This is a genomic window from Marseilla massiliensis (assembly GCF_023336985.1).
Taxonomy (GTDB): domain Bacteria; phylum Bacteroidota; class Bacteroidia; order Bacteroidales; family Bacteroidaceae; genus Prevotella; species Prevotella intestinigallinarum.
On sequence record NZ_JAMBLP010000001.1, the window covers coordinates 288,357 to 346,027 of the forward strand.

General features: G+C 55.8%; 50 protein-coding genes (1 of these 50 only partly in view). 32 read left to right on the forward strand and 18 right to left on the reverse strand.

Features of this window, described 5'->3' with window-relative positions; genetic code table 11:
- Positions 1 to 285: 285 nt before the first annotated feature.
- The 6 genes from metA (at position 286) to M3089_RS01120 (ending at position 8,297) form a co-directional block, all read left to right on the forward strand.
- Complete coding sequence (metA, locus tag M3089_RS01095; protein WP_205110284.1) at positions 286 to 1,203, forward strand: homoserine O-acetyltransferase MetA; 918 nt, start codon at positions 286 to 288, stop codon at positions 1,201 to 1,203.
- Positions 1,203 to 3,065 carry a peptidase U32 family protein gene (locus M3089_RS01100; RefSeq protein WP_249081288.1) on the forward strand — a complete coding sequence of 621 codons (1,863 nt, stop codon included), beginning with the start codon at positions 1,203 to 1,205 and terminating at the stop codon, positions 3,063 to 3,065. Before metA ends, M3089_RS01100 begins: the two co-directional genes overlap by 1 nt.
- 13 nt (positions 3,066 to 3,078) lie before the next feature.
- Positions 3,079 to 4,101: a zinc ribbon domain-containing protein gene (locus tag M3089_RS01105; protein WP_249081290.1), complete on the forward strand. Its 1,023-nt coding sequence runs from the start codon at positions 3,079 to 3,081 to the stop codon at positions 4,099 to 4,101.
- Positions 4,102 to 4,201: 100 nt separating this feature from the next.
- The gene (locus tag M3089_RS01110; RefSeq protein ID WP_249081291.1) at positions 4,202 to 6,586 is read left to right on the forward strand and encodes a TonB-dependent receptor; all 2,385 of its coding nucleotides are present in this window, start codon (positions 4,202 to 4,204) and stop codon (positions 6,584 to 6,586) included.
- 455 nt (positions 6,587 to 7,041) lie between these two features.
- Positions 7,042 to 7,749 carry an AlkZ-related protein gene (locus tag M3089_RS01115; protein WP_249081292.1) on the forward strand — a complete coding sequence of 236 codons (708 nt, stop codon included), beginning with the start codon at positions 7,042 to 7,044 and terminating at the stop codon, positions 7,747 to 7,749.
- Entirely contained in the window at positions 7,746 to 8,297 is a 552-nt protein-coding gene (locus M3089_RS01120; RefSeq protein ID WP_249081293.1) for a GNAT family N-acetyltransferase, read from the forward strand. Before M3089_RS01115 ends, M3089_RS01120 begins: the two co-directional genes overlap by 4 nt.
- An 89-nt stretch (positions 8,298 to 8,386) precedes the next feature.
- Here the strand turns inward: M3089_RS01120 and phoU are convergent, their stop codons facing one another.
- The 4 genes from phoU to pstC are packed head-to-tail and all read right to left on the reverse strand — an operon-like array spanning position 8,387 to position 11,974.
- Entirely contained in the window at positions 8,387 to 9,103 is a 717-nt protein-coding gene (gene phoU / locus M3089_RS01125) for a phosphate signaling complex protein PhoU (protein ID WP_205110276.1), read from the reverse strand.
- 21 nt (positions 9,104 to 9,124) lie between these two features.
- Positions 9,125 to 9,877 carry a phosphate ABC transporter ATP-binding protein PstB gene (pstB, locus tag M3089_RS01130; RefSeq protein ID WP_249081294.1) on the reverse strand — a complete coding sequence of 251 codons (753 nt, stop codon included), beginning with the start codon at positions 9,875 to 9,877 and terminating at the stop codon, positions 9,125 to 9,127.
- Positions 9,878 to 9,896: 19 nt separating this feature from the next.
- On the reverse strand, positions 9,897 to 10,784 hold the full coding sequence (gene pstA, locus M3089_RS01135) for a phosphate ABC transporter permease PstA (protein ID WP_249081295.1): 888 nt from the start codon (positions 10,782 to 10,784) through the stop codon (positions 9,897 to 9,899).
- A 2-nt stretch (positions 10,785 to 10,786) separates the two neighbouring features.
- The gene (gene pstC / locus M3089_RS01140; RefSeq protein WP_249081296.1) at positions 10,787 to 11,974 is read right to left on the reverse strand and encodes a phosphate ABC transporter permease subunit PstC; all 1,188 of its coding nucleotides are present in this window, start codon (positions 11,972 to 11,974) and stop codon (positions 10,787 to 10,789) included.
- A gap of 208 nt (positions 11,975 to 12,182) precedes the next feature.
- Between pstC and M3089_RS01145 the strand changes: the two genes are divergently transcribed.
- Positions 12,183 to 13,019 carry a PstS family phosphate ABC transporter substrate-binding protein gene (locus M3089_RS01145; RefSeq protein WP_249081297.1) on the forward strand — a complete coding sequence of 279 codons (837 nt, stop codon included), beginning with the start codon at positions 12,183 to 12,185 and terminating at the stop codon, positions 13,017 to 13,019.
- 430 nt (positions 13,020 to 13,449) lie between these two features.
- Here the strand turns inward: M3089_RS01145 and hemW are convergent, their stop codons facing one another.
- Positions 13,450 to 14,562: a radical SAM family heme chaperone HemW gene (hemW, locus tag M3089_RS01150; protein ID WP_249081299.1), complete on the reverse strand. Its 1,113-nt coding sequence runs from the start codon at positions 14,560 to 14,562 to the stop codon at positions 13,450 to 13,452.
- Between the two features lie 137 nt (positions 14,563 to 14,699).
- Between hemW and M3089_RS01155 the strand changes: the two genes are divergently transcribed.
- The 3 genes from M3089_RS01155 (at position 14,700) to rprY (ending at position 19,503) form a co-directional block, all read left to right on the forward strand.
- Positions 14,700 to 16,859 (forward strand): elongation factor G, encoded by a 2,160-nt coding sequence (locus M3089_RS01155; protein ID WP_205110256.1) that lies wholly within the window; start codon positions 14,700 to 14,702, stop codon positions 16,857 to 16,859.
- Between the two features lie 347 nt (positions 16,860 to 17,206).
- Entirely contained in the window at positions 17,207 to 18,766 is a 1,560-nt protein-coding gene (locus M3089_RS01160) for a sensor histidine kinase (RefSeq protein ID WP_249081300.1), read from the forward strand.
- A gap of 38 nt (positions 18,767 to 18,804) precedes the next feature.
- Complete coding sequence (rprY, locus tag M3089_RS01165; protein ID WP_205110252.1) at positions 18,805 to 19,503, forward strand: response regulator transcription factor RprY; 699 nt, start codon at positions 18,805 to 18,807, stop codon at positions 19,501 to 19,503.
- Between the two features lie 180 nt (positions 19,504 to 19,683).
- Here rprY and M3089_RS01170 read toward each other — a convergent pair whose 3' ends face one another.
- Positions 19,684 to 19,863, reverse strand: coding sequence for a hypothetical protein (locus tag M3089_RS01170; RefSeq protein ID WP_205110250.1), 180 nt, complete (start codon positions 19,861 to 19,863; stop codon positions 19,684 to 19,686).
- A 577-nt stretch (positions 19,864 to 20,440) separates the two neighbouring features.
- Here M3089_RS01170 and rpsF point away from each other — a divergent pair.
- The 3 genes from rpsF to rplI are packed head-to-tail and all read left to right on the forward strand — an operon-like array spanning position 20,441 to position 21,604.
- Positions 20,441 to 20,785, forward strand: a complete 345-nt coding sequence (rpsF, locus tag M3089_RS01175) for a 30S ribosomal protein S6 (protein WP_205110248.1) — start codon at positions 20,441 to 20,443, stop codon at positions 20,783 to 20,785.
- Positions 20,786 to 20,788: 3 nt separating this feature from the next.
- Positions 20,789 to 21,055 (forward strand): 30S ribosomal protein S18, encoded by a 267-nt coding sequence (gene rpsR, locus M3089_RS01180; protein ID WP_104368783.1) that lies wholly within the window; start codon positions 20,789 to 20,791, stop codon positions 21,053 to 21,055.
- A gap of 15 nt (positions 21,056 to 21,070) precedes the next feature.
- Entirely contained in the window at positions 21,071 to 21,604 is a 534-nt protein-coding gene (gene rplI, locus M3089_RS01185; protein ID WP_205110246.1) for a 50S ribosomal protein L9, read from the forward strand.
- 153 nt (positions 21,605 to 21,757) lie between these two features.
- Here rplI and M3089_RS01190 read toward each other — a convergent pair whose 3' ends face one another.
- The 4 genes from M3089_RS01190 to M3089_RS01205 are packed head-to-tail and all read right to left on the reverse strand — an operon-like array spanning position 21,758 to position 26,758.
- Entirely contained in the window at positions 21,758 to 22,879 is a 1,122-nt protein-coding gene (locus M3089_RS01190) for a nucleotidyltransferase family protein (RefSeq protein WP_205110244.1), read from the reverse strand.
- On the reverse strand, positions 22,876 to 24,153 hold the full coding sequence (locus M3089_RS01195; RefSeq protein ID WP_249081301.1) for a Na+/H+ antiporter NhaC family protein: 1,278 nt from the start codon (positions 24,151 to 24,153) through the stop codon (positions 22,876 to 22,878). Before M3089_RS01195 ends, M3089_RS01190 begins: the two co-directional genes overlap by 4 nt.
- Positions 24,153 to 25,646: a UxaA family hydrolase gene (locus M3089_RS01200; protein ID WP_205110240.1), complete on the reverse strand. Its 1,494-nt coding sequence runs from the start codon at positions 25,644 to 25,646 to the stop codon at positions 24,153 to 24,155. The genes M3089_RS01195 and M3089_RS01200 overlap by 1 nt, the downstream gene beginning before the upstream one ends.
- A gap of 47 nt (positions 25,647 to 25,693) precedes the next feature.
- Positions 25,694 to 26,758, reverse strand: coding sequence for a LacI family DNA-binding transcriptional regulator (locus M3089_RS01205; RefSeq protein ID WP_249081357.1), 1,065 nt, complete (start codon positions 26,756 to 26,758; stop codon positions 25,694 to 25,696).
- Between the two features lie 345 nt (positions 26,759 to 27,103).
- On the opposite strand from M3089_RS01205, the gene M3089_RS01210 reads away from it, so the two are divergent.
- Both M3089_RS01210 and M3089_RS01215 read left to right on the forward strand, forming a co-directional pair.
- Positions 27,104 to 28,000 carry an RluA family pseudouridine synthase gene (locus tag M3089_RS01210; RefSeq protein WP_249081302.1) on the forward strand — a complete coding sequence of 299 codons (897 nt, stop codon included), beginning with the start codon at positions 27,104 to 27,106 and terminating at the stop codon, positions 27,998 to 28,000.
- A gap of 274 nt (positions 28,001 to 28,274) precedes the next feature.
- Positions 28,275 to 28,427, forward strand: a complete 153-nt coding sequence (locus tag M3089_RS01215) for a hypothetical protein (protein ID WP_205110236.1) — start codon at positions 28,275 to 28,277, stop codon at positions 28,425 to 28,427.
- Here M3089_RS01215 and menA read toward each other — a convergent pair.
- A complete protein-coding gene (menA, locus tag M3089_RS01220; protein ID WP_249081358.1) occupies positions 28,420 to 29,331 on the reverse strand; it encodes a 1,4-dihydroxy-2-naphthoate octaprenyltransferase in 912 nt (303 codons plus the stop codon). The genes M3089_RS01215 and menA overlap by 8 nt on opposite strands.
- 138 nt (positions 29,332 to 29,469) lie before the next feature.
- Here menA and M3089_RS01225 point away from each other — a divergent pair, with 138 nt between their 5' ends.
- Entirely contained in the window at positions 29,470 to 30,102 is a 633-nt protein-coding gene (locus tag M3089_RS01225; protein WP_205110234.1) for an HD domain-containing protein, read from the forward strand.
- A gap of 41 nt (positions 30,103 to 30,143) precedes the next feature.
- Here M3089_RS01225 and M3089_RS01230 read toward each other — a convergent pair whose 3' ends face one another.
- Entirely contained in the window at positions 30,144 to 30,587 is a 444-nt protein-coding gene (locus M3089_RS01230; protein ID WP_205110232.1) for a hypothetical protein, read from the reverse strand.
- Between the two features lie 181 nt (positions 30,588 to 30,768).
- Here M3089_RS01230 and M3089_RS01235 point away from each other — a divergent pair, with 181 nt between their 5' ends.
- The 8 genes from M3089_RS01235 (at position 30,769) to galE (ending at position 37,516) form a co-directional block, all read left to right on the forward strand.
- Positions 30,769 to 31,197: a SoxR reducing system RseC family protein gene (locus tag M3089_RS01235; RefSeq protein WP_249081303.1), complete on the forward strand. Its 429-nt coding sequence runs from the start codon at positions 30,769 to 30,771 to the stop codon at positions 31,195 to 31,197.
- 27 nt (positions 31,198 to 31,224) lie between these two features.
- Positions 31,225 to 32,130, forward strand: a complete 906-nt coding sequence (locus M3089_RS01240; RefSeq protein WP_249081304.1) for a Fe-S cluster domain-containing protein — start codon at positions 31,225 to 31,227, stop codon at positions 32,128 to 32,130.
- A gap of 5 nt (positions 32,131 to 32,135) precedes the next feature.
- Entirely contained in the window at positions 32,136 to 33,482 is a 1,347-nt protein-coding gene (rsxC, locus tag M3089_RS01245) for an electron transport complex subunit RsxC (protein WP_249081359.1), read from the forward strand.
- A 6-nt stretch (positions 33,483 to 33,488) separates the two neighbouring features.
- Entirely contained in the window at positions 33,489 to 34,487 is a 999-nt protein-coding gene (locus tag M3089_RS01250; protein WP_205110226.1) for an RnfABCDGE type electron transport complex subunit D, read from the forward strand.
- Positions 34,484 to 35,119 carry an RnfABCDGE type electron transport complex subunit G gene (locus M3089_RS01255; protein WP_249081305.1) on the forward strand — a complete coding sequence of 212 codons (636 nt, stop codon included), beginning with the start codon at positions 34,484 to 34,486 and terminating at the stop codon, positions 35,117 to 35,119. Before M3089_RS01250 ends, M3089_RS01255 begins: the two co-directional genes overlap by 4 nt.
- Before the next feature lie 42 nt (positions 35,120 to 35,161).
- Complete coding sequence (rsxE, locus tag M3089_RS01260; protein ID WP_205110222.1) at positions 35,162 to 35,746, forward strand: electron transport complex subunit RsxE; 585 nt, start codon at positions 35,162 to 35,164, stop codon at positions 35,744 to 35,746.
- A 2-nt stretch (positions 35,747 to 35,748) separates the two neighbouring features.
- Positions 35,749 to 36,351, forward strand: a complete 603-nt coding sequence (gene rsxA / locus M3089_RS01265) for an electron transport complex subunit RsxA (RefSeq protein ID WP_205110220.1) — start codon at positions 35,749 to 35,751, stop codon at positions 36,349 to 36,351.
- Between the two features lie 127 nt (positions 36,352 to 36,478).
- On the forward strand, positions 36,479 to 37,516 hold the full coding sequence (gene galE / locus M3089_RS01270; RefSeq protein ID WP_205110218.1) for a UDP-glucose 4-epimerase GalE: 1,038 nt from the start codon (positions 36,479 to 36,481) through the stop codon (positions 37,514 to 37,516).
- Positions 37,517 to 38,084: 568 nt separating this feature from the next.
- On the opposite strand, the gene M3089_RS01275 is transcribed toward galE, so the two are convergent.
- Positions 38,085 to 38,393 carry a PG1828 family lipoprotein gene (locus M3089_RS01275; protein WP_239483868.1) on the reverse strand — a complete coding sequence of 103 codons (309 nt, stop codon included), beginning with the start codon at positions 38,391 to 38,393 and terminating at the stop codon, positions 38,085 to 38,087.
- 150 nt (positions 38,394 to 38,543) lie between these two features.
- Between M3089_RS01275 and mtaB the strand changes: the two genes are divergently transcribed.
- Together mtaB and M3089_RS01285 are read left to right on the forward strand one after the other, a co-directional pair.
- Positions 38,544 to 39,890: a tRNA (N(6)-L-threonylcarbamoyladenosine(37)-C(2))-methylthiotransferase MtaB gene (gene mtaB / locus M3089_RS01280; protein WP_249081307.1), complete on the forward strand. Its 1,347-nt coding sequence runs from the start codon at positions 38,544 to 38,546 to the stop codon at positions 39,888 to 39,890.
- Complete coding sequence (locus tag M3089_RS01285; RefSeq protein WP_249081308.1) at positions 39,891 to 40,907, forward strand: glycosyltransferase family 2 protein; 1,017 nt, start codon at positions 39,891 to 39,893, stop codon at positions 40,905 to 40,907.
- Between the two features lie 120 nt (positions 40,908 to 41,027).
- On the opposite strand, the gene M3089_RS01290 is transcribed toward M3089_RS01285, so the two are convergent.
- A complete protein-coding gene (locus M3089_RS01290; protein ID WP_249081309.1) occupies positions 41,028 to 42,254 on the reverse strand; it encodes a DUF4861 domain-containing protein in 1,227 nt (408 codons plus the stop codon).
- Between the two features lie 201 nt (positions 42,255 to 42,455).
- On the opposite strand from M3089_RS01290, the gene M3089_RS01295 reads away from it, so the two are divergent.
- Entirely contained in the window at positions 42,456 to 43,259 is an 804-nt protein-coding gene (locus tag M3089_RS01295; RefSeq protein WP_249081310.1) for a gliding motility protein GldB-related protein, read from the forward strand.
- A gap of 238 nt (positions 43,260 to 43,497) precedes the next feature.
- Here M3089_RS01295 and M3089_RS01300 read toward each other — a convergent pair whose 3' ends face one another.
- Entirely contained in the window at positions 43,498 to 44,412 is a 915-nt protein-coding gene (locus M3089_RS01300) for a TIGR01212 family radical SAM protein (protein ID WP_249081311.1), read from the reverse strand.
- An 82-nt stretch (positions 44,413 to 44,494) separates the two neighbouring features.
- Between M3089_RS01300 and M3089_RS01305 the strand changes: the two genes are divergently transcribed.
- From M3089_RS01305 to M3089_RS01315, 3 genes are read left to right on the forward strand one after another with little or no spacing between them, the layout of a single operon-like run.
- Positions 44,495 to 46,702 carry a S9 family peptidase gene (locus tag M3089_RS01305; protein WP_249081312.1) on the forward strand — a complete coding sequence of 736 codons (2,208 nt, stop codon included), beginning with the start codon at positions 44,495 to 44,497 and terminating at the stop codon, positions 46,700 to 46,702.
- Positions 46,703 to 46,748: 46 nt separating this feature from the next.
- Complete coding sequence (locus M3089_RS01310) at positions 46,749 to 49,067, forward strand: DUF4861 family protein (protein WP_394802230.1); 2,319 nt, start codon at positions 46,749 to 46,751, stop codon at positions 49,065 to 49,067.
- The gene (locus M3089_RS01315) at positions 49,064 to 49,789 is read left to right on the forward strand and encodes an SDR family NAD(P)-dependent oxidoreductase (protein ID WP_249081314.1); all 726 of its coding nucleotides are present in this window, start codon (positions 49,064 to 49,066) and stop codon (positions 49,787 to 49,789) included. Before M3089_RS01310 ends, M3089_RS01315 begins: the two co-directional genes overlap by 4 nt.
- 113 nt (positions 49,790 to 49,902) lie before the next feature.
- Here the strand turns inward: M3089_RS01315 and M3089_RS01320 are convergent, their stop codons facing one another.
- Positions 49,903 to 51,102 carry an alpha/beta hydrolase family protein gene (locus tag M3089_RS01320; protein ID WP_249081315.1) on the reverse strand — a complete coding sequence of 400 codons (1,200 nt, stop codon included), beginning with the start codon at positions 51,100 to 51,102 and terminating at the stop codon, positions 49,903 to 49,905.
- A 548-nt stretch (positions 51,103 to 51,650) separates the two neighbouring features.
- On the opposite strand from M3089_RS01320, the gene M3089_RS01325 reads away from it, so the two are divergent.
- Together M3089_RS01325 and M3089_RS01330 are read left to right on the forward strand one after the other, a co-directional pair.
- Positions 51,651 to 54,806, forward strand: a complete 3,156-nt coding sequence (locus M3089_RS01325; protein ID WP_249081316.1) for a glycoside hydrolase family 2 TIM barrel-domain containing protein — start codon at positions 51,651 to 51,653, stop codon at positions 54,804 to 54,806.
- A gap of 6 nt (positions 54,807 to 54,812) precedes the next feature.
- Positions 54,813 to 55,835, forward strand: a complete 1,023-nt coding sequence (locus M3089_RS01330) for an esterase-like activity of phytase family protein (protein ID WP_249081317.1) — start codon at positions 54,813 to 54,815, stop codon at positions 55,833 to 55,835.
- Positions 55,836 to 55,892: 57 nt separating this feature from the next.
- On the opposite strand, the gene M3089_RS01335 is transcribed toward M3089_RS01330, so the two are convergent.
- Entirely contained in the window at positions 55,893 to 57,554 is a 1,662-nt protein-coding gene (locus M3089_RS01335; RefSeq protein WP_205110198.1) for an AMP-binding protein, read from the reverse strand.
- Positions 57,555 to 57,569: 15 nt separating this feature from the next.
- Positions 57,570 to 57,671: the final stretch of an AMP-binding protein gene (locus tag M3089_RS01340; protein ID WP_205110196.1), read on the reverse strand. 1,569 nt of this gene lie beyond the right edge of the window; only the last 102 of its 1,671 coding nucleotides appear in the window; its start codon lies beyond the right edge, outside the window — the gene reads right to left on this strand; its stop codon occupies positions 57,570 to 57,572.

Consider the following 57,671-nt stretch of genomic DNA (forward strand, 5'->3'; position numbering starts at 1 on the left):
GGTCGTGAAACGGGTCGTTCCGTCATGCCACATGGCCTGTTTTGCCATGCCACAAGGCCTTTTCCGGTGCGCGGGCTCACCATTGTAGCGTATTTTCAGCATCGCGGCAAAGTTGGTCTACGGCCGCCGGAGCATCGTTGGCCGCACGCCTTTGTGGGCCGCGGCCCGGCCTCGGGCGGCGTTGGGCCGTGGCTGCGCCGTGGCCCGTTGCTTCATTTCTGAATCCATAATTTTGTCTTCTCCATAAAAATGCTTATCTTTGTGGGGCTAAAATAGAATCACACAATGCCATTAAGACTACCAGACAAGCTGCCCGCAATAGAGCTGCTGAAGAAAGAGAACATATTTGTGATGGACAACACGCGGGCCACCACGCAGGACATCCGTCCGCTACGGATAGTCATACTGAATCTCATGCCGCTGAAGATAACCACCGAGACCGACCTCGTGAGGCTGTTGTCTAACACCCCCTTGCAGCTGGAGGTGAGCTTCATGAAGCTGAAGAGCCACACGCCGAAGAACACCCCGATAGAGCACATGATGATGTTCTACCGCGACTTCGAGGATATGGCAGGCGAGAAGTTTGACGGCATGATAGTGACCGGAGCCCCCGTGGAGACATACGACTACGAACAGGTGACCTATTGGGACGAGGTGAGCGGCATATTGCGATGGGCCCGCACCCACGTCACGTCGACGCTGTACATCTGCTGGGCTGCGCAGGCCGGGCTTTACTGCCACTACGGCATACCGAAATACCCGCTCGAGAAAAAGATGTTCGGCGTGTTCAGCCAGCGGCCGCTCGACCCGTTGCTGCCCATATTCCGCGGGTTCGACGACGTTTTCTACATGCCTCACAGCCGGCACACCGAGGTTAGGCGCGAGGACATACTGGCATGCCCGGGCCTGCAGCTCATTGCCGAGTCGCCGGAGTGCGGCGTAAGCATGGTCATGGCGCGCGGCGGCCGTGAGTTCTACATAACGGGCCACCTGGAGTATGCGCCCAACACGCTCGACACTGAGTACAGGCGCGACCGTGGCGTGCGCGACGACGTGGAGCTGCCGAGGCACTACTACGTAGGCGACAACCCCGACAACCCGCCCCTCGTCACCTGGAGGGCCCACGCCAACCTGCTCTACAGCAACTGGATAAACTATTACGTATACCAAGAGACGCCTTACGACATAAACCGGATTGAATAGTGACAACGCTCGAACTTCTTGCTCCGGCGCGCGACCTTGAGTGCGGCCGGGCAGCCATCGACCATGGGGCTGATGCCGTTTACATTGGGGCCGAGAGCTTCGGCGCACGCGCCGCTGCCGGCAACTCGGTGGACGACATAGCCGAGCTGTGCCGTTACGCCCACCGTTTCGGGGCTCGTGTATACGTGACGGTCAACACAATAATATACGACGGTGAGCTCGAGGCCACCAGACAGCTGCTCGGACAGCTCGACGCGGCAGGCGCCGACGCCATCCTCGTGCAGGACATGGCGGTGCTGGGCATGCTCCGCGGCGGGCGCATGGCCGCCCACGCAAGCACCCAGACCGACAACCGCACGGCAGAGAAAGTGGGCTGGCTGCGTGACATAGGGTTCAGCCGGGTGGTGCTGGCCCGCGAGCTGTCAGTGTCGGAGATTGCCGCCATACATGAGCGCGTGCCCGATGTAGAGCTCGAGGTGTTTGTGCACGGGGCGCTGTGCGTGAGCTACAGCGGTCAGTGCTATGCCTCGCAGCATTGCTTCGGGCGCTCGGCAAACAGGGGAGAGTGCGCACAGTTCTGCCGCCTTCGCTTTGACCTCGAGGACGCCGGCGGACGGGTGATTGAGCCAGGGCGCTATTTCCTGTCGCTGAAAGACATGTGCCGCCAAGGCTCTCTGGACGAGCTGGCCGAGGCGGGGGCAACGTCGTTCAAGATTGAAGGGCGGCTCAAAGACGCTGCCTACGTCAAGAATGTCACTGCCGCTTACAGCCGCCGGCTCGACGAGGTGATACGACGCCACCCCGGCAAGTATCGCAGGGCTTCGCTCGGCCACTGCTCTTATTCGTTCGACCCCGACCTGCGCAAGACCTTCAACCGTGGTTACACCACCTATTTCCTTGAAGGGTGCAAGGCCGACATGGCCTCGATGGACACGCCCAAGGCCAAGGGCGAGTTTGTTGGTCACGTCAAGGAGGTGCGCGGCGCGTCGTTCACGGTCTCAGGGCTGGCAGCGTTTGCCAATGGCGACGGCCTTTGCTTCGTGGCCGACGGCGGGCGGCTTGAGGGCTTCAGGGTTAACCGGGCCGACAACAACCGCCTTTTCCCACTGCGCATGCCTGCCGGGCTGCGCCCGGGCATGGCCCTCTACCGCAACAACGACCAGGAGTTTGAGCGGGTGCTCGGCCGGCAGAGCGCCGTAAGGAAGATAGCCATAACCATGAAACTGGAGGCAACGCCCACCGGCGTGGCCCTGACCGCCGCCATCGACGGCGGCCCTTCGGCGCGTGTCGAGGCCGCCGTAGACCACCAGGCCGCCATGCAAGACCAGCGCGAGAACATCGTAAGGCAGCTCACGAAGCTCGGCACCACGGTATACGAGTGCTCCGGCGTTGAACTGCCCGAAGGCTTCGACTGCTTCATACCCTCGAGCGTGCTGGCCAAGTTGCGCCGCAGCGCGGTCGAGGCCCTTGAGCAGAGCACCGTGGCGGGCATGATACCTGTGGGAGTCAGGCCTGCTGCCGTTGAGCCCGATGCCCCGCAGTGCGGCCGCTTCCAGTATCTTTATAACGTGGCCAACGCCGAGGCGGGCGCTTTCTATGCGGCCCACGGCGTGCCCGGGGTGGCCCCGTCGTTCGAGCAGGAGCCCGTAGGCGGGGCGTTGCTGATGCAGTGCCGCTATTGCATACGCCACGCGTTAGGCCACTGCGTGAGGCGCGGCGGCACCGACCCGCATTGGGAAGAACCGCTGTTTCTGGCCCTGCCTGACGGCAGGCGCTTCAGGCTGGAGTTCGATTGCAGCCGTTGCCAGATGAACGTTTATGCCGCCGAGGGTAGCGGCACGAAAGGAAGAAGACAACCATAAACCGATAGCAAGCATGGAAAAAGCCAAAAAGACAGTGGGCAAGTCGCCCGTAAATCTTGCCGCGGCGCTGCTGCCGTGGTTAGTGTTGCTGCTGTTTGCGCCCATGCTTTCGTCTTGTTACAATCAGTCGAGCGCCACGCCCGACGCCTGGGACCTGACCAAGCGGCAGATAGACTCAATCTCGTTTTCCACCACCCACCATTATTCGCAGAACTACAACTTCGTGGTCAAGGCCGACTCTTTGTGCCTGGTGTGCCAGGCTCCCGACGAGTTGCCATTCGATTCCGTCACGGTTTACAACGGCGACTACGTCGTTGTGGCCGACTTCATGACCATGCCCGGCGACACAATCGACTCGGTGTGGGTGAAGATTGCCCGCGACCAGATCACGCAGGGGTGGATACGGGAGCGTGCCATGCTGCCCGGCGTGGAGCCCGACAACTACATCTCGCAGTTCATCGACACATTCTCTGACGTCCATCTGCTGCTTTTCCTCGCCTTGGTGGTGTCGGTAGGCGCCGCCTACGGCCTCCGTTCGCTGTTCAAGCGCAATGCCATGATAGTGCATTTCCACGACATCGACTCGTTCTACCCGACGCTACTCACCCTCCTTGTGGCGGGGGCGGCCACGCTGTATGCGTCGATACAGTTGTTCGGGCCCGACTCGTGGCGCCATTTCTACTACCATCCGTCGCTCAACCCGTTTGCCCTTCCGCCACACCTCGGCCTGTTCATATCGCTTGTTTGGGCCATCATCATAGTGTCGCTGGCTGCCGTCGAGGAGATAGCACGGCAGCTCTCGTTTGTCGATACGCTGCTCTACCTGTGCGGACTGGCTGCGGTGTGCGCCATCGATTACGTGGTTTTCAGCATCTCGACGCTGTATTACGTGGGCTATCCGCTCTTTGTCGCGTATGCCATATTTGCCATACGCCGTTACTTCCGCAACACCCGCTGCCGCTACATCTGCGGCAATTGCGGTGCCAAGATGCTCGACAAGGGCGTCTGTCCGCACTGCGGCGCATACAACGAATGATGTTTTTGCGGGCCGGCAGCCCAAATCCATATAAATGAGGATTGCCGGGGTGGGCGTTATTGCCTACCTTTGCACACGCAAACAAGAAAACTTATATCAAATGATTAGAATGGCTTTGTGCGTCGTCGTGACCTCCGCAGCAACCCAGATGTGGGCTGCCGGTGGGGCGACAGACTTTTCAGGTGAGCGCGGTGGCGCTATGGTTGCCGTGCCGGTTGCATCAGTTGCGGCCGACACATCGCGAGTGGTAGACCTCGACGAGGTAGTAGTGGTGGCCCAACCGAAGGAAAACTTGCGGTTGAGGCGACAGCCGTTGAGCAGTACGGTGTTCACCGACAAGGAGATGCTGCGCCTCGGCGTGCATAGCCTAAGCCGCCTGTCATATTACGTCCCGTCGTTTGTCGTGCCGGCCTACGGCTCAAGGTTCACGTCGTCGATATACGTGCGGGGCATCGGTTCGCGCTCGGGCGACCCGGCGATGGGCGTATATTTCGACAACATACCGCTTGTAAACAAGAGCACATACAACCGTCACTTCTACATGCTCGACCGTGTTGACGTGCTGCGCGGGCCGCAGGGCACGCTCTACGGGATGAACACCGAGGGCGGAATAGTGCGAATGTATTCAAAGAACCCAATGAAATACCAGGGAACCGACGTCAGCGTGAGCATCGGCACGGGCATGGCGGCCACGACAGAGGTGGCCCACTACCACCGCCCGAGCAAGAACTTCGCCTTCTCGGCAGCCGCCTTCTACAGCGGGCAGCGCGGATTCTTCGACAATACAAACCTTGGCGAGAAAGCCGACCTGAGCAACGAGGCAGGCGGAAGGATGCGCTTTGTATTTACGCCCAACAGCCGCCTGACGTTCGACCTTACCTCCGACTACCAGTATGTCAACCAGAACGCGTTCCCGTATGGCGAGTACAACAGTGAGACTGGCGACTTTGCCGACCCCTCTACCACGTTTATGAACGGATACCGCAGGCAGATGGTGAACGCCGGGTTGAGCATCTCGTACAAGTGGGATGCACTGTTGCTGAGCCTGGCAACGGGCTACCAGTTCCTTGACGACATGATGCAGATGGACCAAGACTACCTGCCTGCCGACTACATGCGCCTGGAGCAGATGCAGAAGCTCAACGTGCTGACACAGGAGGTGACGCTGCGCAGTGCCGGCAACGGGCGGTGGCAGCACACCTCGGGCGCCTTCTTCAGCTACCAATGGCTGCACACCGACGGCCCGGTTTACTTCGGCGAGGCCATGAACAAGCAGATACTGTCGTCGATGGGCATGCCGCCCACGGTGGCATCGGCCATGACCCTGACCGACAACTACGTGCCGGGTGAGTTCAAGACGCCGCAGCTCAACGTGGGCGTTTACCACGAGTCGAACTTCAGCATTGCCGACAGGCTCATGCTCACGCTCGGCCTGAGATATGACCATCAGCGCGTCGAGATAAACTACGACTCATACTCACACTTCCTGCTCGGCCTCAACATGCCGCCGCGGCCGGCCGTGAGCAGCCACTTCCGCTCTGTAATGCAGGGCGGCACGGCAGAGAGCTACGACCAGTTGCTGCCCAAGTTTGCGCTGACATACAGGATAAGCGACGACGGCTCAAACGTCTATGCCACCGTGAGCAAGGGATTCCGCGCCGGAGGCTACAACCTTCAGATGTTCTCCGACATATTCAAGAGCGAGCAGAGCGCGCTCGGCATGAAGCTCATGCAGCTGATGAAGGGCGACATGACGCTGACGCACACCGACGCCGAGTACGACAACATAAACCGCACCATAACATACAAGCCCGAGGTGAGCTGGAACTATGAGCTCGGAGCGCACCTCAACCTCTTCGGAGGCAAGCTGCACGCCGACGCATCGGTGTACTACACGCGCATCAGCAACCAGCAGCTCTCGGTCATGGCAGGCAACTATGGCTACGGCCGCATGATGGTCAATGCCGGCAAGAGTAGCAGTTGCGGCGTAGAGCTCGCGCTGCGCGGCAAGGCGGCGGCCGACAGGCTTGCGTGGAGCGCCACCTACAGCTACACGCGCTCTACGTTCAGCCAGTATTCAGACAGCGTGAAGGCTGCCGACGGCTCGGGCAATGTGCTCCGCAACTACGAGGGCAACTGCGTGCCGTTTGTGCCCAAGCACACATTCAGCGTGGTGGCCGACTACAGCTTCATGCTCTCGCGCGACGGCTTTGTAAAGGCCATCACGGTGGGTGCCGACGTTGCCGGCAACGGCGAGACATACTGGGATGTGGCCAACGAGAACTCGCAGAAGTTCTACGCTCTGCTCGGTGCCCACGTGCAGTTCGACCTCGGCAAGGCAACCGTCAACATCTGGGGGCGCAACCTTACGGACACCAAGTACAACACATTTCTCGTAAACAGCTCCGTCGACCGCGTACAGCGCTCGTTTGCCCAGCGTGGCAATCCGCTGCAGGTCGGGCTTGACCTATCGATGCATTTCTAACGGCAGCATTGTGCCGGGCCGCCATCGGCCGTGATGCATCTCAGCTATGGCTGGCCGGTTCGGCCGGCAGCCTTAACCGTTTGGAAGACAATGATTTATGAGCGTGCGCCGTTTTGCTTAGCGAAACGGCGCATTTTATGATGCGAAACGGCCCGTATTGCAGTGCGATATGGGCCGTTTTGCGACCTCGCCTTGCAGCGGCCGTTGCCGGCGGGTAGCGGTGCTGTTGTCTGCATTGCGTGTGCCGGTAACGGGCCGGCACAGGGGCCGGTGCGGAAAATAATCGTTCCGCATGGTGGAAATGTCGCAAAAAATGGCTAACTTTGTGCGTCTGGCATAATGGCCGGGTGCAATCCGGCTGGCAGCGGGCTGCATGGTGGCTGACTGGCAGTTTGCCTTTCGGCGGCCGTGTTTCGGCGGCGGGTGGCAGGCATTAACTAAACAACGGCATCATCATGGTTGAGTCACAAGAACAACTCGAGTCGCTCATAGAAGAGTGGGGGTTTATGCCATTCTTCAAAAACGGCATAGAGGGCTTTTCTATAGAGGAGCAGGTGGCGCCCGACCTGCTGTTCGGCGAGCACGGCGAGCAGGGCGCATGGCAGTGGAAAGGCCCCATCATAAGCCATTGGCAGTGTGCCTATGGCAAGTTTTTCTGCGGAAAGGCTGGTTTTGTCAGCCTCAGGTGGCTGCCCGACTTCATCAACTGGCGGCGGTCGCTGTATCCAATAGACAGCATGGGCGCCGATGCCATCCACATACTCGACGTGCTTGTGGAGCATGAGTCGATGTTGTCGAAGCAACTGAAGGTGGCCAGCGGGTTCACCCTAAGCCGCAAGCGCACGCGGTTCAACCCCGACGACCCTGCCTCGCCCATAGAGAACAGACGCAACGGCACGGCTTTCGACTCGCTCATTGCGGCGTTGCAGATGGGCACCTACGTGTGCATAGCCGACTTCGAGTATCTTCTGTCGAAGAAAGGCGAGCCCTACGGGTGGGGCGTGGCGCGCTACTGCACCCCCGAGGCCATGTACGAGACCGACTGGGCTGAGGCAGCGGGCGGCCGTACACCGCGCCAGTCGTTCGACCTGATGGCGGCTCACATGGCAGGACTGTTCCCTGATGCAGGCAAGAAGAAGATAGAACGGATAATAGGCACATGAGCGGAGAAAGCATGATACGTGAAGTGAGGGTTGACAGCGATGCAGCCCTGATGCCGGAGTTACGCCGGCTGTACGAGACGGCGTTTCCTGTAGAGGAGCAGATACCTTACCCCGACTTGGTGAGGCTTCTGCCTGTCATGCCCATAGCCTATTCGGCATGGTATGCCGGCGACAGCTTTGTGGGGCTTACGCTGGTGTGCGAATGGCCCACGGCCAACTGGTTCTGGTATTTTGCCGTGGCCGACGGCATGCGCGGCAGGGGCTACGGCAGCATGGTGCTCAAGGCCGTCATGGCGCGTTATTCGGGCAGGGTGCTCGTGCTCGACATAGAGTCGCCGCGGCAGCAATGTGCCAACCTGGAGCAGAGGCGCCGCCGCCATGCGTTCTACCTGCGCCACGGTTTGCGCGACACGGGCTTGGAGCGCACCTTCAGCGGGGTGACATATACAATGCTGGCATCGGCAGACAGCGTTTTCACCGACAGCGACTACGAGCGCCTGCTGGCCGAACTGGGGCGCTGCTGGGAGGCCATGCCCCGGAAAGAATAGGCTCGCCCATGGCCCGGGCGCACAAAAGCCACACCCGCCGCCGACCCGGCAGGGGCCCGCGGCGGGTGTGGCGCTCATTGTGGCGGCGGTCAGTTCTGGCCTTCTTTCATGCGGCTGGCTATGGCCATCTGCATCTTTGTCTTGTCCGACGAGTGCTTGAGCACCTCGGCATCGATGTAGAACACAATCTCCTCGGCCAGGTTGGTGATGTGGTCGCCCGTGCGCTCGAGGCGCAGGAACACACCTTTGAAGTCTATGCAGAACGCCACCTTGTCGGGGTGTTCCTTTGCGTACTCGGCCAGGACGTCGGTAGCCGCGGCGTTGATTTCGTCGAGCAGGTTGTCTTTTTCAAACAGGCTGTTGGCCATTGAGATGTCTTCCTTCTCGAGGGCGAGCCTCGATGTGACCAGCATGTCGAGCACCCCGTCGACCATCTCTTGCAGCCTGATGCGCTTGAGCAGCTCTGGGTCGATGTGCTTGCCGTCCTGCTTGATGATGAACCTGGCAATGTTCTCGGCGAAATCGCCTATGCGTTCCAGGTCGGTGTTTATCTTGAGCATTGCCAGGGCGAAGCGCAGGTCGATGGCAACAGGGTTGTACAGCACCAGGAAGTCCTCTACGTCACAGTCCAGTTTCAGTTCGCTGGCGTTCACCCTCTTCTCCCTTATCAGCACATCCCACGCCTTCTCCTTCTCTGAGGTGGGTATGGCCTCGCACACGTTTCTCATCTGGTCGTAGACAAGAGTCCACATGTCCAGTATCTCCTTGCGTATCTTTACGAGTTCTTCGTCTACAAATTTTACCATAGCTTCAGTCTTTAAAAGTTATTATCCGAATCGTCCTGTGATGTAGTTTTGCGTTTCCTCCTTCGACGGGTTGGTGAAAATCTTGTTCGTGTTGTCGTATTCAATCAGCTGGCCGAGATAGAAGAACGCCGTCTTGTCGCTCACTCGCGTGGCCTGCTGCATGTTGTGCGTCACGATGATGATGGTATAGTCTTTTTTGATTTCGTGTATCAGCTCTTCCACTTTGGCCGTCGATATAGGGTCGAGTGCCGATGCTGGCTCGTCCATCAGCAGCACCGATGGCGACACGGCCATGGCCCTTGCTATGCAGAGCCGCTGCTGCTGCCCGCCGGAGAGAGCGTAGGCCGATTTCTTGAGCTTGTCTTTCACCTCGTCCCACAGGGCGGCCCCGCGCAGCGATTCCTCAACCCTTTCGGCAATGAACGCCTCGTCCTTGATGCCGTTGACGCGCAGTCCGTAGGCCACATTCTCGTAAATGCTCTTCGGGAATGGGTTGGGGCGCTGGAACACCATGCCCACATTCTTCCGCAGTTCGTCGACGTTGACAGAGCGGTCGTATATGTTTTGTCCGTCGATGGTGATCTGCCCGTCAAGCCTTGTGTCGGGTATCAGGTCGTTCATGCGGTTGAACAGCCTTAGGAAAGTGGACTTGCCGCATCCTGACGGGCCGATGAAAGCCACTACCTCATGCTCTTTGATGCTCATGTTGATGTCCTTCAGGGCATGGAAAGAGCCGTAGTGGAAGTCGACGTGTTGTGCTTCAATCTTACTCATAAGTCGGTTCTATGTTGTATTAATTCGTTTTCAGCTTGTTTTGGAAATAGTTGCGGAGCGCGTTTGCCAGCAGGTTTACAAAGAGAATGATGATCACCAGCACCAGCGCCGTGCCGTAGGCTATTGGTATTTGCTTGTCCATGTCGGTGCCACTCGTGGCCAGCACGTACAGGTGATAGGGCAGAGCCATGCACTGGTCGAACACGCTCTCGGGCAGTTGCGGCAGGAAGTAGGCCGCGCATGTGAACAGGATAGGGGCCGTTTCGCCCGACACACGCCCGAGGGCAAGTATTAGTCCGGTAATGATGTTGGGCATTCCCATGGGTAGTATGACGTGCCATATTGTCTGGAGCTTGGTGGCGCCAAGCGCAAGGCTACCCTCCCTGAAGCTGTTGGGGATGGCCTTGAGGGCCTCTTCGGTGGTTCGTATCACCAGCGGCAGGGCCAGGAGGCCGAGCGTGAGCGAGCCTGCGAGGATGCTGTCGCCAAAGCCGAAGAAGTTGACAAAGAGCGACATGCCGAACAGACCGAACACTATCGAAGGTATGCCGGCCAGGTTGTTGGTCATCATCCTGATGAACTTGACAATCTTTCCGTGCGATGCGTATTCGTTCATGTATATTCCGCTCATGATGCCGAGGGGGAAAGCGAAGAGCGCACTGCCCACCATCAGGTAGAACGTTCCCACTATTGCCGGCCAAATGCCGCCTCCTTTCATGCCGTCGGTGGGCGGAGTGGTGATGAAGTCCCAGTTGAGCACCCTTGCCCCCTTAATGATGATGAAGGCCAGAATGATGAAAAGTATGGTGACGATGACCCCGCTCAGTATCCTGAACGTGGTGAAGGCCACGTTTTGTGCGAGCATCTTGCGTGCGTGGTTGTTTACGCTTATGTTCTTGTTGTCCATGATTACTTGTTTTTGGATGAAATGTATTCAACGCTCGAGTTGATGATCAGCGTGATGAAGAAGAGCACCACGCCGAGCAAGAACAGCGACTGGTAGTGTGGCCCGCCGGCCGGTGCCTCGCCCAGTTCGGCCGCTATGGTGGCCGGTATGGTGCGCAGCGGGTCGGTGATTGACAGCGGGATGACCGCCGCGTTGCCCGTAACCATGAGCACGGCCATGGTCTCTCCGAAGGCCCTGCCTATGCCCAGGACCACTGCCGAGGTTATCCCTGAGATGGAATACGGCATCACCACCTTATATATAGTCTGCCATTTCGAGGCGCCGAGAGCCAGGCTTGCCTCTCTCTGCGAGCGCGGGCAGTTCTGCATGGCGTCCTGGCTCACGGTGATGATGGTGGGCAGCGCCATGATGGCCAGTACGATAGCTCCGGCCAGTCCGCTCTCGCCCACAGGCAGCCCGAACACATCTTGCAGCAGCGGCACGACCACGATGAGCCCGAAGAAGCCGTAGACAACCGACGGAATGCCGTTGAGCAGCTCTATGACGGGCTTCAGTATGGCGCGCATCCTGGCCGAAGACACCTCAGACATATATATGGCCACAGACAGTCCGAAAGGCAATGCGAAGAGAATGGCGAACACAGTCACCCACACGGTTCCGAGTATCAGGGGCATGAATCCGAACTGGGCTGCGGGCGTGGCCGTCGGAAACCATTCGTTGCCTCCGAACACTTCGCCGGCAGATATAGTGTGGTCTTTAAGCCGCTTTCCGCTGAATCCGTCGCCGCCGGCAAACTCTTCGGGCACGAAGGCCACTATGCCGGGGTTCTTCTCTACCAGCGAGTTGATGCAGGACGTGGCGTTCTCATAGTTCGGGCCGAGCTCCTCTTCGCTGAAATACTTCTGCATGTCTTCGAAGCGGAACACCATTATTGGCCCCGGCTTGCCGCCTACCTCCTCCCAGTTGGTGACGTCCTCATCGAACACTTCCTTGATTTGCTTTGCGTTAAGCTCCTCAACGGGGTTGCTCTTGTTCACAACTAGCGTGTAGCCCTCCTCTATAGTCTTTTGTGAGAAAAGCCCCAGGCCTTCAGAGAAAAGGAAGACCACGATGAGCAGAATCACCACGCTGGTGAGGAATCCGCTGCAGGTGATAATTCCGCTGATAATTTTCTCAAATACCTTTTTCATTGTTTTGTATTGCCGTTTACTTCATTCGGCCGCAAAAGTAGGCATGGCAAATGAACAAACAATGACACGGAGGTTACAATTGTGTTACATGTGGGGCGGCGCGAGGGTTGTAATGCAATTGTAACACATGTGTATATTCGCCGTAACATATTAGTTGTTATTTCGCGGCGTAAACGAAACAACAAGACATTCATAAACTCACAACGACATGAAATTTACAAGACTGATTGCCATTGCAGTGATGGCCGCTTGTGTGCAACTGTCCAACGCACAGAAGATAAAGGGCAGCGACACAGTGTTGCCTGTGTCACAGGAAGCCGCCGAGACATACATGAACCAACATGCGGGTGCACGTGTCACGGTGACAGGTGGCGGTTCGGGTGTGGGCATATCAGCCTTGCTCGACGGCACTACAGACATAGCGATGGCTTCGCGCTCCATCAAGTTTAGCGAGAGGATGAAACTGAAGAAGAGCGGCAAGCAGTTGCGCGAGGCGGTGGTGGCATACGACGCGCTGGCTGTGGTTGTCAACCCGGGCAACCCGGTGACAAACCTGACGCGCCAGCAGCTGGAAGACATTTTCAGGGGCAAGATAACCAACTGGAGACAGGTGCGCGACGCAGTGACCGGCAAGCGCGGCGAAGACCTGAAGATAATTGTTTATTCGCGCGAGACGTCGTCGGGCACGTATGAGTTTTTCAAGACCAGCGTGCTGCACGAGAAGAACTACATGGCCGGAGTGCTCTCGATGCCGGCCACGGGAGCCGTGATACAGTCGGTGAGCCAGACGCGCGGCGCCATCGGCTACGTGGGCATGGCTTATGTCAACAAGCGCGTCAAGGCCATAAAGGTGTCGTACGACGGCAAGCGCTTCGTCTATCCGAGCATGGCGACGGGCAGAGACCACACTTATCCTATCATCCGTGAGCTGTATTACTATTATACGGCAGACAAAGACAATGTGGTCAAGCCGTTCATAAACTACTTGCTGTCTGACGCAGGGCAGAAGATTGTGATGAAAAGCGGCTACGTGCCTGTCAGGTGACAGGCATGCGCCAAAGGCTTAGATAGGTATTTGGGATAATGCTGAGGATGGCCGCCGGTATTGTACAGTGGTGCAATGCCGGCGGCCTTTGCCGTTTGGACGGGCCGGGCTGCCGTGGGAATAAGCCCGGCCGGACGGTGCCTTTTCCTTACAAATCGTGCCCGGCGATGCGGGCGGTGCCGTTTGGCCACGCCGTTCGGCCCGTTTGGCACCTCAATACAGCCCGTTTGGCAATGCGGAACGGGCCGTTTTGAATCACAGTCATGCGCTTCTTGCCAACCGGTTGGCTGTCAGGCAGTTGGCCGGACGTGCCACGTGCAAGTCCGCCTTTTGACTTATCTTTACATAATGCAGGCATTGCAGCACTGTGTCAGCGGCGCGGCGGGGCATTTGCCAAGCCAATGGCCCGCAGGCTCTGCCACGCCTTTGCCTACACGTCCATGAGGTCGCTCATAATCATGTCGCTCACAAAGATGCCGCGTCGGGTGAGCCTCAGTCGGCCGCCACGGCGTTCGAGCAGTCCGTCGGCAATGTATTTGCCGGCAGCCTGCAGGCACACCGACAGGTAGTGGCGGCCGAAGTCGCTGCAGAGCTTGTCGAGGTCAATGCCCTCGCATGTGCGGAGCGACAGCATCACCCTGTCGTTGTATCGCGCCCTTTCGTCGAGCACCTCCCTTTCCATAGGCACCACGCCATGCCCGATGGCCTCGATGTACTTGTCGACGTCGGCCACGTTCCATTGCCTACTGCCCCCGTCATACGAGTGGGCGGCCGCCCCGATTCCCATATATGGCACCTCGCGCCAGTAGTTTCCGTTGTGCCTTGAGCGTCGGCCCGGCAGCGCGAAGTTGCTAATCTCATAGTGCTCGTATCCCGCAGCCTCCATCCTGCACGCCAGGTCATCGTACATCTGCCGGCAGGTCTCCTCGTCGGCCTCGGCCACGAGCCCCCGCCGCAGCATGGAGTACAGCGGCGTGCCTTCCTCGAACGACAGGCAGTAGGCCGATATGTGGTCGGGCTCGAGGGCCAGCGCACGTTCGATGTCGGCCGCCCACTGCCCGGGTGTCTCGCCGGGGAATCCATATATCAAGTCGATGCTGATGTTGCCGATGCCGGCCCGGCGCAGTGTTTCGACGGCCCGGCCCACCTCCGCCGCGTTGTGGCGGCGGCAGATGAAACGCAGCCTGGCGTCATCGAACGTCTGGGCCCCCATGCTCACCCTGTCTACATGCAGCCCGGCCAGTGTCTGGGCCAGTTGCGGGGTGACGTCGTCGGGGTTGCACTCCACCGTCACTTCCTCGGCCTTGCCGGTGTCGATGGCCCCGAACAGCCGGCTCAGCAACTCGGGCGACAACTGGCTGGGGGTGCCCCCGCCGAGGTATATCGTTTGCGGAGCCTCGCCAAGATAGTCGCGGCGCAACTCAATCTCGCCGCACAGGGCGTCGACGTATCGCCTTGCGGCACACGAGTCGGTGGTCGAATAAAACCCGCAGTATATGCAGCGGCTTTTGCAAAAAGGTATGTGTACGTATAATCCTGGCATAGTTTGAATTTTAATGCAAAAATACTAATTTTGCTTAACCGCAGAAAACTTTGCCTTGTATTAATTGCCTTTCTCGAAGAAAAACATTACCTTAGAGGCCGATTATATCTTAAGTACCAACTTAAATCTATGACGATATGAGAGTATATCAGACAAACGAGATTAAAAACATTGCACTGCTTGGCAGTGCGGGTAGCGGCAAGACAACTCTTGCCGAAGCAATGCTCTACGAAGCCGGCATCATAAAGCGCCGCGGCTCCGTTGAGGCAAAGAACACCGTAAGCGACTATTTCCCCGTGGAACAGGAGTATGGCTACTCTGTTTTCTCTACGGTGTTCCACGTAGAATGGAACAACAAGAAGCTGAATATCATCGACTGCCCCGGTGCCGACGACTTCGTGGGCGGCGCGATAACGGCACTCAATGTGACCGACCAGGCCGTGATACTCATCAACGGGCAGTACGGGCCCGAGGTAGGGACACAGAACAACTTCAGATATACGGAGAAACTGAAGAAGCCGGTAATCTTTCTCGTTAACCAGCTCGACAGCGACAAGTGCGACTTCGATGCCATCGTGTCGTCGATGAAAGACATCTACGGCCCGAAGTGCGTCCAGATACAGTATCCTATAACAACAGGCCCGGGCTTCAATTCGCTCATAGATGTGCTCCTGATGAAGAAATACTCGTGGAAGCCCGAGGGCGGCGCACCGATAATCGAGGACATACCGGCCGAAGAGATGCCCAAGGCCATGGAGCTGCACAAGGCTTTGGTGGAGGCGGCGGCCGAAAACGACGAGGGCCTTATGGAGAAATTCTTCGAGGAAGAGGCCCTCACGGAAGACGAAATGCGCGAGGGCATACGCAAGGGACTTGTGACCAGGAGCATCTTCCCGGTGTTCTGCGTGTGCGCAGGCAAGGACATGGGCGTGCGCCGGCTGATGGAGTTCCTTGGCAACGTGGTGCCGTTTGTGAGCGAGATGCCCAAGGTGCACAACACAAGAGGCGAGGAGGTGGCTGCCGACAGCAACGGCCCGACGTCGCTCTACTTCTTCAAGACCGGCATGGAGCCGCACATCGGCGAGGTGTCTTACTTCAAGGTGATGAGCGGTACGGTAAAGGCCGGTGCCGACCTGACCAATGCCGACCGCGGCTCGAAGGAGCGTCTGGCACAGATATTTGCCTGCGCCGGGGCCAACCGAATACAGGTCGACGAGATGTGTGCAGGCGACATAGGCTGCACGGTGAAGCTGAAGGACGTGAAGACTGGCAATGCGCTCAACGGCAAGGACTGTGAATACAAGTATGATTTCATAAAATACCCCAATTCGAAGTACTCGCGCGCCATCAAGGCCGTCAACGAGCAGGAAACCGAAAAGATGATGGCTTCGCTGATAAAGATGCGCCAGGAAGACCCGACATGGGTGGTGGAGCAGAGCAAAGAGCTGCGCCAGACGATTGTGCACGGGCAGGGTGAGTTCCATCTGCGCACGCTGAAGTGGCGCATGGAGAACAACGAGAAGATACAGGTCAAGTTCGAGGAGCCGAAGATTCCTTACCGCGAGACCATCACCAAGGCCGCACGTGCCGACTACCGCCACAAGAAGCAGTCGGGCGGAGCCGGTCAGTTTGGCGAGGTTCACCTCATCGTGGAGCCCTATGCCGACGGCATGCCCGACCCGACAGTGTTCAAGTTTGGAGGCCAGGAGTACCGCATCAACGTGAAGAACAAAGAAGAAATCGACCTTGAGTGGGGCGGAAAGCTCGTGTTCATCAACTCCGTTGTCGGTGGCGCCATCGATGCCAGGTTCATGCCGGCCATACTCAAGGGTGTGATGGAGCGCATGGAGCGCGGCCCGCTCACCGGAAGCTATGCCCGCGACGTGCGTGTCATTGTGTACGACGGCAAGATGCACCCGGTAGACTCCAACGAATTGTCGTTCATGCTTGCCGGCCGCAACGCCTTTGCCGCCGCTTTCAGGGAGGCAGGCCCGAAGATTCTTGAGCCTATCTACGACCTGGAGGTATATGTGCCGGCCGATTTCATGGGCGACGTCATGAGCGACCTGCAAGGCCGCCGGGCCATGATAATGGGCATGGACAGCGAGGCCGGCTACCAGAAGCTGCAGGCTAAGATTCCTTTGAAGGAATTGTCGAACTACAGCATCTCACTCAGCTCTATCACGGGCGGGCGCGCTTCGTTCACAACGAAGTTCGCAAGCTATGAGCTTGTGCCCAACGACATACAGCAGCAGCTTGTCAAGGAGCACGAGGCCGAGCTGGCAAGTGAGGATTGACGAAGCCCTGGCCTTGCGGCATACGTGCGGCGGGCCGGACTGGTTTTGATGGATATTACGAGCCGTGGCGGCCCGGGAGTGTGTCACATTCAACTGATGGCAGAGGCATCCCGGGTGGCCACGGTCTCTTTGTGGGGCAACGCGGCCGGTCCGGCATGGCCTTGCCGCACTGCCGCGGGCGTGGGCGCGTGGTGGCATGACAATGTTCCAGGCCTTGCCTTGATGCCGTTCTATATAATTGAATATATGAAAGTAAAAACTCGCCTTTGGGTTAATAATGTTAAATGAGGCTGAAATAATTAACTGATTAGGGTTAAAGTTTCAGGTTTTAAGTTATCTTTGCCGACATGAAAAAATCAACGATATGGGCGATAGCAATTGTGATGGGCCTGTCATTCTTGGGATTGCTTTTCATGCAACTGTCGTACATCGAAGAGATGGCGAAGATGAAGAAGGAACAATTCGATGAATCTGTCAATCGCAGTTTGTATCAAGCGTCGAGGAACCTTGAGGTTAACGAGACGCTCCGATATTTGGAGAAAGACGTCAACGAGACCGAGCGGCGCGCTTTCAGGCAGGATTCGGTGATGACCCGGTCCGGTAAATTGAATGATGTCGTGCAGCATTCGCATCAGTATGCGGTGGCCGGCAAGGACGGAACCGTGTATTCCTCGTTCCAGCTAAAGACCATAACGACCAAGCCTTCTGCCGTGCCAAAGGCGATAATACTGCGTTCAGACAAGAACACCATAAGCGAAGCGTCGAAGTCTTTGCAGGAGATTGTCCGCAACAGGTATGTGTATCAGAAGACACTGCTCGACGAAGTGGTTTACAACATACTCTACACGGCGAGCGACCGCCCGCTGAAGGAGCGCATCAACTTCCGCCTGCTGGACCAAGACCTGCGTGCCGAGTTGCTCAACAACGGCATCAACATACCTTACCACTTCACGGTGTCGACAACCGACGGGCGCGAGGTGTACCGCTGCCCAGACTATACCGACGAGGGCGAGGCGTACACTTACTCGCAGATTCTGTTCAGGAACGACCCCTCATCCAAGATGGGTGTGCTCAAGATACATTTCCCCGACATAAACAGTTATATCTTTTCGAGCATACGGTTCATGATACCCTCGGTGGTGTTTACGATAGTGTTGCTCATCACCTTCCTGTTTACGATAATCGTTATATTCCGCCAGAAGCGTTATACGGAGATAAAGAACGACTTCATCAACAACATGACGCACGAGCTGAAGACGCCCATCGCCAGCATCTCGCTGGCTTCGCAGATGCTCAACGACGACAGCGTGACAAAGAGCCCCACGATGATGAAACACCTCGGAGGCGTCATCAACGACGAGTCGAAGCGCTTGCGGTTCCTTGTCGAGAAGGTGTTGCAGATGTCGATGTTCGACAAAGAGAAGGCCGTCTTCAAGAAAAAGGAGCTCGACCTCAACGAGATGGTAGAGGGGGTGGCCCATTCGTTCTCGCTCAGGGTGGAGCATACGGGCGGCAAGATATACACCGACATCGAGGCGGTGAACTCGAAGATATATGTAGACGAGATGCATTTCCAGAACGTTATCTTCAATCTCATGGACAATGCCGTCAAGTACAGGAATCCCGACAAGCCGCTCGACATATACCTCAAGACCTGGAATGACGACGAGCACCTTTATCTTTCGGTGCGCGACACGGGAATAGGCATAAAGAAAGAGAACCTGAAGAAAATCTTCGAGAAGTTCTACAGGGTGCACACAGGCAACCGCCACGACGCCAAGGGCTTCGGCCTGGGGCTCGCTTACGTGAAGAAGATAATCGACTTGCACAAGGGCGAGATACGCGTTGACAGCGAATACGGCAAGGGCACGTGCTTCGTCATCACGCTCCCGGTGATAAAAGACTGATTGGCAAACAAAATATTAACACTTTAAAATTTTAGATTATGGACGAGAACCTGAAGATTCTTCTTTGCGAAGACGACGAGAACTTAGGCATGCTGCTTAGGGAATACCTTGCTGCCAAGGGCTATACGGCTGAGCTTTGCCCCGATGGTGAAGCCGGTTACAAGGCTTTCCTCAAGAGCAAGTTTGATATCTGCGTGCTCGATGTGATGATGCCGAAGAAAGACGGTTTCACTCTCGCGCAGGAAATACGTGCGGCCAACGCTGAGATACCTATCATATTCCTCACTGCCAAGACGCTGAAGGAAGACATCCTTGAGGGTTTCAAGATCGGAGCCGACGATTATATCACCAAGCCATTCTCAATGGAAGAGCTTGTTTTCCGTATAGAGGCCATACTGAGGCGCGTGCGCGGCAAGAAGAACAAGGAGAGCACAATATACCACATAGGGCGTTTCACGTTCGACACACAGAAGCAGTTGCTTACCATCGGCGACAAGCAGACCAAGCTGACAACCAAGGAGAACGAGCTGCTGGCCCTTCTTTGCAGCCACACCAACGAAATATTGCAGCGTGACTTTGCTTTGAAGACAATCTGGATTGACGACAACTATTTCAACGCCAGGTCGATGGACGTGTATATCACGAAGCTGCGCAAGCACCTGAAGGACGACGACCAGATTGAAATCATCAACATTCATGGCAAGGGCTACAAGCTCATTGCCCCCGAGGAAGACTGATGGCGTGATGCGGCCCGAAGGCCCGTGGCATGCACCTCACGGCAGATTGTGGAGCAGCCAAGGCTGACGGACGGAAGCGCACAAAGTGATTCAAGCCTGAAACCGATACTGGCAACTGCCGGGTTTCAGGCTTGCTTCGTTTCCACATGCCGGGGCAAACGCCACGGGGCGGTACGTCGGTCAGTACTTGCTCTCGTGTTTTATTGCAGCTACGTGCATTATTATGCCCGCCATTATCAAGCCGAGGCCAGACAGCAGCACCTTGTTGTTGTCGGTCCATCCGGCAAAATAGCTTGCCACAAGTAGCAGAGCCCCAATGGTCACGAGGGCTATGCCGATGTCTTTCAGCCGATTCTTCATTTCACTGACGTATTTTAGTGATGGTTCTCCTGCGCCCGCCGTCTTGCCACCGGGCGCAACCGGCTGCAAAGATAATGCTATTTTGCAGATTGGCCAAGCCCATTGTTTGTTTTTCGTTTGCATCCGACGCTGAGGCTTTGTGTTGCCGTTGACTTGCTTCGGCGGGGCTGCCGTTGGTGCAGACGGCTTGTGGCAAGGCATGCCTCGCCGCCCGTCACGGAATGGCAGCCGGTGGGCCATCCTGTCATTCGGGCCGTTTTGCATTGCCGCATGGGCCGTTTTGCATTGCCATACGGCCTGTTCCGCATTGCCATACGGCCCGTTTCCCAACGTCCTGCAGGCCAGCGGGTTGTGGCGGCATGCTTCAGGCAGCAGGGCGGGGTGGCCTGTTGACGTGCTGTGGCCACACCCCGTGCTGCCCATTGCGTAGCGCCTGCGGCAGTGCCGGGCGGGTCGGCGCCCTGTTTTTTACAATATTGCAGGCAAAAAAGCATTAAAAGTTTGGCCGTTTCGCAGAAAAGCAGTACCTTTGCACCGCATTTTGCAAAAATAATAATTTAATCAATTCAATTCAAGTATGAATCAATACGAAACCGTTTTCATTTTGACTCCCGTTTTGTCTGATGAACAGATGAAGGAAACGGTCGCAAAATTCAAGAGCCTCCTTACCGACAATGGCGCGGAGATTCTGAACGAAGAGACCTGGGGACTGAAGAAAATGGCTTATGCTATTCAGAAGAAATCAACGGGTTTCTATTGCCTGTTGGAGTTCAAGGCAGAGCCAACAATCGTTAAGAAGCTCGAGACCGGCTATCGTCGTGACGAGAAAGTTATTCGCTACATCACTGTAAAGCTCGACAAGTATGCCGTTGAGTATGCAGAGAAGAGAAGAAACAAACTTGCTAAAAAAGAGGAGGCTTAAACCATGGCACAAGAATCAGAGATTAGATATTTGACTCCACCCTCAGTGGATACGAAGAAAAAGAAGTACTGCCGTTTCAAGAAGAGTGGCATAAAGTATATCGATTACAAGGATCCCGAGTTCCTTAAGAAGTTCCTCAACGAGCAGGGAAAGATTCTGCCCCGCCGCATCACGGGCACTTCACTTAAGTATCAGCGCCGTGTGGCCCAGGCTATCAAGCGTGCACGCCAGATAGCTTTGCTGCCTTATGTAACTGACTTGATGAAATAATAAGGAGGAGACAGAATGGAAATAATACTGAAAGAAGATATCATCGGTCTGGGATTCAAGAACGATATTGTAAACGTTAAGTCCGGCTACGGCCGCAACTACCTCATCCCCACAGGCAAGGGCGTCATCGCTTCGCCGTCGGCAAAGAAGGTGTTGGCTGAAAACCTCAAGCAGCAGGCTCACAAGCTGGCTGCCCTGAAGGCCGAGGCTGAGAAGAAGGCTGAGGCACTGAAGGACGTTGCCCTGACCATAGCAGCAAAGGTGAGCGCCACCGGTGTTACCTACGGCTCTGTCAATGCCGCCCAGGTGGCTGCCGAACTGAAGAAGCTCGGCCACGACATTGACCGCAAGATTATCGTGATGCGCGACATCAAGAAGGTTGGCGACTATGTTGCAACAATCCACTTCCACAAGGAAGTTGCCGTTGAGCTGCCTGTAAAGGTGGTTGCAGAGAACGCTCCGAAGGAGGAGGCTCCCGCTCAGGAAGCTCCTGCACAGGAGGTTGCCGCTGAGGCACCTGCACAGGAAGAGGCACAGGCTGCAGAATGATTCATCGCTGCAAGGCGCGTTATATCATAGCTTTCTAATCCCGGAGACATCTCGATGTTTCCGGGTTTTTGTTTGTTTCCGGGTTTTGTATGGTTGACGGACGAAATCGCCAATGTGCGTGCAGGCGTTTGCCAAGGTCGTTTTCCGGCAGGGCTATTCCTCGATGTGCGACAGAGAGTGGGCAAACGACGATGACAAGGCCGTGATTGACTCAGCGGGATAATAGCCGAAAAAGCGCGCCACATGCTTCAGTTGCCATGTCATCGCCCCCGAGTCGCTAGTGCGCACAAATATGTTCTTGCCTTGGGTGAAGTACCAGTCGTCGCTGTGTCCGGCCTTGAAACTGAATATGTCGTCGTTCACTTTCTTTGTGTCTTTGCTGCCCTTGGCGTCCATGAAAGGTATCTCGTCTTCTTCAAATTTGAAGAACTCAACCAGCATGGCGCCCTCCAACTGGGCCATTCTCCTGAAGTGTAGCTGGTCAATCCATTTTTGCAGCTTCACGAAGTCAATGCTGTTGCCGGCTTTTCTCAGCGTCATGCCGAGGTCTACGAGCTGCCTCAGCCTGATGCCCTCAATGATGGTGTAGTGGGCTATGCGCAACATTGTGAGCAGCAGGCCCAGCGTTGGCGGCAGCGTTTCAATCTTTGAGTCGCCTATGTATATGTAGGTAGAGTCGCAGCAGCGCACCTCCCTGTTGATGATGCCCTGCAGTTTCTTGTTCAAGAAGAAGTTGGTGAGCCTGATGGCCTGCGTGTAGTGTTCCACCTCAAGGCCGTTGTAAGAGTATTGCAGTGTGCCTCGCTCGGTCTTGCATGCCTGTTGCCCGTTGGCTTTTGCCCATGCCTCGGCCTTCTTGGCTTGCGGGGCGTAGGGCAGGAAGATGTCTACGTCGCCGTTGGTTCTGTGCGACGGCTCGTCGTAGAGAGCAGCCAGGCTCTGCCCGTGCATCAGTATGGGGCGCATCTGCTCGTGGTTCATCGCGTCGAAGAGCCTGGCCAGGCCGTCAAGGCCTTCAGTGTAGGCTTTGACAGTCTGGTCTTTGGTCTTTTCCCATTTGGCTTTCAGGCCTGGTGGAATTTGCATGAAGAAGTCGTCGCCGTATAGCTTTATGCCGTCATATACGAGCGTTGCCACTCCGTGGACTAACGATATGTTATACAGCGTATTCCATTTCCATGGCGACATGGGTTCGATTGCCTCGCCCGTGCAGCCGAAGGCTCCTCCGCGCAACAGGCGGAAGAAATTGCGCTGTATCACTTCCATTACCATCATGAGAATCTGCGTGGGTATCTGAACAATATAGCCAAGACCGCGGCTATGCCTATGGCAGCCGGGTAGTAGAGGTAGGGCATGATGCTGACCGGGTTTATGGAGGCCAGTCCGGCGCCCATTAGAATCTGTGCCCCGTATGGTATCAGGCCCTGGGTGCAACACGACATGGTGTCGAGAATGCTTGCGCTCTTGCGGCTGTCGATGCCAAACCTGTCGCCGATGCGCTTTGCTATGCCACCGACAGTGATGATGGCAACAGTGTTGTTGGCAGTGCACACGTTGACAAGGCTCACGAGTGCCGCTATGCTAAGCTCGGCGCCACGCTTTCCGTTGACGTGTCGCGTGATGCCGTTGATAATGCAGTCGATGCCGCCTTTCTCTTTTATGAGCTCAAGCATGCCTCCTGCCATCATGGTGATGATAATCAGTTCGCCCATGTCGGCTATGCCCTTGCCCATTGACTGCATCCATCCGAAGACGTCAAAAGCCCCGTCGGCAATGCCGATGGCGCCTGTGAGCATTATCCCAACGGTGAGCACGGCCATGACGTTCATGCCCAGCAGTGCTGTGACAAGCACTACGATGTATGGTATCACCTTTGCATATTGAACCTCGGGGATGTTGCCCGGCGCCTCGATGCCGTGGCCCAAGACAGCATACAAGGCAAGAATGACGATGGCAGGGGGGATGGTTATGAAAGCGTTGACCCTGAACTTGTCGCTCAGTTTGCACCCCTGTGTCGACGTGGCGGCTATCGTCGTGTCAGAGATGAACGACAGGTTGTCGCCAAAGAATGCCCCGCCCACGACAACGGCCGTCAGCATCGGCACGCTTGCCCCCGTGGATTCGGCTATGCCGGCGGCTATTGGGGCCAGCGCAACGATTGTTCCCACGCTCGTGCCTATGGACAGCGAGATGAAGCAAGCGGCCAGGAAGAGCCCCGCTAAGAGCATTCCTCCTGGCAGAATGTCGAGAGTCAGGTTGACAGTGGCGTCGATGCTGCCCATCGTCTTGGCGCTGTTGGCAAATGCCCCGGCCAATATGAATATCCATAGCATGAGCATCATGTTGCCCGTGCCGGCCCCGCGGCTGAAGATGTCGATGCGCCGCCGGAGCGGAATGCCTCCGCTCACGGCAATGGCGTATATCGACGATATCATGAAAGCTACGGTTATTGGCACCTTGTAGAAGTCGCCTGCAATGATAGAGGTGACCAGATAGAGGCCGATGAACACCAGTAGGGGGCTTAAAGCGATGAAGCCTTTCCTGTCCATCAGAGCGTCACGCCATTTTTGAAGATAGCTATCTCACGGTAATCATTTATTTCGTTGCGAGCCTTCTCGCCGCTTGCCACCGACAGAATCTTGCCGATGAACTCCCTTGTCAGCTCTTTCATCGGCTTGCCCTCAATGAGCTGGCCTGCGTTGAAGTCAATCCAGTTGGGCTTGCGTGCGGCGAGTGTGGGGTTGGTTGCAATCTTCATGGTAGGCACGAAGGTGCCGAACGGCGTGCCGCGCCCTGTTGTGAACAGCACAATCTGGCAGCCTGCCGATGCCAGTGCCGTAGAAGCCACGAGGTCGTTGCCCGGTGCCGAGAGCAGGTTGAGCCCGTTGGCTTTCAGTCGGTCGCCGTATTCGAGCACCCCGCTTACCGGTGCCCTGCCGCACTTCTGTGTGCATCCGAGCGCCTTGTCTTCGAGAGTGGAGATGCCTCCGGCCTTGTTGCCCGGCGAAGGGTTCTCGCCCACGGGCTCGCCGTGGCTGAGGAAATACTCCTTGAAGTTGTTTACCATGCTTACGGTCTGGTTGAACAGCTCCACGTTTTCGCACCTGTTCATCAGTATTGTCTCGGCCCCGAACATTTCGGGAACCTCGGTCAGTATAGTCGTTCCGCCCTGGGCCACGAGCCAGTCGGAGAATTCGCCAACGAGCGGGTTGGCTGTTATGCCGCTGAAACCGTCGCTGCCGCCGCATTTCAGTCCCACGCGCAGCTTGCTTACGGGCACGTCCACCCGCTCGTCGGCCTTGGCCTTGGCGTAGAGGCCTCGCAGTATTTCCATGCCGGCCTGCAGTTCGTCGCCCTCAACCTTTTGCACAACGAGGAACTTGATGCGCTCGCGGTCGTAGTCGCCGAGCAGTTTTTCGAATTGCTCCGGCTGGTTGTTCTCACATCCCAGGCCGAGCACGAGCACACCGCCGGCATTGGGATGCAGGGCGATGTCGCGCAGAATCTTGCGTGTGTTCTCGTGGTCGCCGCTCAGTTGCGAGCATCCGTAGTTGTGGTGCCATGCATATACAGAGTCTATCCCTTCGCCGTTGGTCTCGGCACGGAGCATGGCTGCCAGCTTTTCGGCAATGCCGTTGACACAGCCCACGGTTGGAACGATCCATATCTCGTTGCGGGTGCCTACCTCGCCGTTGTTCCTCACGTAGCCCTTGAACGTGAGTTTCTCGTCTTCGATGTCCAGTTTCTCGTCGACGGGGCTGTAAGTATACTCCAGCGTGCCGGCAAGGTTGGTCTTCAGGTTGTTCTCGTTTACCCAGTCGCCGGCCTTCAGGTCTTGCCTTGCGTGGCCTATCGGGTATCCGTACTTGATGACGTTTGTACCCTGCGGCGTGTCTTTGATAAGTATCTTATGGCCCGCCGGCGTATCTTGGTTTACTTTGATTTGAGTGCCGTCAACATCGATTGTTGTGCCCATTGCCATGGGTTGCAGGCACACGACGACAGTGTCGGCCGGATTAATTTTTATGAATGTTTTTTCCATAATGTTTGTTGTATGTAATAAAACTAATAATTTGCAGTTTGCGGAGCCTACAGTTGGGTGCGCCTGTAGAAGTCTACGTTCTCCTTGGTCAGTATCTCTATTGGCATGTAGTTGACCGGGTTGATTTTCTTTTTTAGCACAATGGCGTCGAACAGGGTCTGCACACAGGCATAGCCCTGCATGTAGCCGTGCTGCGCTATGAGGAACGAGATTGAGCCCTGGCGCACGCATTCCGCGTTTTTGCTCACCATGTCGTAGCCCATTATCTGCACGTTGCGCCTGTTGCTCCTCAGCAGGAACTCGCCCACGATGTGCGCCTTGGAATTGAACGTGATGCAATGGTGCACGTCGGGGTGCGAGTCGAAGAACTCCTCGAGTATGGTGTCGTATTCCTCGCGCTCGCCGTCGAGTGGCAGGTCTACGTCTATTATGTCGACGTCGGGGAAGTGGTCGTGCATGTAGTGGCGGAATCCCGTCTCCCGGTTTTCCTGCTGCTTGCTGGCCACGTTGCCGTTTTTGGTCTGCTTCATCAGCATTATCTTCGATTCCTTGCCGGCAATCAGCATTAGCATTTTCCCTGCGAAGTATCCGCTGCAGAACGAGTCTTGCCCGTAGAACGACAGCGGCTTGAGGTCGGGCATGTAAGAGTCGAGCAGTATGAAGGGTATGCCTCGCTCGTGCAGGGCGTCGGTAAACTTCCTTGTAGCGTCGAGCTTCGACGGCACTATTATTATTCCGTCGGGCTCTTGCTTAAGGCACTCCTCCGTGACTTTGGCAAACGTGTCGAGGTTGAACCTCTTGTAGTACATCATCTTGACTTTGATGTTGAAGTCGCGCCTGTGGTCGCGTGCGCTCATGGCGCCCTCCTCAATCTCGTCCCAGTATGCCTCGGCCTCGTGTTTGGGTATTATGCAGTAGAAGTTGTAACTCTTGTTGCATGCCAGTGCGCTTGCGTACATGTTGGGGTGGTAGTCCATTTCCTTCAGGGCTTTTTCCACTTTTTCCCTCGCTGTCTTAGATACATTGGGCCTGTTGTGGAGCACTCTGTCGACTGTGCCGACCGAAACGCCCGACAGTTCGGCTATATCCTTTATCCTAATCTTTTCTGGAATCATGTCCATAATCTGTCATTTATGCTTCGGCAAAAATACCAATAAATTTTGAATTGTGCGAATGCACAGTGCAATATTTTGCCTGTTTTGATGCTTTTGTCGCCATGCAGACCTGTCTGTGCGCCAATTGTGGGGTGGGGTGGCGGCCTGCCGGCTGCCGTGTCTTGCTGTGGTGGGCGCCCGTTTCTGTGCGCTTGCCGTGCGTGTGGGGTGCCGGGGCATATTGGCTCGGCCGCCGTCAGTTCAAAAAACAGCGGCCAGCACTCCTCATTATTGCGCCAATGGTTGTGGATAATCGATTTTTTTGCGCTATCTTTGCACCCGAATTAAAAACAGGCATAGCAGATGAGACATTATTCCGACTATAACAACAAGGATGAATACTGGCATTTTGGCGTCGACGAAGAGCAGGGCCTGCTCGACTTCTTGCTGGCCAACGCCAAGGAGAGCCGCACAAAGGTGAAGGCAACACTCAAGGGGCGCGGGGTCAAGGTGGACGGCAAGACAATCACGCAGTTCGACTTCAGGCTCATGCCCGGCATGAAGGTGTCTGTCAGCAAGACCAAGCGCAACCAGAATGTGCTGAAGAACAGGTTTGTAAAGATTGTGTATGAAGACCGCTGGCTGGTTGTGGTGGAGAAGGCTCCGGGCATACTCTCGATGGCTGCGGGCCATTCGTCGCTCAACGTCAAGGCTGTGCTCGACGACTATTTCCACAAGTCAAGGCAGAACTGCCGGGCCCACGTGGTGCACAGGCTTGACCGCGACACGAGCGGGCTGATGGTTTACGCCAAGGACATGGAGACCGAGCAGATACTTGAGCACAACTGGCACGACATTGTTTACGACCGCAGGTATGTGGCCGTTGTGAGCGGCGAGATAGTGGAGGAGGGCGGCACCGTGGCCAGCTGGCTCAAGGACAACAAGGCCTTCGTCACATATTCGTCGCCCGTGGACAACGGAGGCAAGTATGCCGTGACCCATTTCCGCGTGCTCGACCGCACCACCGACCACTCGCTTGTTGAGTTTAAGCTCGAGACCGGGCGCAAGAACCAGATTCGAGTGCATTCGGCCGACATTGGCCACCCTGTGTGCGGCGACGTGAAATATGGCAACGGCGACGACCCGCTGCACCGCCTGTGCCTGCATGCCTACGTGCTCTGCTTCTTCCACCCCGTCACCCGTGAGCGCATGGAGTTTGAGATGCCGGTGCCGTCTGCGTTCAGGAGCATGTTCAGATGATTGGTAAAACATTCCGACAATAGCCCGCCTGCCATGCGGCATGGTCCCCGCGGCTCTGCCATACGGGCCGTTTGGCATGGTGGCGGGGCCTGTTTGGCACTGCCGGACGGGCCGTTTGGCGCGGCCGTATGCGCCGTTGCGCAACACGCTTGCCCACAGGCAGTTGGCTCGCCAGGCCATCTTTGGCGAAATATATTGATAAAATGCAGCAGCCCATGCGCTCCGCACGGAAATGCCGTCGGCAGTGGGCATGGGCCATCTTAATTGTAATTGAATGGAAAACTTAGTATATTATGGAGCGGCGCTGCTGATGATAATCATCGGCATAGTCATAATCAAGAAAGTGGCGGGATGCCTTGTCAGGACAGTTGTAACCATAGTGTTGCTGGCCCTGCTCGCCGCCCTTTACTACCATTACTTCAGATGATGAGCACGCCGGCGCTCACGGCAATGCCGTAGACGAGTATGTTTCTTGCTGTCTCGCCGAGGCAGGCGTTGAGGGCCTTGCCTTTGTTTATGCGCACAATCCTGCGGTAGGTCAGCACGTGCAGCGGCAGGTAGGCCATCAGCGGCAGGGCGAAGGCCAACGGGTGGCCGGCAAAGGCCGATACGGCCCCGAGCAGGCATGCCGTAAGGCCGCTGCTGAGGTAGAGCATGCGCCCGCAGTGGGCGCCGAGCCTTACCACGAGCGTGTTCTTGCCGGCTTCGCGGTCGGTGTCGCGGTCGCGGTAGTTGTTGACGAGCAGCAGGCAGTCGATGACCAGGCCGCACGATACCGATGCAGCCAGCACCTCCCACGTGCACGTGTGCAGTTGAATGTAGTAGGTGATGCACACCGGCACGAGGCCGAAGAACACGAGCACGAGCACGTCGCCCAGCCCAACGTACGACAGGTAGGTGGTGTATAGGAAGCAGAAAACCACACACACGGCCCCCACGAGTATCATCTCTACACCGCCGTAGAATATCAGCGGCAGGCCGGCAACGCATGCGGCGATGGTGGTCAGGGCAATGGCGTATCTCATAGACCGGGGCTTCACCCATCCCTGGGCGCAGGCGCGTCGGGGGCCCAGGCGCTTTTCGGTGTCGTCGGTGCCCTTGATGAAGTCGAAATAGTCGTTGATGAAGTTGGCGTCAATCTGCATGATCATCGCAAACAGGAAGCACAGCGCCGCGGCAGTCCAGTCGAATGCCAGGCCCGAGCCGGCCGCATCGCTGTATGCCAAGGCCAAGCCTATCATCACCGGCACGGCCGCTCCCGAAAGTGTCTTGGGCCTTGCCGCCAGCATCCAGGCCTTGGCCGAATTTTGTCTTACCGTTTCCTTTTCCATGATTTTCTTCAAAATATATTTGCAAAAGTAGGCATTATTATGTATATTTGCAAAAATATTCCACAAAAAACGACCGGCGGCAGTTGGCAGGGGCGTTTTTCCGCCCGGGCCGCCGGCAAGAAAATAGGTATCGTTATTATGATTGGCAACACTGCAAGCCTTGACTTGGTCGAATTCATCGAGACGAGCATACTACCGGCATACGCCGACTTTGACAAGGCCCACGGCCTTGCGCATGTGAACAGGGTGATAAAGCGTTCGCTGGAACTGGCCTCGTCGGTGGGCGCTAACATCGACATGGCTTATGTCGTGGCCGCATACCACGATATAGGCATGTCGGGCCCGAGGGCCGTCCACCATATCACCGGCGGCAAGATACTGGCGCGCGACATGCGGCTCAGGCGGTGGTTCTCGCCCGAGCAGATAAAGATAATGAAAGAGGCTGTTGAGGACCATAGGGCTTCGGCCTCACACTCGCCGCGCAGCATCTACGGCAAGATAGTGGCCGAGGCCGACCGTGACTTGGAGCCCGACACCGTTTTCAGGCGCACCATACAGTTTGGCCTGTCCAATTACCCGCAACTGGACAAGGAGCGGCAGTGGCAGCGGTTCCGCGAGCACCTCGACAACAAGTATTCGTCGCACGGCTACATGAAGCTGTGGATACCGGGGTCTGACAATGAGCGCAAGCTCAACGAGGTGCGCTCATGCCTGGCTGACCCGGTCAGGCTGCGCGCAGTGTTCGACAGGATTTACGGCGAGGAGGCTTAGCCCGGTGGCCCCGCCAGGGCCATGGGCACGGGCCGCGCCGGTCATTTCTCGTCGAGCAGCTTCTTGAGGAAGTCGTCGAGGTCTTTGTCGAGGTCGGGCATCATGTCGGGGTCTATTATCACCGTGTCGCCGTCGACGATGTACAGTTCGGCCACCGCCTCCTTGTCTTCGTCTTCGAGCACAAACGAGAAGGGCTTTATCAGCGACATCCCCTCTATCGTAGACCTCAGCTTTTCGAGCGACTTGCGCATTGTCGATGTTATCGATTCGTAGAAATCGTCGTCAACATTGTTTATCCACGGCTCGATGACCGTTCGCGTTATTTCCTTGTCATTGTCGTCGAAGGCCACAAGCTCACCCGTCTCCTGGTTTGCCCTGAAGTGTATGTCGGTCATGAGGGTGGCCTCTACGGTTGGCGGAAACTTGTCGGCGACTTTCTTTATTGTGCGCTCGATTTGTTGCAGTGCTTGTTCTGTTGCTTTCATATCTATAGTCCTTATGTTCATTTGGCTTTATATCCACAGCGATACAAAAGTATAAAATATTTTGAAGAGCCGCAAACGATTGCGAATGTTTTTTGAAAAATGTTATTGTTTTTATTTGCGTTTTCGAAAGATAATGCTACCTTTGCATAATGTAAAGTCGGGTTTGCATTTCCTCCGGCGTATGAATAACATGACAGACAGCATCAGGCATTCTGGTATAGTAGACTCGGTTGGCGATGATTGCGTCAGGGTGCGCATACTCCAGACATCAGCTTGCGCATCGTGCAAGGTGGCCGGATATTGCAACGCATCGGAGAGCAAGGAGAAAGTGATAGATGTCTACGGCACGGTCTATGCCGCAACTGTAAAAGTTGGCGACCACGTGGTGGTGACAGCCTCGCGCGAGGTGGCCTTCAAGGCGTTGCTGTGGGCGTTTGGGGTGCCTTTCATTATATTGGTGGCCGTTCTCTTTGCTGTGGTGGCGGCCACGTCCGACGAGACCGTCGGGGCGCTATCGGGCATGGCAGCGCTGGCACCTTATTATCTTGTGCTTTACTTCCTGCGTGGCAGGATGCGCAGCAAGATGACGTTTCGCATAGAGAAAGATTAAATTATAACTTAAAACAAACAATTTATTATGGATCTTGTTTTGGTCGCGGTAATAGCTCTTGGTGCCATCGGGCTGGTGTCGTCCACCGTCCTGTATGTGTGTTCCAAGAAGTTCGCCGTGAAGGAAGACGCCCGCATAGGCGAGGTTGCCGAGCTCTTGCCGCAAGCCAATTGCGGCGGTTGCGGCTTCGCCGGTTGCGCCGGCCTGGCCGACGCCTTGGTCAAGGGTGCCGATGCCGGGAGCATCGAAGGCTTGTTTTGCCCTGTCGGTGGGCAGGAAGTGATGGGAAAGGTGGCCGACCTCTTGGGCATGGCCGTTGCCAACACCGAACCCATGGTTGCCGTTGTGAGGTGTAACGGCACGTGCGCCAACCGTCCGCGAATAGCCGAGTATTCGGGCTTGCGCACGTGCGCCGCCATGCACGCGTGCGGTGCCGGCGAGACGGCTTGCGGCTATGGCTGCCTCGGTTGCGGCGATTGCGTGGCTGCGTGCCAGTTCGGCGCCATCTCGGTCAATCCCGAGACAGGCATCGCCGAGGTCGACGAAGACAAGTGCACCTCGTGCGGGGCATGCGTGAAAGCCTGTCCGCGGGGCATCATCGAGTTGCGCAAGAAAGGCCCAAAGGGCAGGCGCATCTATGTGAGCTGCGTCAACCGCGACAAAGGGCCTGTGGCCATGAAGGCGTGCAAGGCAGCCTGCATAGGTTGCGGAAAATGCCAGAAGGAGTGCCAGTTTGATGCCATCACAGTGGCAAACAACGTGGCATACATCGACCCGGCCAAGTGCCGCCTGTGCAGGAAGTGCGAGAAGGCATGCCCGACCCACGCCATCGTGTCGGTGAATTTCCCCGCCCCGAAGCCGGCAGCCCAGCCTGCCGCCAGCGTCGGCGCGGCCAATGTGGAACCTGTAAACGAAGGAGAGGCAAAGCAATGAACATAATAAGGACATTTAGGATAGGTGGAATCCATCCGGAAGAAAACAAGCTGACACACGAGGTCGAGACCGTTGTGGCCCCCCTGCCAAAGCAAGCCATATTCCCATTGTCGCAGCATATCGGCGCCCCGGCCAAGCCCGTGGTGAAGAAAGGCGACCGGGTGAAGGTGGGAACGATGATAGCCGAGGCCGGCGGTTTTGTGTCGGCACCGATATTCTCGTCGGTTTCGGGCACGGTGGTCAAGATTGACACTGCTGTCGACGCCACCGGCTACCGTACCCCCGTGATAATTGTCAACGTAGAAGGCGACGAGTGGGAAGAGGGCATAGACCGCTCCGACAAGCTCGAGACCGTTGAGGCCCACCCCGAACTGACGCCGGAGGGCATTGTGGAGAGCGTTAAGGCGGCCGGCGTGACCGGCATGGGCGGAGCAGGCTTCCCAACGTTTGTCAAGCTGTGCCCGCCGCCGACGGCAAAGGCCGAATGCGTAATAATCAACGCGGTAGAGTGCGAACCATACATCACATCAGACTACCGCCTGATGATGGAGCACGCCGACGAGATTGTCGTGGGCTTGCAACTGCTCATGAAGGCGGCCAAGGTAGACCGGGGATACATAGGCATAGAGGTGAACAAGCCCAAGGCCATAGCCCTGCTGACAGAGAAAGTGAAAGCCGACCCACGCATCGAGGTGGTGCCGTTGAAGCAGCGCTATCCGCAGGGAGGCGAGAAGCAGCTCGTCGACGCCGTAATACGCCGCCAGGTTCCGGCCCCGCCCGCCATACCTGTCAATGTCGGCGCAATAGTGCAAAACGTCGGAACGGCGTTCGCCGTATACCAGGCCGTGATGAAGCACAAGCCGCTGTTCGAGCGCTACACCACCGTCACGGGCAAGCGCCTGGCCCACCCGGGCAATTTCCTCGTGCGCATGGGGACCCCGATGAGAGAGCTCATCGACCTTTGCGGCGGCATGCCTGAGGGCGACAACAAGCTTTTGGCCGGCGGCCCGATGATGGGCAAGGCGCTGAGTTCGGTCGACGTGCCCGTGTGCAAGGGTACGAACAGCGTGACTGTGATAAGCGACAGCGAGGCCAGGCGCAAGCCCGCCGACCCGTGCATAAGGTGCGCAAAGTGCGTGAGCGTGTGCCCCATGGGGCTGGAGCCATACTTGCTGGCAACGGCTTCGGCAAAGCAGATGTGGGACAAGGTGGAGGCCGAGTGCATCACTTCGTGCATAGAGTGTGGCTCATGCCAGTATACATGTCCGTCGCACAGGCCGATATTGGACAACATACGCTTCGGAAAGTCAAAAGTAATGGGCATCATTAGGGCCCGTAATGCTAAAAAGTAAACAAAAATGGGTAAGTTAATAGTATCTTTGTCTCCACATGCGCATGGCACGGATAGCGTGGAGCGCAATATGTATGGCGTGATAATAGCATTGCTGCCTGCCCTGATAGTGTCGTTCTTTTACTTCGGGATAGGCTCATTGGTGGTGTGCGCGGCAAGCGTAGTGTCATGCGTTTTCTTCGAATGGCTCATCAACAGGTTTGTGCTGAAGAGCGACAGGCTGACCGTATGCGATGGGTCGGCCATCCTGACGGGCTTGCTGCTTGGCTTCAACCTTCCGTCAAACCTTCCCGTGTGGATAATAGTGCTGGGGGCACTCGTGGCGATAGGCGTGGCAAAGATGACATTCGGCGGACTGGGATGCAATGTGTTCAACCCGGCTCTGGTAGGGCGTTGCTTCCTGCTGGTCAGTTTCCCGGCGCAGATGACGTCATGGCCGGTGGTGGGGCAGCTCGGTAGCTACCTCGACGCAGAGACAGGCGCCACGCCGCTCAGCCTGATGAAGACAGCGATAAAGACCGGCGATGCGTCGGTGCTCAACGACCTTCCAGACTCGCTCCACCTGTTGCTCGGCAACAACGCCATGGGCGGAGCCGGCACCATTGGCGAGGTGTGCGCCCTTGCGCTCATCATCGGCCTGGTGTACATGCTTTGGAAGAAGATAATAACATGGCACATCCCGGTCAGCATCATAGCCACCGTGTTCGTGGTTAGCGGATTGCTGCACCTGGCTAATCCCGTTTATGCCGACCCCGTGGCCGTGGTGCTCAGCGGCGGACTCATGCTCGGCGCCATATTCATGGCCACCGACTATGTGACATCGCCCATGACGCACAAGGGCCAGCTAATCTACGGCGTTGCCATAGGCCTTCTTACCGTCCTTATTCGCAATTGGGGCAGTTACCCCGAGGGAATGTCGTTTGCCATACTTATTATGAACGCATTCACTCCGCTAATAAATACTTATGTGAAACCAAAACGCTTTGGGGAGGTATTGCAGAAATGAAGAAGTTAGAGTCATCGCTTACAAACATGGTTGTCGTGCTCGTCGCTGTGGCGGTAATTACCGGCGGGCTTCTGGCGTGGGTCAACAATTTCACCGCCGAGCCAATAAGGGCACAAAAGGAGCTCGTGCTCGCCGAGGGCATCAAGAGCGTAATGGGGGTCGATGACATCACGGTGACAGAGAAAGACACCATCACCGAGAATGTCGACGGCAAGGATTGCGAGTTTGTCTTGCACAAGGTGAGTGATGCCAACGGCAAGTTCATCGGAGCTGCCGTGGAAAGCTCAAGCATGGGCTTCGGCGGCGACCTGAAGCTGCTTGTTGGGTTTGATGCCGAGGGCAAGGTGCTCGGCTACACCGTGTTGCAGCATTCCGAGACACCGGGGCTTGGGGCCAAGGCCGACAAGTGGTTCCAGAAAGACGGCAAGGGAAACATCATAGGGCGCGACCTTTCCGACGGCAAGCCGCTTGTTGTCGACAAAGACGGGGGCGATGTTGACGCCATCACTGCGTCAACCATCACTACAAGGGCATTCCTCAAGGCAGTCAACCAGGCTTATGCCGTATATGCCGGACAGGATGCCGATGCTTCAAGTGGTGCCTCGAAGCGTGCGCATTCCGGCGAAGAGTGACGTTAGGGGCATTGTATTATAACAGATTAAACCGAACGATATATGAATTGTTTTAAGATATTAATGAATGGTATTGTCAAGGAGAACCCAACGTTCGTGTTGCTTCTTGGCATGTGCCCAACGTTGGCTACCACGACATCGGCAGTCAACGGCATGTCGATGGGGCTGGCCACGATGTTTGTGCTGATATGTTCAAACCTGGCGATATCTCTTATCAAGAGCCTTACCCCCGACATGGTCAGGATTCCGGTGTTCGTTGTCGTCATCGCTTCGTTTGTGACGATATTGCAGATGTGTCTCGAGGCTTACCTGCCTTCCATAAACAAGTCGCTGGGAATTTACATCCCGCTGATTGTCGTCAACTGCATCATCCTGGGGCGTGCAGAGGCCTTTGCCTGCAAGAACGGGCCTGTGGCCAGCCTTTTCGACGGAATTGGCATCGGGCTTGGCTTCACGCTGGCCCTTACCGTGCTCGGCATGGTGAGAGAATTGCTTGGGGCCGGTTCGGTGTTCGGCGTTGTTTTGCTGCCGGAGACATACAACGTGCTTCTGTTCGTACTGCCTCCGGGGGCGTTCATCACATTGGGATTTCTGATTGCAATTGTCAATAAGTTCAAAAAAGCTTAGTCATGGAGTATTTACTGATATTTATATCCGCCATATTTGTGAACAACATTGTGTTGTCGCAGTTCCTGGGAATATGTCCATTCCTCGGGGTATCCAAGAAGATTGACACCGCGTTGGGCATGGGGGCTGCCGTGGCTTTTGTACTTACGTTGGCAACCATCGTCACTTACTTGGTTCAGAAGTGGGTGCTTGATCCGTTTGGCATACAGTATCTGCAGACCATTGCGTTCATTTTGGTCATAGCGGCGCTTGTCCAGATGGTCGAAATCATCATGAAGAAGGTCTCGCCGGCGCTTTATCAGGCCCTGGGTATCTTCCTGCCGTTGATAACAACCAACTGCGCAGTGCTTGGAGTTGCCATACTTGTGATACAGAAAGACTACAACTTGCTGCAGAGCGTAGTATACGCCTTCTCTACGGCATTGGGCTTTGGCCTGGCACTGACGGTGTTTGCCGGCATGCGCGAGCAGCTGGCGCTGGTAAACATACCGCGCGGCATGCGCGGCATGGCCATCGTTTTGGTCACTGCCGGACTGCTGAGCCTTGCGTTCATGGGCTTCTCTGGTGTTGACGGGGGACTGCGGGTGCTGTTCGGCATCGACTGACCGGCGCACAGCCTGAATATAAAGAGACTGAAAGGTGAAATTATATTTTTTTTATCTTTCAGCCTCTTTTCTTTTTCACATTTATATTATCTTTGTAGAAGCAATGTAAGAACAAACAACGATAAATATGAAACAGACAATTTTGGTTACTGGTGGTACTGGCTTTATCGGTTCACATACCACAGTTGAATTGCAAAATGCGGGTTACAAGGTGGTCATCGTTGACAATCTGTCAAATTCGCAGGCGAGTGTAATTGACGGGATTGAGAAAATTACCGGCGTGCGCCCGGCTTTCGAACAAGTGGACTGCCGTGACATGGACGCAATGGACAAGGTCTTTGCCAAGTACCCCGACATCGAAGGTATAATACATTTTGCCGCAAGCAAGGCTGTTGGTGAGAGTGTGGAAAAGCCGCTTTTGTATTATCGTAACAATATTGTCAGCCTGCTCAATCTGCTTGAGCTCATGCCAAAGCATGGGGTGAAGGGAATCATCTTTTCATCGAGTTGCACGGTATACGGACAGCCCGACCCCGAGAACCTCCCCGTTACTGAGGATGCCCCGATAAAGCCGGCCGAGAGCCCTTACGGCAATACAAAGCAAATAAACGAGGAAATCATACGCGATTATATAAACAGCGGTGCTGACATCAAGGCTATACTGCTGCGTTATTTCAACCCCATCGGTTCGCATCCGTCGTCAATCATCGGTGAGATGCCCAACGGAGTTCCAATGAACTTGATACCTTATGTAACTCAGACGGCCATCGGAATACGTGAGCAGTTGAAGGTGTTCGGCAATGATTACGACACTCCGGACGGCACTTGCATACGCGATTATATCTATGTGGTCGACCTGGCAAAGGCTCATGTCAAGGCCATGGAGCGTGTGCTTGACACTGACAGCGACAAGCTCGAGGTGTTTAACGTGGGCACAGGCCACGGAGTCAGCACGAAGCAAATCATTGATGCGTTCGAAAAGGCTACGGGCGTAAAGTTGAATTGGGCGTATGCACCGAGGCGTGCCGGCGACATTGAGAAGGTTTGGGCCAATCCGGAAAAGGCAAACAAAGTGCTTGGATGGAAGGCAGAAACAAGCCTTGAGGACACATTGAGGTCGGCATGGAACTGGCAGAAGAAACTTCGTGAGGAGGGAATACAGTAATTCAACATCGCATTATTACGCATACGGCGACTCTGTCGGGCATTCTGTTGCTGGCAGAGCCGCCTTTTTCATTTCCAGCTACAGCCCGTATGTAGTATAGCTCCGTTTATATACTACTCCATTTCCATTAATATAGTAGTTTAACTTCGTTCATATACTGCTATAGCTCAATTAATGTCATGCTATAGCTCAATTAATGTCATGCTACAGCCCAATTAATGTCATGCTACAGCCCAATTAATGTCATGCTATAGCTTCATTTACATAATACCTAAAGTTTCGGGCTTATACTACGGCGTCTTGGTTCTCCAACTGCTATTGATTGTAGCTGTTGGACAATTGTTCCAGCCTTCTTGCAATCGTTTCCGGCTTTTTGCAATGTTTTGAAGGCCTTTTTCTTGTCCTTGTTTTGCCGTCACTGTCATTGTTATCCATACTGTTGCGTAACAAAGCCAGGCATGCCTTATGTGTATGTGCCGTTGGTTTCGCACATCGGCAGGGGCAAAACAAAAAAAACCGTCGGACTAAGTCCGGCGGTAATTCTCTCACTGTTCGTTGTTGCAACTGATTACTCAGCAACAGTGCTATCAACAGCAGCAGGAGCAGCAGCGCTGTCAGTAACGGTTGTGTCGATAGCTGCGGTGTCTACGGTTGCTACGGTGTCAGAATCAACGGGAGCAGCCTGGTTTGTCTTGTTACCGCAAGATGCGAAAGAAATAGCTGCAACAGCTACGAACATAAATACCAATTTTTTCATTTTCTTTGCTTTTTTAGTCTGTAAAACAATCATTTGTTTATTAAAACGTTGCAAAGGTATATATTTTTTTGATAGGTTGTTCTTTTTTTTGGTACTTTTTTTATGCCTCTTTTGTAACATTTTTATAAGTAGCTGATAATCAGCTTGATATCAAGTGTTAAAATATGCTCTGAAGCGTAGTTGAGCATTAATGGCGGTGCAATTTGTGTGCTTTTACAAAAAAATGCTTACCTTTGTAGGGTTTAATATTTACGCAACAATAGTATATATATGATAGATTCATCAGCCTTTCAAGGCAAAAAAGCCGCTTACTATACCTTAGGCTGCAAGCTCAACTTCTCAGAGACGTCTACTTTTGCGCGTCTTTTGCAGGAGATGGGAGTGCGCGAAGCGGCCAAAGGCGAGACGGCCGACCTTTGCTTGGTCAACACCTGTTCTGTTACAGAGGTTGCCGACCACAAGTGCCGTCAGGCCATTCATCGCATGATACGCTCCAACCCAGGTGCTTTTGTCGTAGTGACGGGATGTTACGCCCAGCTGAAGCCCGAGCACATCAGTGCCATGGATGGAGTTGACCTTGTGCTTGGTGCCAACGAGAAAGCCAACCTCATAAGCATCCTTTCCGAGCGTTGGAGCGCTGTTGGCAATGCTTCCGACGGTCATTTGCACGAGCATTATTCAGTCAAGACACAGGATATAAACTCTTTTGCTCCCAGTTGTTCACGTGGCAATCGCACACGATATTTCCTGAAAGTGCAGGATGGCTGCGATTATTTCTGCACTTATTGCACCATACCTTATGCTCGTGGCTTCAGCCGAAACCCAACAATAGCTTCGCTTGTCGGACAGGCGGAGCAGGCGGTGGCCGACGGTGGCAAGGAGATAGTGCTAACGGGAGTGAACATAGGCGACTTTGGCAAGACCACCGGCGAGACATTTCTCGGACTGGTTAAGGCCCTCGATGGGGTAGAGGGAATACACCGCTACCGCATAAGCAGCATCGAGCCCGACCTTCTCACCGACGAACTGATAGACTATTGCGCCCAAAGCCGCTCGTTCATGCCTCATTTCCACATACCGTTGCAGAGCGGCAGCGACACTGTGCTCAAGCTCATGCACAGGCATTACGACTGCAGTCTGTTTGCCGGAAAGATAAAACGTATAAAAGAGGTCATGCCCCATGCCTTCATAGGAGTTGACGTCATGGTGGGAAGCCGTGGCGAAACGCCCGAATGCTTTGACGAGACCTACGCCTTCCTTGAGAGTCTTGACGTGTCGCAGTTGCACGTCTTCCCATATTCAGAGCGGCCTGGCACGTCGGCGCTCAGCATACCTTATGTGGTTGAAGAGCCGGAGAAGAAGCGCAGGAGCCGCTTGCTGCTTGATTTGTCTGACCGCAAGTTTCACGACTTTTATTCGCGTTTCGTTGGCAGCGAGGCCGAGGTGCTCTTCGAGAAAGCCAAGCGCGGCAGGGCCATGCACGGCTTTACGCGCAACTACATACGCGTAGAGCTGTCGCCCAACGACTCCTTGCCCGAGCTTGACAACCAGTTGATAAAGGTAAGGCTCGGCGATTTCAATCATGACAATACTTCATTAAAAGCCACATTATTATAAATGGACAAGATAGCAATCGTTATATTAAACTGGAACGGGGCGTCGATGATGCGGCGCTACCTGCCTGCTGTGATGAAGTATTCAGGTGGTGATGCAACCGTTTATGTAGCCGACAATGCTTCGACAGACGGATCGCTGGATATGCTTTCGGCCGAGTTTCCCGAATGCAAGGTAATCAAGTTTGACAAGAACTGGGGGTTTGCCGAAGGCTACAACAAGGCCTTGGCCCAGATAGAGGCCGAGTATTACCTGTTGCTCAATTCTGACATAGAGGTGTCACACCACTGGCTGACGCCCCTTGTCGAGTTTATGGACACCCATCGCGATGCGGCTGCCTGCCAGCCCAAGTTGCTTTCTGTCGTTGATGGCGACTGTTTTGAGTATGCCGGAGCTTGCGGCGGGTTCATCGACAAATACGGCTACCCGTTCTGCCGTGGCCGTATATTCGATACGGTTGAGCGTGATGACGGCCAGTACGACTATCGCCAAGAGATATTCTGGGCAACTGGGGCGGCCATGATGGTGCGTTCGGCCGACTATTGGAAGGCCGGAGGCCTTGACGGCCGGTTTTTTGCCCACAACGAAGAGATAGACCTGTGCTGGCGATTGCGCCTTTTGGGCCGGAAGATATACTGCATACCCGAGAGCTATGTCTTCCATCTTGGCGGTGGAACGCTGCCCAAGGGCAACCCGATGAAGACATTCCTAAATTTCCGCAACAATCTCACCATGTTGTACAAATGCCTTCCTGACCGCGAATTGAGGCACGTAATGCGCATGCGGTGGGCGTTGGACTATTTGGCAGCTTTCGAGATGTTGCTGCTCAAGCACAGTTGGGGCGACTTCAAGGCTGTGTGCAAGGCAAGGCGTGCCTTTGCCCGCTGGAAACCGGATTTCGAGGCCGACAGGCGCAAGATACAAAGCAGTTGCGTTTTGTCAGACATACCCGAGCGCCGTCCTTTCTCCATCCTGTGGCAGTATTATGTGAGAGGCAAGCGCCGTTTTTCCGATTTGTGACCTAATAAGGGTGTACAAGGAAGGTTTTACGTTGATTGCCGGCGGAACCCGGTAAGCAAAAACCGGCACGGGCGTTTGCGACTCGTGCCGGTTTTCCTTTGGCCGCAACAGCAGCCATTGTCAGTAGCTCACCTTTACCGGGGCGTTTAGTTCCTCTTTCCAGGCCTTCAGGTAGTCAAACCATTCCTTTGAGCTGTGGTAGCCAAAGTTCTCGTTGTCAGAGCAGAACGTGATGTTATAGTGCAGCTCGTCTGTCGCGTTGCCCACCACGTATGGGTAATTGTCCTTGTCGGCCGGCAGTTCCTTTACGATGTTCTTGGCCGGTATTGATATGCCGAGGCCAACAGTCTCGCGCTTGTGTCCGGCCGAGTCTTTTTCCGACACAGGCCAGTCGGTGCCCCAGCAACCGCGCAGTCCGTCCTTGTCGCTCAGTTCCACCGAGTTCTTCACGTTGATTATTCCCGTTGCGAATTGGTAGTCTGCCACCTGCCTGTCAAACTTTATGTCTACGAAGCAGTCGCGTCGTCCGGCATACAGCGTATACCTTGTGGTCATGTCAATCTTTTCCTTGCCGGGGTTCATCGTGTTCCAGCCCTCGTCAACCACTTCCACTATCGTGCGCAGCGGTCCGCGCGATACAATTCGCAGCGTGCGGTGGTCAACATCCTTGAGCATCTGCGGAGCGCTGCCGTTCCATCCGCGCAACGCCCCAAGTCCGAATGTCTCGCCCACCCACAGCACGTCGTCGCCAAAACCGGCAGCTTTCTGCTCCTTGCTCGGGTAGAATTGCGTTTGCTTTATCTCCAGGCCCTTGCGGTATTTGCCGTAAGTGTCAACGGTCTGTCGGTGGTCGAAGTATATCCTGTAGGCCACCATGTCGTTTTCAAAGGCCGGACCGTGATGATGCAGCATCCAGTACGGGTTGGTGCCGTTGTCCACGGTGAGGCTGCTTATGTAAAGGTCTTGCTTGTTGTTGCTTTTTATTTTTTTGTTGGTCATGAGCATTTCGGCATACACTTGCGGTTCGTAAGAGCGTGGCGTGCCGTTGTCTTCGAGCGTCACGTTGAATGCCTGCTTGCTTGCCTTGCCTATGTCTGTCAGAAAGCAAAGCTCGTCGTACTTGCCGTCGCCGTCAAGGTCGTCGAGCTGCGAGGGTATCTCGGTGCCGTTATTCATTACCAGTGCCGATTTTACGTCGATGCCGCATTGTGCCAGCTGAATCACCACCGGTGCGGCTTTGCGGTCTGTCTTTGAACTGTTCTCAACACTCACGCTGAGAGTTTTCTGTGCAGCCGCCATTGACAGCGTGGCTGCCAGGAATGCCATTGTGACAAATTTCCGTTTCATGTCGAAATGTTCTATTAGTTAGTTTCTTCACGACAAAGTTACTTAAAATAACGCAGAAATTATTCGTTTTGGGCTGATTTGCTTACGAAAATGCCTTTTTTTTCATGGATTTTCGATTGTTTTAGCTTAAATTTTAGGTTTTTAAAATATTTATTGCTATATTTGCATCGTAGTTAACAATACAAAATATTATTTATCTAAGTGCGTAAGGTATATTACATATTGGCTTTGGCCTTGCTCGTCTTGTGGGGATGCGAGTGGCACCTAAAGCCGAACGGCAGCGACCGTGCGGAGGATGGAGTGGTTGTTGAGCGTTATGACCGCATCCAGAGCCTGTATCTCACCACCGGCGACTTTTCCGCACTGCAGCAATTGAATACGGAATATCCCATGCAGACGCGTGCCTTGATAGAGGACGTGCTGCGCATAGGCAGGGTTAACGACCCCGAAATCAACACCAAGTTCCTGAAGTTTTACCAGGATATTGTTCTCCAGAGCCTGATTAACGAGGTAGAGCAGCAATATGCCAACATGGATGACATAAACAAAGAGCTCACCGAGGCTTTCGGCAGGCTGCGCAAGGCTGTGCCCGAGATTGCCGTGCCGCAGATTTACTCGCAGATTGGTGCACTCGACCAGAGCATCGTCGTGGGCAACAACACGCTCGGCATAAGCCTCGACAAATATCTCGGGGCCGACTATCCGCTCTATCTCAAGTACTACCCGAAGTCGCAGCGCGAGCAGATGGTGCGCTCTATGATTGTGCCCGACTGCATGATGTTCTACATACTGAGCCAGTTTCCGATGCCCCACGACAAGGAGATGTCACAGTCAGACTGCGACATTCACATGGGCAAGATAATGTGGGTGGTCAACAAGGTCACGTCGAAGCGCACATTCAGGAATTCGTATGTAGCCATGATAGACAGGTATATGAAGCGCCACAAAAACGAGACCATTGCCACGTTGTTGCGCAACAACGACTATGCTTCGATAGCCAAGTAGGGTGGTGCCCGGGCTTTCGCTGTGCCACCAAGATAGTCTGACGCATTGTTTCAACTGATCATTTGCAATAGTTTGTAGCTCAATCAATTATAGAGCGGGCCGTTTCGCCATCCGAAACGGCCCGCTTTGCATTCAATCCACGCCGCGTCTGGCTTTTTCAGCCAGCTGTTATGTCGTCCGCCGGCCATCCCCGTTGTCGGCCGTTACGCTTTGTCGGCCGTGGCAGTCGCTTGCCCTTTCATGAGAGTTGCCCCTGCCTTATGCCGTTCTTTAGCATGTAGTTTACAAGCAGGTTGGCAAACTCATGGTTCTTCAGTCCCCATTTTGGTGCGATGACCATGCCTTGCGGCGACTGCGAGGTGAACCTCTCGACAACCAGGTCGGCCCTTATCCTTTGCAGATAACTTGCTATCAGTTCTATATATTCTTCGGCCGAGTAGGTGTGAAACGGTTTGCGGGCATATTCTTCGGCCATCTTCGTGCCTTTTATTATCTGCAGTTGGTGTATCTTCAGCACGTCGATGTCGAGCGACGAGACTATGGGTGCCTGCCTCAGGCTTTCTTCGCGGCCTTCGCCGGGCAGGCCCAAGATGACGTGGGCACCGGTGGTGATGCCCCTTTCCGCCGTTTCGGCCACGGCCCGTCGAGCGCATTCAAAGTCGTGGCCTCTGTTTATGGCCGCCAGCGTGGCGTCGTTGGCCGACTCGATGCCGTATTCAACGGTGACAAAGACCTGCCTGGCAAGCTCGCCCAGATAGTCGAGCAGGCTGCCGGTCACGCAGTCGGGCCGCGTGCCGATGACCAGCCCAACCACCCCGTCTACCGACAGCGCCTCGTCGTACATCCTTTTCAGCCGTTCCAACGGCTGGGCGTAAGTGTTGGTATATGCCTGGAAATAAGCCAGGTATCTCATTTCCGGGTATTTGCGCGCAAAGAAAGCCTTGCCTGCTTCCAACTGTGCCGCTATGGTGTGGGCAGGGTTGCAGTATTGCGGGTTGAACGTGTTGTTGTCACAGAAGGTGCATCCACCGCTGCCAATGCTCCCGTCTCGGTTGGGGCACGAGAAGCCAGCGTCTACCGAAATCTTCTGCACGCGGTATGGAAACACCGTGCGAATCCATGTGCCGTAGTCGTTATATAGCTGGTTATTCATATTATTTAAAACAATCGGAATGCAAATTTACGAAAATAATGTATAACTTTGCCCATTATTTAAGTATAAACCAAACTCAGAAATGAAAAGAATGGCAGTTTTGTGTGCAACGTTGCTGTTTGCGGCGTCGGCCATGCTTGCCGGCGAGCGGCTCGACCTTAAGGCTGTGGCCGGCGGCGACTTTGCAGGCGAGGCGCTTACCCGCGTCGAGCCAATGGCCGACGGTGAGACGTATGCGCAGATAAGTAAAGACGGCAAACAGGTCGTCAAGTACTCTTTCAAGACCGGCAAGCAGGTTGGGGTCATATTCGATGCCAATGCTGTCAGGGGCGCCAACATTGGTTCCATCGACGGATATGTGATGAGCCCCGACGGCAGGCGGATGCTCATCCAGACGCATACAAAACGCATCTACCGCCGTTCGTTCACGGCAGAATACTATATCTACACGTTAGGCAACAGCTCGGTAGTGCCCCTGTCTGACGGCGGGCCGCAGCAGACTCCCATATTCTCGCCCGACGGCAACCAGATTGCCTTTGTGCGAGACAACAACATCTTCCTCGTCAAGTTGCTCTATGACAATGCCGAGAGCCAGGTGACCAAGGACGGCAAGCGCAACGAAGTGATAAACGGAATACCCGACTGGGTGAACGAGGAGGAGTTTGCCACCAACAGCAGCATGGTGTTCACTGCCGACAGCAAGCAGATTTGCTGGATCCGTTACGACGAGTCGGCTGTCAAGGAATATTCAATGCAGATGTTCAAGGGCTCAAACCCGTCCATGGACGAATATGCCGATTATCCCGGGTTCTATTCGTATAAGTATCCCGTGGCAGGGGGCGAAAACTCGAAGGTGGCCGTCTACAGCTACGACATAAAGTCGAGGCAGACGCGCAAGATGCAGTTGCCCCTCGATGCCGACGGCTACATTCCGCGCATAAAGATGACGAGCGACCCCACAAAGGTGGCCATATTCACACTGAACCGCCACCAAGACAACCTGTCTATATACATGGCCAACCCTCTCTCCACCGTATGCCAGCTGGTAATACAAGACAAGGTTGACAAGTACTTCAAAGAGGAAGCCATGGCCAACATAAAGATTACCGACAGGCACATACTCATGCCCAGCGACCGCGACGGCTATATGCACCTCTACCTCTACACGCTCGGCGGCCAGCTCAAGCGCCGGGTGACCCGCGGCAATTATGAGGTCACCGATGTCTACGGCTACGACGAGGCCACGGGCGACGTATACTATGCCGCCAACGAGCTCGGGCCGCAAGACAAGCAGGTGTATGTGGCCCACCAGAATGGCAAGACCGAACGCCTCACGGCCCGCGAGGGATACAACAGCGCTACGTTCAGCGCCGGTTACAAATACTTCATCAACACATGGAGCGACATAAACACCCCGGTGGTATATACGCTTAACAACAATTCCGGCAAGGTGCTCTCAACGCTGGTAGACAACAAGGGGCTCAGGGAGAAGCTCGCCGCCTACGACCTCGGCACACGCGAGCTGTTCTCGTTTACCACCTCCGAGGGCGTGAAACTCAACGGGTGGATGGTCAAGCCGGCAGGTTTCGACGCTTCAAGGCGCTATCCTGTCATAATGTATCAGTATGGCGGCCCCGGCAACCAGCAGGTGCTCAACAGCTGGAACATTGGCATGTGCGGCCAGGGGGCCTTGCTTGAGCAGTACATGGCGCAACAGGGGTATATCGTGGTGTGCGTCGACGGTCGCGGAACGGGTGGCCGTGGTGCCGAGTTTGAGAAATGCACCTACCTGCGCCTGGGCGAACTCGAGGCCAAAGACCAGGTTGAGACCGCGTTGTGGCTGGGCAGTCAGCCCTATGTAGACAAGAACCGCATAGGAATATGGGGCTGGAGCTACGGCGGCTGGAACACGCTCATGAGCATGAGCGAGGGGCGGCCGGTGTTCCGTGCAGGCGTGGCGGTGGCCCCGCCCACAAGCTGGCGCTACTACGACACGGTTTACTCGGAGCGTTACATGCGCACCCCGAAAGAGAATCCTTCTGGCTATGACGAGGTGAACCCAATGGCGCGGGTCGACAAGCTCAGCGGCGCGTTGCTCATCTGCCACGGGCTGGCCGACGACAATGTGCATTTCCAGAACACTGCCGAGTACACCGAGGCCCTCGTGCAGGCAGACAAGGACTTCAAGGAAAACATATACACCAACCGCAACCACAGCATCTACGGGGGCAACACCCGCAATCACCTGTTCCGGCAGATAGTCAACTTCTTCAATGCCGAGATGAAATGAGGGCGGTGGAAAGAAAATGGCGAATTACAGTAAAACTATATCTATGATGGAAAAAAAACAGATTCTGAGTGTGATGGCCGCTGCGCTGATGCTCATACCCGCATCGGCAGGGGCCAAGGCAAAGAAGAAAAAGGCTGAAAAACAGCTGTCTACGATTGAGATCATTGACAAGGTGAACACCCATTGGCAGACTGCCAACAAGTCCGAAGTGAACGCTTTCTGGGACAATGCAGCCTATTTTACCGGCAACATGGAGGCATACAAGCTCACCGGCAACGCCAAGTATCTTGAGTATAGCGACAAGTGGGCGCGCCACAACAAATGGAGCGGTGCCACGGAGCAAGACCCGTCGAAGTGGCAATACAAGACGTATGGCGAAGACCAGCAGCATGTTCTCTTCGGCGACTGGCAGATTTGCTTCCAGACTTACCTCGACATGTATGCCATGAACCCCGACCCCTACAAGATTGCACGTGCCAAGGAGGTGATGGGCCGCGAGGCTGCCATGTCGCAAAACGACTTCTGGTGGTGGATCGACGCGCTGTACATGGTGATGCCGGTGATGACAAAGATGTACAATGCGACCGGCGACGTGATGTATCTCGACAAGCTTTACGCCAACTTCAAGTATGCCGACGACCTCATGTTCGACAAAGACGAGCACCTGTATTTCCGTGATGCCAAGTACATCTACCCTGCACACAAGACCGACGAGGGCAAGAAAGACTTCTGGGCTCGCGGCAACGGTTGGGCGCTGGCTGGCCTGGCTAAGGTCATTGCCGACATGCCCGAGAGCTACCGGCACAGGGCTTTCTTCGTAGAGCGTTTCCGTCAGTTGGCCGACGCCGTCAGCAAATGCCAGCAGGAAGATGGCTACTGGACCCGCTCCATGCTCGACGCCAAGCAGGCCGAAGGCCCCGAGACAAGCGGGACGGCATTTTTTGCCTATGGCCTGCTGTGGGGAATGAACCACGGTTTGCTCGACCGCGCCGTTTACGGCCCTGTGGCCGACAAGGCATGGACATATCTTTCTACTGTCGCTCTGCAAGACGACGGCTCTGTGGGCTACGTGCAGCCCATCGGCGAGAAGGCCGTGAAAGGCCAGAAACTGACAGCCGCCAACGTCACCAACTTCGGTACGGGGGCCTTCCTGCTGGCTGCCTGCGAGAAGGTAAGGTATGATGACGGCAGCGTAATGCCAGCTACCCCCGTGCAGTTTACGGTAAACGTCACCAATACGCTCGGCTCTTTCCGCCAGGAGGTGGTAGAGCTCGACGCTAAAACCGTGTTTGCCAAGCTCGGCATCAGCGGCGGCAGGCAGTTCCAGGTTTACAATGCTGTGGGCCAGCAAGTGCCTTACCAGATAACTTACGACGGCAAGGTGCTCATCGATGCTGCCGTGCGTCCGAATGGAACAGCCGTGTTTACGTTCAAGAAGGGCACCCCGAAGACATTTGTGAACACATGCTACGGCCGCATGTACCCGGAGCGCGTTGACGACATCGCGTGGGAGAACGACCGTGCGGCATACCGTTGCTACGGCCCGGCACTGCAGCGCACGGGGGAGAAGTCGTTCGGTAACGATGTCTGGGTGAAGAACACCCCGGAGCTCGTGGTTGAGCAACGCTATTACATCGAGGACACCAGCAAGGCCAAGATTGCCCAGCTGAAGAAGACCGACCCCGACGCGGCAAAGGCTCTCGAGATGGCCACCACATATCATTACGACCAGGGCAACGGACTCGACTGCTATAAGGTGGGCCCCACCTTGGGCTGCGGCACGCCTGCATTGATAGACGGCGACAACATAGTGTTCCCGTACTGCTACAAGGATTACGAGATTCTTGACAACGGCCCGTTGCGCTTCACCGTGAAACTGGTGTACAACCCGTCGAAGTATAAGACCGATGCCAACGTTGTCGAGAACCGTATACTGAGCCTCGACAAGAACTCCAACTTCAACAAGATGACCGTTTGGTACGACGGGCTCACCGTGCCGGCCGACCTTGCCACGGGAGTTGTGCTTCACTCTGAGGATGTAGACAATGTAGTGATGGGCGCCGACTACATTCAGTATGCCGACCCGACCGACAACCCTGCCGGACAGAACTTCCAGATATACGTGGCAACGCTCTTCCCCAATGGTGTGAGCCAGACAAAGAAGGTGATGAACGCCAACCCCGTCAACGGCAATGCGGGCCACGCCCTCGGCATTGTGGGCAACTACAAGAGCGGCCAGAAGTACACCTACTACTTCGGTTCGGCATGGAGCAAGTATGATTGCCGCAGCCAGGCAGAATGGCAGGAGCGTGTCAACTCGGCCCTGGCCGGCATCAAGACCCCATTGACGGTTGAGATAAAATGAAGACGGCAATAATTATCGGGGCTTCATCGGGCTTGGGCTACGAGGTTGCCAAGATATTGATCAACGACGGGTGGCGCATAGGTATCGCCGCCCGTCGTTTCGATTTGCTGCAGGCCTTGCAGTCGTCGGCGCCCGGCATGGTCGAGGCCGAGGCCATCGACGTTACGTCGGCCGACGCGGCCGACAAGCTGAGGCGGCTGGCAGACAGGGTGGGCGGCATGGATTTGTTTTTCATGTCGTCGGGCATAGGCAAGCAAAACGGAGAGCTCGACGAGACCATAGAGACGGCAACTGTAGCTACCAACGCCCTTGGCTTTGTGCGCATGGTGGGCGAGGCATTCCGCTACATGGCCGCCAACGGAGGAGGGCAGATAGCCGCCATCACCTCGGTGGCCGGCACCAAGGGCCTCGGGGCGGCCCCGGCATACTCGGCCACGAAGGCTTTTCAGAACACATACATGCAATCGCTCGAGCAGCTTGCGGCCATGCGCCACCTCGACATCTCGTTTACCGACATCAGGCCGGGCTTTGTGGCCACAGCCCTGCTCGGCGACTCGCCGCGCTATCCCATGCTGATGAGGCCCGAGGCCGTGGCCCGCATGGCTGTGCGTGCCGTCTACAGGCGCAGGCACCGCGTGGTCATCGACTGGCGTTGGGCCGTGGTCACAGCCTTGTGGCGGCTTATACCCGACTGGCTCTGGAGGCGCATGCGTGTGGCCTGACCGCCTTCCGGCCGGCCCCAACGGCAACGGCGCAACACTGCGGGCTGTCTGTAATGCCCGGCGGTGTTGCGCCGTCTTGTTGTATCATGGTGTATCCATGCGCCCGGCCCGGCTCATCTCGCCGTGTTGCCGCCGCCATTTTTAAGTTCACTGTCGAAGAAGCGGAGCACGCGCTCCTGTATGGCCCTGCCGCAAGAGTGGGGCACCTGCCAAATCTCGGTGGCCAGTTTGTCGTCGGCCCCCTGGCTCTTCCACACGTCGTGCATTATGGCAAACGATTTCTCAACGCCGTCGATGGGAAACAGGTGGTCTTTGGTGCCGTTGACAAACAGCATGGGCTTGGGGCAGGCCAGGCTCGCAATGTGCGGGTAGTCAAGGTATTGGCGCAGGCCGGGAATGCAGTTTGCAAAGCCTCCGTATTCGCGTTTCTTGTCCTTAACCGACATTTGCACGTCGGTGGTTGTCATCCAGCACACCGCGGCGCCGGCCCTAACCTTGTCGCTCAGGGCCGAGAGCATCCACGCCCTGTAGGCTCCCATCGAGCAGCCCATGCACCCAATCCTGTCCTTGTCTACCTCGGGCAGCGTGGCAAGGAAGTCGGTTGAGCTCATGTCGTCGTAAGTCATGAAGGCGCTGAGGTCGCGGCCCAGCATCATCATGTTGCCTGCAATGATGTCATACTTGCTCCTGTCAACGCCCTCTTCGCGGCCCCGCTCGCCCCACATGGGCGCGTCGATAGAGAATACCACATAGCCGTGGCGGGCAAGGTAGTCGCCCACATACTGCCCTTCATACAGGTTGGCAGCCCACTGGTCGGCGTCTTTTATCACGGCCGAGTCGACATCAAACGGCCGAATCATCTTTTCCTTGCCTATGTACAGGTGGCCGCCATGGTCGTGCAGGGCGTTGATGGCCGGGAAAGGCCCCTTGCCGTCGGGCACCAGCAGGTAGGCTGTCACCCGCGAGTATCCGTTGACGTTGAACATCAGCTTGCGCGCCGTATAGCCGTCGCGCCGCTCTTCGCCCACCACCTTCATGTCGAACGACGCGGCCCTGCGCGGCGGGGTCATCATGCATTCCAGCACCTTGGCCCGTGCCGCCTTTTTCCACTCGCCGAAGTCGCTAATCGGGCTGTTGCCCCATGCGAGCGGGTAGGTCAGTTCGGTCTTCAGCTCTTCGACATATCGCGGCAGGTCGAACGTAAACTCATAGTTTTCGCGCTTCTGCAACTTCTTCTTCTGTGCATAAGCACCTGTTGCCGTCGCGGCGGCCATGGCCGTTGCCAGGGCCAGGCACATCAATCCTTTGTTCATCGCTGTGGTCGTTTTAGTCTGTAATATGCGGTAGTGCAGCCCGGCCTCTGCCCCGTGGCGGCGCAATCACACCGGGCAGGCAGCAGCGTGGGCTACTGCAAAGTTAATCAAAAATAGTCAGAACGCAAGCATCAATCGTGCAAATTTTAGCGGCTGGTGACGCTTTTTGTAACGATTTGCGACATATTTTGGCCATGATGGCGAGCCTGAAGTCAAGGCGCTGAGCGCCAGGGTGTTGGCGTAGCCTTGCTTTATAGCCCTGCCAAACGGGCCATTCGTGACGGCCGCAAGGCCCATTTCGCCCCGCTGTATGGCCGTTTTGGCAGTGCCAGACGGCCCGTATTGCGCCGCGGCCCCTGTGTTGTCATGAAAAAATACCATTCTCCGTATTTTCCTGCATGCCGATAATTTTTTCGCCAACAGGCCCACGTTCGGTTTATTTTTAGTAAATTTGCAGTTGCGTTGGCCCTCCTGCCGACAGGCCCGTGGGCCCCGTCGGTCGGCCTGCCGGCCATCACCGTTACACGATATCAATAACTTTACATATTATGTTCAAACGTTTGTTTTTATCATTAGCCTGCATGCTGGCTGCGTCAGCCTATGCAGCGGATGCCCCTGTGTGGCAGAATCCGGCCGTAAACCAGCAGAACCGTGAGCCCCGCCGGGCCGCGTTCTTCCCTTATGAGAGCCAGCAACTGGCCATAAAGGGGCAGAAAGCCGGGTCGGGCCGGTATTTGTCGATGGAAGGACTGTGGAAGTTCAGTTTCGCGCGCAACTATTATGACCGCCCGGAAGGTTTCTTCAAGCCCGGCTACGACGACTCGAAGTGGACTGACTTCCCCGTTCCCGGTTTGTTTGAGATAAACGGTTATGGCGACCGCACATACAAGAACGTGGGCTATTCATGGTGCAACACGTTCAAGAGCAACCCGCCCTACATCGGCCAGACCGAAAACTATGTGGGCTCATACCGCCGCACATTCGACTTGCCGGCCGACTGGCGGGGCAGCGATGTATTCTTCCATGTGGGCTCGGCCACGAGCAACCTCACGCTGTGGGTCAACGGACGCTATGTCGGTTACAGTGAAGACAGCAAGGTGGCTGCCGAGTTCAACATCACAAAATACCTGAAGCCGGGGCGCAACCTCATCTCCATGCAGGTGATGCGATGGTGCGACGGCTCTTATCTTGAAGACCAAGACTTTTGGCGTTTCACCGGCATTGCCCGCGAGGTATACCTCTACGCGCGGCCCAAGACGCGCATCGCCGACATCAACTTCACCCAAGACCTCGTGAACGGCATGCGCGACGGCAGGCTCGACTTCAACATACCGGTGGTCAACGCCAAGGGAGCCGAGCTCTCGGTGGTGCTCCGCGATGCCGACGGACGCGAGGTGGGCTCGGCCCATGGCAGTGCTGCCAAGGGCGCCTTCAGCGGCTCTATTACCGTGGCCGGCGCCAAGGCATGGTCGGCAGAGACGCCCTATCTCTACTCGCTGGGCGTGGTGTTGAAGCGGGGCGGCAGTGTGATTGAGGCCGTCGAGCAGAAGGTGGGCTTCCGCCACATCGAGATCAGCGGCGGCCAGTTGCTCGTCAATGGCAAGCCCGTGCTCATCAAGGGTGTCAACCGCCACGAGATGGATCCCGACGGGGGCTATGTGGTGAGCGTGGAGCGCATGGTGGAAGACATAAAGATAATGAAGCGCCTCAATGTCAATGCCGTGCGCACGTGCCATTATCCCGACGACCCGCGCTGGTACGACCTGTGCGACCGCTACGGGCTCTACGTGACGGCAGAGGCAAACATTGAGTCGCACGGAATGGGTTACGGCAAGGAGACGCTTGCCAAGCGTGCCGATTTCGAGCAGATGCACCTTGAGCGCAACGAGGCCAACGTGAAGTCGTTCAGAAACCACCCGTCAATCATTGTGTGGAGCCTTGGCAACGAGGCCGGTTACGGGCCAAACTTCGAGAAGGCATACGACTGGGTGAAGGCGGCCGACAACACCCGCCCCGTGCAGTATGAGCAGGCAGGGCAGAACGGCAAGACCGACATATTCTGCCCGATGTACTACGACTACGGCCACTGCGAGAAATATGCAGGAGGCGACAACCCACGTCCGCTCATACAGTGTGAGTATGCCCATGCCATGGGCAACTCGATGGGGGGATTCAAGGAATATTGGGACATGATAAGGCGCTGCCCGAAGTACCAGGGAGGATACATCTGGGACTTTGTTGACCAGGGCCTGAGAGACAAGAGCCCCCTTACCGGGCGTGAGATATTTACCTACGGAGGCGACTATGGCCGCTATGCCCCAAGCGATTACAACTTCAACTGCAACGGCATCATCGCCCCCGACCGCAGGCTTAACCCCCACGCTTACGAGGTGCAGTATTTCTACCAGAACATCTGGGTGACGGACAAGGGAGTTGACCGCGGAGAGTTTGAGGTGTTCAACGAAAACTTCTTCAAGTCGCTCGACGACGTTTCACTGCGCATCGTTCTGATGAGGTTGGGTCGCGAGGTCGACTCGGTGAGCTTCGACGTGAGTGTCGACGGCATTGCCCCGCAGTCGGGCAAGTCGTTTGTTTGCAGCGGTTTGCGCGACGCCGTGGGCCAGTTCAAGTCGAAATATCCGTCAGACGAGCTTGTGGCCAACTTTATTTTCACATCAAAATACGACAGTCTGCTCGTCGACAGGGGGCAGGTCGTTGCCCGGCAGCAGTTTGTTGTACGGCCCTACGGCTTTGCCTCGGTGGACGGCGATGCCGCTTCCGGTGGCAAGAAGGCCGAGGCCGGCGCGGCAGGCAAGGTGAGCAAGACCGAGACCGAGGCCTATGTGCGCCTCAGTGCCGGCGGGGTGAGCATGACGATAGGCAAGCATACGGGTTGGATAGACTATATCGACGTAGACGGAAAGCCCATGCTGGCAGATCGCCGCTCGGTGGAGCCCGAGTTCTGGCGTGCCCCCACCGACAATGATTACGGTGCCAACCTGCAGCGGAAGCTTGCCGTGTGGCGCAACCCGCAGATGAGGCTGGAGAGCTTCGACGTGGCTGAGGCCGGCAACGGCGATGCCCGTGTGGTGGCTGTCTTTGCCATGCCAGACGTGAAGTCAAGGCTTACCATGACCTACCGGCTTTCTGCTGAGGGCGAGATAACGGTGCGCCAGAAGCTCGACGCCGACGACAGCGCCAAGGTGGCAGACATGTTCCGCTATGGCATGCAGCTGCAGATGCCCGGCAGTTACTCGCGGGTGATGTATCATGGCCGTGGCCCTGTGGAAAACTACTCAGACAGAAAGAGCAGCCAGTTCATCATCGTGGCCGACACAACCGTGGCAAGCCAGTATTATCCCTATATCCGCCCGCAGGAGAGCGGTAACCATACCGACGTGCGCTTCTTTGCCGTATACGACGCCGAGACAGGCCGCGGACTCAGCTTCGAGTCTGATGCGCCGATGGAGTGCAGCGCGCTCAACTATCTTGTCGGCGACATTGACGACGGCCCGGAGAAGGTGCACGTGTGGGGGCACCACAGCGGCGACTTGGTGGCAAGGCCGCTTACGCAGGTTCACATACAGCAGCGTCAGGCCGGACTGGGCTGTGTCAACAGCTGGGGGGCACAGCCTCTGCGCCAGTATCGCTTGCCTTACGGCGACTATGACTTCGCTTTTGTAATACGTCCGTTCAAAAAGTGATGGCCCATGGGCAGTATGGCGCATCTTGCAATCGCAGCATTGGCGCTGTTGCCCGCAAGCGTCGAGTCGGCTGAGTCACCCGACAGTGGCTCAGCCGGCATCGAAGTCGTAAGGGTCAACAGGCAGCGGTCGTTTGGCTCGTCGGTGCCGGCAGGCAACTACAGCGGCGTGGCATGGCTCGGAGGCAGCCGTTATGCCGTGGTGAGCGACAAGTCGGCGGGCGACGGTTTCTATGTGTTCGACATCGACATCGATTCGGTCAACGGTAAGGTGAGGGGCGTGAGCAACAAGGGTTTCCGCGCCTCCGGCACGCCCAACCGCGACCAGGAGGGCATAGCCTATGAGCCCCGCCGCGGCAGGGTGTATGTCAGTGGCGAGAAAGACAACAGGGTATTGGAATACGATTCGGCCGGACTGCTGACCGGACGGCAGCTAGCGTTGCCCGAAGTGTATGCCACGGCCGGGTCGAGATACGGTATTGAGGCGTTGACATACAATGCCTCGACCCGTAGGTTTTGGCTTTCCACGGAGAGCACTCTGCCGTGCGACGGACGGCAGGCGGGCTATGAAGCCCCTGTCAGCAACCGCCTGCGCCTTCAGTGTTTCGACGACAGCCTGAAGCCGGGGCCGTTTTTCTACTACGAGATGGACGTGCCCGAGGTCGGCAGGAAGCCGTCTGATTATGCAATGGGGGTCAGTGAGCTGTGTGCTCTCGACGATGGCAGGCTCCTGGTGATGGAGCGCGAGTTTTTCGTATCGCCATCGAAACTCGGCTCTTGGGTCAATGTCAAGTTGTTTGTGGTCAGTCCTGCCGACAGCCTTCGGGGATGCCTGTTGCCCAAGGCAAAGTTGCTGGAGTTCAAGACACGCCTGTCGCTTTTCAAGTACAACCTTGCCAACTATGAGGGCATGTGCCTCGGACCGCGCCTTGCCGGCGGCGAGCGGGTGCTGTTGCTTGTCAGCGACTCTCAAAACAGGTACGGGGGCGTGCTGAAAGACTATTTCAAGACAATAGTGTTGCGTTTCTGACACAAGCAATTACGGCGCCAATGACATTGCATCATTGGCGCCGTATTGTGTTTGTGCTTATTTATACAAGAATCGTTTGATGCTCTTTTTGGGAGTCTTCTCAAACTCGGTCTCAACCAATTCAATCTCCGCAATCTTGGCATAGGCCGGCAGCGTCTGGTTGAGTTCCGTGCGGTTGCCCTCCATCACGTCTTTCAGGTCGTCGCCGTTGAGCCCCATCTCCTTGGCTTCTTCGTAATCCGGGAAGACAAGGCCTACGAGCTTGTCGCCTCTCTGCACCACGATGCTTTCAACAACCATGGCCATTGAGTTGAGCTTGTCTTCTATTTCCTCCGGGTATATGTTCTGTCCGTTGGAGCCGAGCAGCATGTTCTTGGAGCGGCCTTTAATGTAGACGTTGCCTTGCCTGTCCATTGTGCCAAGGTCGCCCGTGTGATACCAGCCCTCGCTGTCGATGGTCTGGCGTGTGGCTTCCTCGTTTTTGTAATACCCGAGCATCACGTTCATTCCTCTTGCCAGTATCTCTCCGGGCACGTTCTCGGGGTCGGGGCTGTCAATCTTCACTTCCATGTGCAAGGCGGCGCGCCCGCAACTGCCCGGCGCGAATGTCTTGTAGTCGGCGTAACAGATTATTGGCGCGCATTCTGTCGAGCCATATCCCACTGTATACGGGAAGTTGATGCGCTTCAGGAACGACTCTATTTCCTGGTTGAGCGCAGCCCCGCCGATGATGATTTCGTAGAACCTGCCTCCGAAAGCATCCGTCACATGCTCGCAAATCTTCTGCAACACCTTCTTGTTTATTACAGGCATGTTGAGCAGAAGCCTCATCTTGTTGTTCTGAATCTTCGGGAACACCTTCTTGCGGATGATTTTCTCGATGATGAGGGGTACGGAGATGATGATGGCGGGCTTTATGTCGGTGAACGCCTGGGCTATGATTGCCGGGCTGGGAACCCTCGTCAGGTAGTAGATATGGCAGCCGTGAAGGAACTCGAAGAGGAATTCGAAGGCCATGCCGTACATGTGTGCCATGGGCAGGATGCTTATTGTGTTGTCGCCATGCTTCACAATGTCGCCCAATGCGGCCTCGGCGAAGTCGTAGTTGCTCCATATCGCGCGGTAGGGAACCATCACTCCCTTTGAGAATCCTGTCGTTCCGCTGGTGTAATTTATCATCGCCAGCTCTTCGCCATCCTTCTCGCGGTAGTAGCTTACGTGGTTTTTCCGGAAGTATTTCGGGTATTTCTTGCCGAACATCTCGTTGAGGTGCTCGCGCGCATACGTCAGTTTCTCTGTCCTCGACACTGCCAGTGAATAGTCGGGTATGTTGATGATGCCTTCCAGCATGGGCATTTTGGCCTCGTCGATGACTGTTGCCACCACATCGCCAACGAACAGAAACTTGGCTTCACTGTGGTTTACGATGTTGTGGATTTGCTCTGCCGTGAACTCATGAAGGATGGGCACGGCCACTGCCCCGTAGGTCAGCGTTGCAAGGAAAGCCACTGCCCAGTGCGAGCAGTTGCGCCCGCAGAGGGCTATCTTGTCGCCTTTTGCCACGCCGCCATTCTCAAACAGTATGTGCAACTTTTCTATCTTGCGTGCCACGTCGTGGAATTGCAGTGTCACACCCTTATAGTCTGTGAGTGCATCGAGGTCCCAGTTGTCGACTATGGCTTTCTCTATGATTGCGTTGAAGTTCTGTGCTTGTTCCATTTGTGCTTAGGTTTGTCACAATTCTATGTCCTTGTATAGATACCGCTTTATGCTCTTCTTGGGTGTCTTCTCAAACTCTTCAGGGTGCAGCCTGATTGCAGAGAGCTTGCAATAAGC

Excerpts from the sequence above, each read along its gene's own strand:
- hemW (WP_249081299.1), bottom strand. The coding sequence starts at position 14,562 with ATGCCAGGATTATACGTACACATACCTTTTTGCAAAAGCCGCTGCATA.
- M3089_RS01170 (WP_205110250.1), bottom strand. The coding sequence starts at position 19,863 with ATGAAGAATCGGCTGAAAGACATCGGCATAGCCCTCGTGACCATTGGG.
- rpsF (WP_205110248.1), top strand. The coding sequence starts at position 20,441 with ATGAATCAATACGAAACCGTTTTCATTTTGACTCCCGTTTTGTCTGAT.
- pstA (WP_249081295.1), bottom strand. The coding sequence starts at position 10,784 with ATGGACAACAAGAACATAAGCGTAAACAACCACGCACGCAAGATGCTC.
- M3089_RS01110 (WP_249081291.1), top strand. The coding sequence starts at position 4,202 with ATGATTAGAATGGCTTTGTGCGTCGTCGTGACCTCCGCAGCAACCCAG.
- M3089_RS01320 (WP_249081315.1), bottom strand. The coding sequence starts at position 51,102 with ATGAACAAAGGATTGATGTGCCTGGCCCTGGCAACGGCCATGGCCGCC.
- M3089_RS01190 (WP_205110244.1), bottom strand. The coding sequence starts at position 22,879 with ATGATGGTAATGGAAGTGATACAGCGCAATTTCTTCCGCCTGTTGCGC.
- M3089_RS01240 (WP_249081304.1), top strand. The coding sequence starts at position 31,225 with ATGGATCTTGTTTTGGTCGCGGTAATAGCTCTTGGTGCCATCGGGCTG.
- rsxE (WP_205110222.1), top strand. The coding sequence starts at position 35,162 with ATGAATTGTTTTAAGATATTAATGAATGGTATTGTCAAGGAGAACCCA.
- metA (WP_205110284.1), top strand. The coding sequence starts at position 286 with ATGCCATTAAGACTACCAGACAAGCTGCCCGCAATAGAGCTGCTGAAG.
- mtaB (WP_249081307.1), top strand. The coding sequence starts at position 38,544 with ATGATAGATTCATCAGCCTTTCAAGGCAAAAAAGCCGCTTACTATACC.
- M3089_RS01215 (WP_205110236.1), top strand. The coding sequence starts at position 28,275 with ATGGAAAACTTAGTATATTATGGAGCGGCGCTGCTGATGATAATCATC.
- M3089_RS01275 (WP_239483868.1), bottom strand. The coding sequence starts at position 38,393 with ATGTTACAAAAGAGGCATAAAAAAAGTACCAAAAAAAAGAACAACCTA.
- M3089_RS01225 (WP_205110234.1), top strand. The coding sequence starts at position 29,470 with ATGATTGGCAACACTGCAAGCCTTGACTTGGTCGAATTCATCGAGACG.
- M3089_RS01285 (WP_249081308.1), top strand. The coding sequence starts at position 39,891 with ATGGACAAGATAGCAATCGTTATATTAAACTGGAACGGGGCGTCGATG.
- M3089_RS01115 (WP_249081292.1), top strand. The coding sequence starts at position 7,042 with ATGGTTGAGTCACAAGAACAACTCGAGTCGCTCATAGAAGAGTGGGGG.
- M3089_RS01145 (WP_249081297.1), top strand. The coding sequence starts at position 12,183 with ATGAAATTTACAAGACTGATTGCCATTGCAGTGATGGCCGCTTGTGTG.
- phoU (WP_205110276.1), bottom strand. The coding sequence starts at position 9,103 with ATGGTAAAATTTGTAGACGAAGAACTCGTAAAGATACGCAAGGAGATA.
- rsxA (WP_205110220.1), top strand. The coding sequence starts at position 35,749 with ATGGAGTATTTACTGATATTTATATCCGCCATATTTGTGAACAACATT.
- M3089_RS01160 (WP_249081300.1), top strand. The coding sequence starts at position 17,207 with ATGAAAAAATCAACGATATGGGCGATAGCAATTGTGATGGGCCTGTCA.
- M3089_RS01310 (WP_394802230.1), top strand. The coding sequence starts at position 46,749 with ATGGAAAAAAAACAGATTCTGAGTGTGATGGCCGCTGCGCTGATGCTC.
- galE (WP_205110218.1), top strand. The coding sequence starts at position 36,479 with ATGAAACAGACAATTTTGGTTACTGGTGGTACTGGCTTTATCGGTTCA.
- M3089_RS01305 (WP_249081312.1), top strand. The coding sequence starts at position 44,495 with ATGAAAAGAATGGCAGTTTTGTGTGCAACGTTGCTGTTTGCGGCGTCG.
- M3089_RS01330 (WP_249081317.1), top strand. The coding sequence starts at position 54,813 with ATGGGCAGTATGGCGCATCTTGCAATCGCAGCATTGGCGCTGTTGCCC.
- menA (WP_249081358.1), bottom strand. The coding sequence starts at position 29,331 with ATGGAAAAGGAAACGGTAAGACAAAATTCGGCCAAGGCCTGGATGCTG.
- M3089_RS01300 (WP_249081311.1), bottom strand. The coding sequence starts at position 44,412 with ATGAATAACCAGCTATATAACGACTACGGCACATGGATTCGCACGGTG.
- M3089_RS01230 (WP_205110232.1), bottom strand. The coding sequence starts at position 30,587 with ATGAAAGCAACAGAACAAGCACTGCAACAAATCGAGCGCACAATAAAG.
- M3089_RS01290 (WP_249081309.1), bottom strand. The coding sequence starts at position 42,254 with ATGAAACGGAAATTTGTCACAATGGCATTCCTGGCAGCCACGCTGTCA.
- M3089_RS01105 (WP_249081290.1), top strand. The coding sequence starts at position 3,079 with ATGGAAAAAGCCAAAAAGACAGTGGGCAAGTCGCCCGTAAATCTTGCC.
- M3089_RS01210 (WP_249081302.1), top strand. The coding sequence starts at position 27,104 with ATGAGACATTATTCCGACTATAACAACAAGGATGAATACTGGCATTTT.
- M3089_RS01315 (WP_249081314.1), top strand. The coding sequence starts at position 49,064 with ATGAAGACGGCAATAATTATCGGGGCTTCATCGGGCTTGGGCTACGAG.
- rprY (WP_205110252.1), top strand. The coding sequence starts at position 18,805 with ATGGACGAGAACCTGAAGATTCTTCTTTGCGAAGACGACGAGAACTTA.
- M3089_RS01335 (WP_205110198.1), bottom strand. The coding sequence starts at position 57,554 with ATGGAACAAGCACAGAACTTCAACGCAATCATAGAGAAAGCCATAGTC.
- M3089_RS01250 (WP_205110226.1), top strand. The coding sequence starts at position 33,489 with ATGGGTAAGTTAATAGTATCTTTGTCTCCACATGCGCATGGCACGGAT.
- rpsR (WP_104368783.1), top strand. The coding sequence starts at position 20,789 with ATGGCACAAGAATCAGAGATTAGATATTTGACTCCACCCTCAGTGGAT.
- M3089_RS01155 (WP_205110256.1), top strand. The coding sequence starts at position 14,700 with ATGAGAGTATATCAGACAAACGAGATTAAAAACATTGCACTGCTTGGC.
- pstC (WP_249081296.1), bottom strand. The coding sequence starts at position 11,974 with ATGAAAAAGGTATTTGAGAAAATTATCAGCGGAATTATCACCTGCAGC.
- M3089_RS01255 (WP_249081305.1), top strand. The coding sequence starts at position 34,484 with ATGAAGAAGTTAGAGTCATCGCTTACAAACATGGTTGTCGTGCTCGTC.
- M3089_RS01195 (WP_249081301.1), bottom strand. The coding sequence starts at position 24,153 with ATGGACAGGAAAGGCTTCATCGCTTTAAGCCCCCTACTGGTGTTCATC.
- rplI (WP_205110246.1), top strand. The coding sequence starts at position 21,071 with ATGGAAATAATACTGAAAGAAGATATCATCGGTCTGGGATTCAAGAAC.
- pstB (WP_249081294.1), bottom strand. The coding sequence starts at position 9,877 with ATGAGTAAGATTGAAGCACAACACGTCGACTTCCACTACGGCTCTTTC.
- M3089_RS01120 (WP_249081293.1), top strand. The coding sequence starts at position 7,746 with ATGAGCGGAGAAAGCATGATACGTGAAGTGAGGGTTGACAGCGATGCA.
- M3089_RS01200 (WP_205110240.1), bottom strand. The coding sequence starts at position 25,646 with ATGGAAAAAACATTCATAAAAATTAATCCGGCCGACACTGTCGTCGTG.
- M3089_RS01325 (WP_249081316.1), top strand. The coding sequence starts at position 51,651 with ATGTTCAAACGTTTGTTTTTATCATTAGCCTGCATGCTGGCTGCGTCA.
- M3089_RS01235 (WP_249081303.1), top strand. The coding sequence starts at position 30,769 with ATGAATAACATGACAGACAGCATCAGGCATTCTGGTATAGTAGACTCG.